This is a genomic window from Pseudomonas sp. Tof1 (assembly GCF_055390395.1).
In genome coordinates this window covers 6,305,001-6,361,668 of the sequence record NZ_AP024344.1, presented here as the reverse complement: position 1 = coordinate 6,361,668, position 56,668 = coordinate 6,305,001, and the positions used below count along the sequence as shown (strand labels likewise).

Below are 56,668 nucleotides of genomic sequence, written 5' to 3'. Positions count from 1 at the left end.
GCCGCCCATCTTCGAGGCTTCGTACACCACCGGCTTGAGGCCGAGCTTCATCAGTTCATAGGCGGCCACCAGGCCGGCGATACCGGCACCGACGATGGCCACTTCGGCGCCATGGTTCTCCACCGGAATCGTGCCCAGCCCGGCCGGATGCTCGATCCAGTCATCGAAGGCGAAAGGAAAGTCCGGGCCGAAAATGGTGACCGGTTTTTTACCGTCGGCTGGGTGGCGATTCTTCTTGTTCATGGCGGACCTTGCTGGCGACTCCTGCCGGAAACGTTACCCGGTAGAAGTGTAGTTAGGAAAAGACTGGCGCCATTGTAGGGAGCGGGGAGTACGTAAATAAGACGCAGAGTGTCGTCGTTTTGTTGATCTGTGATGCTTTATGACGAAGGTAGTGGGCATTTTGCAGCAATGCGTTGATCTTTTCGCGGGCAAGCCCGCTTCTACGGGTTTGGCGGCGTACTCAAGGCTTTGGTCTTTTGTGGGAAGGGGCTTGCCCGCGAAAGCGCTCTTGTGGAAACGCCTGGTCAGACCGGCTGTCCCCGATCCACCTTGCTGCTGAGGATGATCGAAGTCGTGGTTTTCTCCACTCCCTCGACGCTGCCGATCTGGTCGAGCAACTGGTCCAGTTGCTCTGGCGAATCACTGCGCAGCCAGGCCACGTAGTCGAACTCCCCACTCACCGCGCAGAGTTGCTGGATCTGCGCCATGGCACTGAGCCTGCGCACCACATCCTTGCCGGAACGCGGCTGTACCGTGATCCCGACATAGGCCTGCAGCCCGCCATCCACTACCCGCTGACCGAGACGCACACCATAACCGGTGATCACCTTGGCCTTCTCCAGGCGTGCCAGCCTCGAGGTCACGGTTGTGCGGGCGATGCCCAATTGCCGGGCGAGCATGGCCACGCTTTCGCGCGCGTTGATCTGCAAGGCGGCGATCAGTTGGCGATCGATTTCGTCGAGGGGGATGCGGCTGTCAGGCAAGGTGCTACTCCGTCGGAGAGGTGTGCTCACATTATTGATCCACCCAGTGCAGGCCGGGGATCTGATAGCGGGTACTGCGGCCACCGCCCGGAAGGCGGATCAGGCAGCCTTTTTCCAGCAAGTCGGCCAGATGCCGAGTCGCCGTGGCCTTACTGACCTTGGCGACCGCCTGATATTGCGCAGCGCTGATTCCGTGCACGAACCCTTTCTCGCCGCCATCGAGCAAGCTATTCAGCACCTTCAACTGTTCGGTCGAGAGCTGATACTGACGATGCTGTTGCCAATACCTGGCCTTGATCAGTACCCGATCGATCCGCTGCTGGGCATGTTCCAGGCTACGCAGCAAGGTTTGTAGAAACCACTGCAACCAGGCGGTGATATCCAGCAAGCCTTTCTGGCTGCTTTCAAGTATCTGGTAATAACCCTTGCGATCTTCGAGGATGCTGGCGGACATCGCATAAAAACGGATAGCTTGCTGCTCAGCCTGCGCCAGGGCCAGGTCGGTGAGGCTACGGGTCAAGCGACCGTTGCCATCATCGAACGGATGCAGTGTTACAAACCAGAAGTGGGCGATGGCGGCACGCAGGAGTGGATGCAGTGTGTTATCCGTTTGGCTGGTATTGAACCAGTGGATAAAGGTTGCCAACTCCTGATCGAGTCCGCTACGGGGGGGCACCTCGAAGTGCACGACTGGCCGATCAAGGCGTCCGGAGACAACCTGCATGGGCTCGTCACCTCGCAACTTTCCCACACTGATACGTGCTGCCAGAGGGACTTCGTCAACAGGAAAAAGCAAGGTATGCCAATGCAGCAGGCGCTCCAGGCTCAATGGCTGTGTGTGATGCTGGGTCGCATCCAGAAGCAACTCGGCCAGACCTTCGCTGCGCGGGCTGACCTGATGATCAGCAGCCAACCCCAGGCGCCTTGCCAGCGAGGAGCGCACCGAGCCGACATTCAATTGCTCACCTTCGATGGCCGAGGAGGTGATGATGTTTTGCTGCAGGGCATCCAGTTCGTTCTGTGCGTTGCTGTCTGCGTCGATAGCGCGAGCCATGCCGAGCAGGCGTCCTTGAGCCTCACTGCATCTCAGCAGGCAGGGAGCCAGAGTGTCGGCCTGCCAGGTGAAGTTGGGCCAGTCTGGCTGCTGCCAGATCCAGTAGGGAAGGTCGGTCATTGGCGCCTCGGCAAACGCGTGAGCCGAATAAGAGGGCTATTCGGCTCATTTCGTGAGCCGATTGTGCGAGTTATTCGGCTCAGCGTCCAGTTCTGCAAGAGGGCCTGTCTCTACTGAACTACCAGCACAGACGGACTGGTCATGGCCGTTTCGAGATGGGGATATTAGCCGACAACATAAAGGCCAGAAACGCAAAAGCCGCGCAACGCGCGGCTTTGAAGGTGGTGGGCCCACACGGACTCGAACCGTGGACCAAAGGATTATGAGTCCTCTGCTCTAACCGACTGAGCTATAGGCCCTCAGTTGGCCGCGAATTATAACGACGGTTTCTCTCCTGTGCCATCCGAAAACTCCGAAAGCGTCATGTGAAGAAAGGTCGCGGCAAATTCGTCGGCGGACAGCGGCAGGCTGACGATGTAACCCTGGATCTGTTCGCACCCTTCGGCCGCGAGGAATGCCTGCTGCGCCAGGTTTTCCACGCCCTCGGCGATGATCGTGAACTGCATGCTGCGGCCCAGGGCGATGATGGCACGGACGATCGCGGCGTCGTGGGGTCGTCCGGCAGGCCGCGGACGAATGACTGGTCGATCTTGAGGATGTCCAGCGGCAGGCGCTTGAGGTAGCTCAGCGAGGAGTAGCCGGTGCCGAAGTCGTCGATGGCCAGTTGCACGCCCAGGCGCTTGAGCTGGTGCAGGACATCCAGGGCCTCTTCGGTCTGGCTCATGATGAAGTTTTCGGTAATTTCCAGTTGCAGGCAGCCGGGGCGCAGATGGTGGCTCTTGAGCAGTTGTTCGATGCGCGTCAGCAGGTTCGGCTGGCGCAATTGTGCGCCGGCGAGGTTGACCGACAGTGGGCCGAACTCGCCGTAGCGCAAGGTCCAGCGTTGCATCTGGCGGCAGGCGCGCTCCAGGACCCAGTCACCGATCTGCAGAATCATGCCGTTGTCTTCCGCCAGCGGAATGAAGTGCTCGGGTGGGACGTCGCCGTAGGTCGGGTTGTGCCAGCGGATCAGCGCTTCGGCACCGACCAGTGCACCATCGTCGAGGCTGATCTTGGGCTGGTAGTAGAGCACCAGTTCCTGGCGTTCGATGGCGCGGCGCAACTCGTGTTCCAGCGCGACCCGTTCGCTGGCCTGGGCGGTGAGGTCGCGGGTGTAGCTTTCGACCCGGTTGCGGCCCTTGGCCTTGGAGCGGTACATCGCCGCGTCGGCGTTCTTGATCAGGGTGGCGACATCGGTGCCGTCGCCGGGGTAGAGGCTGGTGCCGATACTGGCGCTGATGAAGAACTCGTGTTCGCCGGCCTGGAACGGCGCGCTGAAGCAGCCCAGCAGCTTGTTGGCCAGGTGCTCGGCGTCGCTGGGCTGGTGCAGGCCGGGCAGCAGGATGATGAACTCGTCACCACCCAGGCGGGCCACGGTGTCGATATCCCGCAGTTGCTCCTTCAGGCGCTGGGCGATGCCCTTGAGCAGCAGGTCGCCGACCGGGTGGCCGAGGCTGTCGTTGATATGCTTGAAACGATCCAGGTCGAGGAACAGCACCGCGCCCTGGCCGCCATTTTCCTGCTGGCTGTTCAGCGCCGCCTGCAAGCGGCTTTCGAACAGGGTGCGGTTGGGCAGGCCGGTCAGCGGGTCGTGGTGGGCCTGGTAGTCGAGCCTCGCCTGAGCGTGCTTGAGGCTGGAGATGTCGGCGAACACGGCGACGAAGTGGGTGATGACCTGGTCGCGGTTGCGCACGGCGCTGATGGTCAGCCAGCTGGGATAGAGTTCGCCATTCTTGCGCCGGTTGTAGATCTCGCCCTGCCAGTGGCCGTCGGCGCTCAACTGGTGCCACATGGCGGCGTAGAAGGCGCTGTCGTGCTGGCCCGAGGCGAGCAGGCGCGGGGTGTTGCCCAGGGCCTCGGTTTCGCTGTAGCCGGTGATTTCGCTGAAGGCGCGATTGACCGCGCTGATGTGCTGCCGGGTGTCGGTGATCAGGACGCCTTCGGCGGTGCTTTCGAAGACCGTGGCGGCCTGTTGCAGCTTCTCCTGCATCAGGTGGCGTTCGGTGATGTCCCGGGCGATGGTCAGCATGCAGTCTTCGCCGCCGATCGGCAGGGGGCGGCTGGAGACTTCGCAGAGGCGGATCTGTCCGTCGCTGCGGCGGATATGGCAATTGAAGTCGCGGACGAAGCCATCGCGTTGCAGCAGTTCGAGCATGTGCTTGCGCTCGTTGAGGTTGACCCACAGGCCCAGATCCATGGCCGAGTGGTCCAGCGAGCTGGCGCTGTTGTAGCCGGTGAGGCGGGTGAAGCCTTCGTTGATTTCCAGCAGCATGCCGTCGCGCTGGCGGCTCAGCAGCATGCCGTCCGGAGAGGCGTGGAAGGCCTTGGCGAATTTTTCCTCGGAGGTCTGCAGTTGCTCCCGGGTTTCCTTGAGCTGGCTGATGTCGCGCACCACGACCACCAGCGCGGGGGTGGTGTCGAGTTCGAAAACCTCGGCGGAAATCAGCCCGGTGAACAGCTGGCCGTTGCTGCGGCGAAAGGGCATTTCCAGGTTGCGGAGGCTGCCACCCTGCAGGCGCTGGAGGAGGCCGGGACCGACCCCCTCGATGCCCCAGATGTTGAGTTCGGTGGCGCTCCGCCCCAGGACCTGCGCGGCGCGCAGGCCGATCTGTTCCTCGAAGGCTTCGTTGACCTCCAGCAGGCAGCCGTCCGATAGCCGGGCGATCACCAGAATGTCGGGGCACTGCTGGAATACCGAGGCGAATTTCTGCTCCGACAGGCGCAGCGCCTCCTCGGTGTGCTTGGTTTCGCTGATGTCGATCATCAAGCCACGGATGACCAGATCATCACCCTCTCCGATCAGGCTGACGATGTCGCGCACCCACAGGGTCCGGCCGTCGGCGGTGATCACCCGATAATCGAGGCTGTGGTCGAGGCCGGCCAGGACCTGGTGATCGAAGAAGGCGTGGGCGCGGGTGAGGTCGGCAGGGTGGGTGATGCTGCGCCAGAAGCCCGGTACCAGCCAGTGGGCCAGCGGGTAGCCGAGCAGGGCTTCGGCGTGCGGCGAGACATAGGTATAGGTGTAATCCTCCATCCGTGCTTCCCAGGCAATCGCCGACAGGCTCTCCACCAGGCCGCGGTAGTGGTACTCGCTGCTGCGCAGTTCCTGTTCGAGGGCCACCCGCCGGGAGATCTCCGAGCTCAGGCGCCGGTTGACGCGGATCACCACGGCGAGCACGGTGACCAGCAGTAGGACGCCCGGCAAGCCGTAGCTGAGGATATCGACCCAGTACGAGGGGCCGCTCATGACGTTGCCGACCCAGTGTTTCTGGATGGCGTCGACTTCGGCGGGGCTCATGTCGGCCATGACCTTGTCGAGAATGCCCACCAGGATCTTCTGCTCCTGTGGCACACCCATGGCCAGTTGGTAGCGGTAGGGCGTTTCGCCGCTGACATACAGGCCGTCGAGCTTGAGTTGGCGCAGGCTCCAGACGGTGGAGGCGAGATCGCCGACCACGGCATCGACCTCGTCGGTGGCCAGGGCCTGGAGGGTCGAGCTGACGTTGGGCAGGGCGACCAGGTTCAGGTCCGGATGATGGGTGCGCAACAGCTCGTGGGGGGCGTAGCTTTCGACCACGGCGATCTTCAGGCCATACAGTTCCTGCAGGTTGCGCGGCTTGGCACCGCCCTCATGGGCGAGGATGACGATCGGAAAGTCCAGGTATGGGCGGGTGAAGGCCAGGTAGGCCCGACGTTCCGGCGTGGACATCACGCCGGGCAGCAGGTCGAGCTTGCCATCGCGTGCCTGTTGCAGCACCGCTGCCCAGCTCATTGGCTCGGCGGGTGTGAGCCTGATGCCCAGGCGTTTTTCCACCAGTGCCATGTAGTCGGCGGACAGTCCCTGATGGCGCCCGTCTTCATCGCGAAACTCGAACGGCGGCCAGGCGCTATCGATGCCCAGGCGAAGCTCCGGATGGGCCGCGAGCCAGCTACGTTCCTCATCGGTGAGACTCAACGCGCCAGCCGTTGCGGTCCAGGCGAGCAGCGACAGCAGTAGCAGGGCTGGCAGTCTGGGCATAACGGTCTCGTTATGGCACGGGGATTGTTTCGAGTGTAGACGGGCTGTGGGGGAGGAGAGGCTTTTGTACCCTGCTGAAAAGCAAAACCCCCGGCGGGCCGGGGGTTTTGTCCATCACTCGTCGAGGAAGGAGCGCAGATGCTCGCTTCGCGTCGGGTGACGCAGCTTGCGCAGCGCCTTGGCTTCGATCTGACGAATCCGCTCGCGGGTCACGTCGAACTGCTTACCGACTTCCTCGAGGGTGTGGTCGGTATTCATGTCGATGCCGAAACGCATCCGCAGTACCTTGGCTTCACGGGCGGTGAGGCCGGACAGCACTTCGCGGGTGGCTTCCTTGAGGCTTTCAACGGTGGCGACATCGATTGGCGACTGCATGGTCGAGTCTTCGATGAAGTCACCCAGATGAGAGTCTTCGTCATCACCGATCGGGGTTTCCATGGAGATCGGTTCCTTGGCGATCTTCAATACCTTGCGGATCTTGTCCTCAGGCATTTCCATGCGTTCGCCCAGCTCTTCCGGCGTCGGCTCGCGACCCATTTCCTGCAGCATCTGCCGGGAAATACGGTTGAGCTTGTTGATCGTCTCGATCATGTGCACCGGAATACGGATGGTGCGGGCCTGGTCGGCGATCGAACGAGTGATCGCCTGACGAATCCACCAGGTGGCATAGGTCGAGAACTTGTAGCCACGACGGTATTCGAACTTATCCACCGCCTTCATCAGGCCGATGTTGCCTTCCTGGATCAGGTCGAGGAATTGCAGGCCACGGTTGGTGTACTTCTTGGCGATGGAGATCACCAGACGCAGGTTGGCTTCAACCATCTCTTTCTTCGCGCGGCGGGCCTTGGCCTCACCGATCGACATGCGACGGTTGATTTCCTTGATCTCGGCGATCGTCAGGCCGGTTTCGGCCTCGAGTGCGGTCAGCTTCTGCTGGCAACGGATGATGTCCGGCTGCAGGCGGCCGATGGCTTCGGCGTACTTGGCCTTGCCCTTGGCCAGGGCATCGCTCCAGCTCTCGTCGATTTCGTTGCCAGGGAACTGGCGCAGGAAATCGGCGCGCGGCATGCGGGCATCACGCACGCACAGCTGCATGATGGCGCGTTCCTGCTGACGCAGGCGATCCAGGGCGCTGCGAACGCGCTCGACCAGGATCTCGAACTGCTTGGGCACCAGCTTGATCGGCATGAACAGGTCGGCCAGGATCAACAGTTCGGCGATGGCCGCCTTGTTGTGGCGGCCGTGCTTCTTCAGCGCCTTGCGGGTGATTTCCATCTGCTCGGCGACGGCGCCGAAACGCTGTGCCGCAACGACCGGGTCCGGACCGCTTTCGGCCTCTTCCTCGTCGTCACCGCTTTCGGATTCTTCGTCTTCGTCGTCGTCGCCGTCGTCCTTGCCGGACTTGGCATCGACCGGTGGCGGAACTTCGGCGGCAGGCGGCGCGGTGCCGTCGTCCGGGTCGATGTAGCCGCTGAGAACGTCGGACAGGCGGCCACCTTCGCTGGTGACGCGATTGTACTCGTCGAGGATGTATTCAACCGTGCCAGGGAAGTGCGCGATGGCACTCATGACTTCACGGATGCCCTCTTCGATACGCTTGGCGATTTCGATTTCGCCTTCACGTGTGAGCAGCTCCACCGTGCCCATTTCGCGCATGTACATGCGCACCGGGTCGGTAGTGCGACCGATGTCGGTTTCCACAGCCGCGAGCGCCGCAGCTGCTTCTTCGGCAGCGGCTTCGTCGGTATCGGCTTCGGCCAACAAAAGGGCATCCGCATCCGGAGCACTCTCGAATACGTTGATCCCCATGTCGTTGATCATGCGGATGATGTCTTCCACCTGTTCCGGATCTGAAATATCCTCCGGCAGGTGGTCGTTGACCTCCGCGTAAGTCAGGTAACCCTGCTCACGACCACGGCTGATCAACTCTTTGAGGCGAGACTGCTGTTGCGCTTTTCCGGACATAACACCCTATCCACTGAAGGTCTTGGCGGGCAAAAAACAAGCCGAGGATTATACCTGAGCTATGACCTCACGCGCCAGTTGAGGTCGGGTTTGATGCAGGAACATCGCGTTTGAGCAATTCGAGCAGCAGGGATTTCTCCTCGGCGCTCAACTCGCTCTGTCGCGATTTCCTGAGAAGTTGTTCCAGCTTTCGCTCGCGCTGGCGGGCTGACAAGCTAGTTATGGTGTCGAAAAACTGTTGTTCAAGGTTTTCTCCGTCGATCAGCCACTCCTTTTCCGCCAGACGGGTCAGCAATCGGCCCTGTTCGGTGCCGTACCAGCGCGAAAGCATCTGAATGGAGCTTAGCTGAGGATTCTTCTGCAAGGCCTCGAGCAGGGCCACCAGCAACTGGGTCGTGCTGTTGTCTTCATCGGCGAAGTGACCGGCGGTCTCGACCTTGCCGGCCAGTTGCGGGTAGTGAATGAGCGTGCGCACCGCGGCCTGGATCGGGGGCTCCACCGGTGCCGGGACCCTGGGTGGGTGTGGCTGGTCGCGATCGCCGCCACGCTTGCCGTTCTTGTCCCAGGGTTTCTTTTCCCACTTCTTGCCACCGCCAGCGGATTTCTTCGGCGTCCACTCCTGCTGCTGGGGCACGTAGGCCTCCTGCGGCTGGTGGTAATCCGAATAGTCCGGGTGGTCCGAGTAGTCCGGAGTGAAGCCGTAGTCGATGCCCGGGTCGTAGGCACCCGGCATCGGTGCTGGCGCGCTTTGCGCCAGTTGGCTGACCGTTTCGCTGCTCAGGCCGGTGATTTCCGTCAGCCGCTGGCGCATCAGGATGCGCAGGTTGGCGCCTGGCACCTTGTCGATCAGCGGGGCGGCGAGGGTGGCCATGTGGGCCTTGCCCTCCAGCGAGCGTGGGTCTGCCTCTTCCGTCAATTGCTGGAAGAAGTAGTCGGCCAGGGGCTGCGCATGCTGGTTGATCCGGGCACGGAAGGCGTCGGTGCCTTCGGCGCGGATCAGGGTATCCGGGTCTTCGCCTTCCGGCAGGAACAGAAAGCGCGCGCGCCGGCCGTCCTGCAGGCTGCTCAGGGTGGCCTCGAGCGCGCGCCAGGCGGCATTGCGGCCGGCCTGGTCGCCGTCGAAGCAGAACAGCACGCTGGGCACCACCCGGAACAGGCGTTTCATATGCTCTTCGCTGGTCGCGGTGCCCAGGGTGGCCACGGCGTTGCGCAGGCCCTGCTGGGCCAGGGCGATGACGTCCATGTAGCCCTCGACGACGATGATCTCGTCGAGGTTGCGGTTGTTCTTGCGCGCTTCGTACAGGCCGTAGAGTTCCTGGCCCTTGTGGAACACCGGGGTTTCCGGCGAGTTCAGGTACTTGGGCTTGTCGTCGCCGAGCACCCGGCCGCCGAAGGCGATGATGCGGCCGCGGGTGTCGCGGATAGGGAACATCACGCGGTCGCGGAAGCGGTCGTAGCGCTTGCCGGTTTCGGCGTTCTCGATCAGCAGGCCGGCGTCGATCATGGCCTTCTGCTGCAGCGTGTCGCTGGACAGGTGCTTGAACAGGTTGTCCCAGCCCGGCGGGGCGAAACCCAGGCCGAAGTCGCGGGCAATTTCGCCGGTCAGGCCGCGGCCCTTGAGGTAATCGACGGCAGCCTTGCGCGCCGGATGGCTCTTGAGCGCCTGGCGGTAGAATTCGGCGGCCGCGGTCAGCAGCGGATAGAGCGGCGAGTCGGTCGGCTGGCGTGGCTTGCGCCCGCGGCCGTTGTCCCTTTCCTCGCGGGGGACTTCCATGCCGGCAGCTTTCGCCAGCTCCTCGACAGCCTGGGGGAAGTCCAGGTTGTCGTGGTCCATGATGAAGCCGAGGGCATTGCCCCCGCGCCGCAGCCGAAGCAATAGTAGAACTGCTTGTCCGGGCTGACGCTGAAGGACGGGGTCTTTTCCTTGTGGAAAGGACAGCAGGCGGTGTAGTTCTTGCCGGCCTTTTTCAGTTGCACGCGCGAGCTGACCACATCGACGATGTCGGTACGGTTCAGAAGGTCGTCAATGAAGCTCTGGGGTATCAGCCCGGCCATGGCGTTCTCGTTGTCACTGCGCTGCTGGGAGATCCCGAAAGGGCCTGTCGACGTGAGGCATGCAGGCCTGTTGGCTGCGCGACCGTTCGTCGTCTGCTCAAGCATCGTCGGGAAATGTATCTGTCGAAACCGGCTGACCTTGAATCGGGCGGCCTGTCGAATTTCGATTTGTACAATGTCGCTGTCGGGCCCGCTGGAGGTCAAGGTGACCACGGATTTGCCGCAAGCTGGAAAGGGTGTGCTCGCCGGTAGCCTTGTTAGGCTCGTCAGTAAAGACGTGCACCGCTGGCTATAAGCCAGTTCTGACGTGGTGAAGCGGGTTCGTCTGGGCCGCATCGGCGGCTTTGACGGTGAAGCATCAAGCGATATCCGCAAATGCCATTAGCCCGGCTGAGGGCCGGGCTTGGCAGAAGCTTGCAGCGAACGTCTGTGTATTAGTACAGACGAACGGCGCGGCGCTGTTCGCGCTGAACTTTCTTGGCGTGACGCTTGACAGCAGCAGCTGCCTTGCGCTTACGCTCGGAAGTTGGCTTCTCGTAAAATTCGCGGCTACGAACTTCAGCCAGAACACCGGCTTTTTCGCAGGAGCGCTTGAAACGACGCAGAGCTACGTCGAAGGGTTCGTTCTCTTTAACTTTGACGGCTGGCATCCAGAGCTACCTTCATTCATTACCGGGGTCGACGTCCTCAGGCAAAAGCGCACTGGAGATCATCGGTTTTTAAGGGTTGCGGATGTTAACCCCTCGGGACGCGGAATGCAAAGCCTCTGATCGAAAACCGCTGGTCGGAGCTGGGGGGGACGACTATCATGCGCGCCTTCGAATTCAGCCTCAGGGCGCAAACCCATGCTAGTACTGGGATTAGAAACCTCCTGCGACGAGACCGGCGTCGCGCTGTACGACAGTGAGCGCGGCCTTCTGGCCGACGCGCTGTTCAGCCAGATCGACCTGCACCGGGCCTATGGTGGCGTGGTGCCGGAACTGGCTTCCCGCGATCACGTCAAGCGCATGCTGCCGCTGATCCGCCAGGTGCTGGCCGAGGCCGACTGTGCACCGACCGAGATCGATGCGATCGCCTATACCGCCGGCCCAGGGTTGGTCGGCGCCTTGCTGGTCGGCGCCTCGTGCGCCCAGGCCCTGGCTTTCGCCTGGGATATCCCGGCGTTGGGCGTGCACCATATGGAAGGTCATCTGCTGGCGCCCATGCTCGAGGAGCAGCCACCGGAGTTTCCTTTCGTCGCCCTGCTGGTCTCCGGCGGGCACACGCAGTTGGTGCAGGTCGAGGGTATTGGCCAGTACAGCGTGCTGGGCGAAAGCCTGGACGATGCCGCCGGCGAAGCCTTCGACAAGACCGCCAAGCTGATCGGCCTGAATTATCCGGGCGGCCCGGAAATCGCCCGGTTGGCCGAACAGGGTGTGCCCGGGCGCTTCGTGTTCCCGCGGCCGATGTGCGACCGTCCGGGCCTGGAGTTCAGCTTCAGCGGCCTGAAGACCTTTGCCCTCAATACCTGGCAGCAGTGCGTCAGCGCTGGAGACGACGGTGAGCAAACCCGTTGCGACATCTCGCTGGCCTTCCAGCAGGCAGTGGTGGAGACTCTGACCTTCAAGTGCAAGCGGGCGTTGAAGCAGACCGGCATGAAGCGTCTGGTGATCGCCGGTGGCGTCAGTGCCAACAAGGCCTTGCGCGAGTCCCTGGAAAAAATGCTCGGCGACCTGAAGGGCGAGGTGTTCTATGCACGCCCGAGGTTCTGCACCGATAACGGCGCGATGATTGCCTTTGCCGGCTGCCAGCGCCTGCAGGCCGGGCAGCATGAAAGCCTGGCGATCAGCGTACAGGCGCGTTGGCCGATGGAGCAGTTGCCGCCACTTTGAGGCGCTGTGGCTCGGCTTTCACGGGCAATATCTAGAAATGCCGTTCGCGGCCGGCGAAAAGGTCGCGTAGATTGCCACGGTGGCGCCATACGATCAGCCCGGTCAGTACGCTCATCGGCAACAGCGCCGCCGGCTCCTGCCAGGCCAGCAGCGGCAGGGTCAGCGGTGTGGCGATCAAGGCGGCCAGCGAGCTGGTGCGGGTGAGGTAGAAGGTCAGGATCCAGGTGGCGATGGCCAGCAGGGCCGCTGGAGGGTAGAGCCCCAGCAGCATGCCGGCCGCCGTCGCCACCCCCTTGCCGCCGCGAAAGCGGAAATAGAGGGGAAACAGGTGGCCGAGAACGGCGCAGACGCCGATCCAGGCCTGTTGTTGCAGCGTCATGCCGGCTAGCCCGGCGATCAGTACCGGCAGCAGGCCTTTGAGCAGGTCGCCGAGTAGCGTCAGGATCGCCAGTTTCTTGCCGGCCAGGCGCAGCATGTTGGTGGCGCCGGCATTGCCCGAACCACTCATTCGCGGATCGGGCGTACCGGTCAGGCGGCTGAGCAAAATGGCGAAGGACAGAGAGCCGAGCAGGTAGGCGAGGATCGCCAGTAACCAAAACATGCTAACTATTCCGGGCGAGGACGCCCTGATTCTAACGGCGCATTGCGCCCTTGTCGTGCTGCGGAGAAGAGTGCTTGGACAGAGTGTTTATCGAGGGCCTGGAAGTCGACACGGTGATCGGGGCCTACGACTGGGAGCGCGGCATCAGGCAATGCCTGCGTCTTGACCTCAGTTTCGCCTGGGACAACCGCCCGGCCGCGGCAGGGGATGACCTGACCCTGGCGCTCGACTACGCCAGCGTGTCGACGCGGATCCAGGCTTTTGCCGAGCAGTCGCAGTTCCAGTTGGTGGAAACCTTTGCCGAGCGCCTGGCCGAAGTGCTCATGAGCGAGTTCCAGATTCCCTGGCTGCACCTCAAGTTGACCAAGCCGGGGGCGGTTGCGGCCGCCAGGGGCGTGGGCGTGGAGATCGAGCGCGGATGTCGCTAACTCAGGTTTATCTCGGGCTCGGCAGCAACATCGAGCGCGAAACCCATTTGTGCGCCGGTCTGGATGCCCTTGCCGGGTTTCTGCAGGATATCCGCTGCTCGGCGGTGTTCGAGAGCCAGCCGGTGGGGATCAGGAGCGGGCCGTTCTTCAACCTGGTGGTGTCGGCCCTGACCGATCTGCCGTTGATGGAGCTGGATCGTCGACTGAAGTTCATCGAGGCCGACAACGGCCGTTATGCGCCGGATCGCAAAGGCTTGCCGCTGGATATCGATGTCCTGCTGTATGGTGAGCAGGTAGGGAATTTCGACGGGCTGATCCTGCCGCGTGCCGAAATCCTGAAAAATGCATTCGTATTGTGGCCATTATCGCTGATTGCGCCGCAAAAGCTGCATCCCGAAGCCGGGAAGAGTTTTGCGACGTTGTGGCGCGAGGCGCGGATCGATCAGGTGCTGGCTCCCGTTGCGTTCGAATGGCGCGGCGAGCAACTGACACCCGCCGCGTTGCTGGCGGCATCGGCCTGAGCCGAAGCCTCGTCAGCCTGTGGGAGCTGGCTTGCCGGTGCGGCGTCCTTGATATAGCGCAGAGCTTCGCGGGCAAGCCCGCTCCCACATCGGACCATGTTCCTCAACGGGCGGTCGTGTTTTTCTCCTTGTAGACCTTTAGGGCGGTCAGGCGCTCGCGGCGCAGCGCCTCGCCCAGCGCCGGTCCCTTGTAGCCCTTTTCGATCAGCGGCTGAACCGCGACGGCCTTGGCCGCCTGCGCCGCGCCGCGCAGGTAGGCGGCCTGCGGATAATCCCGCTGTTCCAGCCCCTGGCGCCCGCGGGCATCCATTTCACAGGCGGCGATGAATTCCTCGAAGCGTTGCGGCCGACGATAGACATCGAAACTCTGCAGTAGCTCCAGCAGGGTCGAGGCTTTCAGTTCGAGAGCGCGATGGCTGTGGGTGTGATACTCACCCACCAGCAAGGCCAGCTCCTGGCAATCGCGGGGCACCTTGTAGCGCTCGTTGATGGCCTTGATCAGAGCAAGCCCCCTGGCTTCGTGGGCAATGTGCCTCGGCCATTCCTCCTCGGGGGTGAGACCCTTGCCCAGGTCATGCAGCAGGCAGGCCCAGCGTACGGTCAGGGGTTGCTGGTGGCGGGCGGCCTGTTCCAGCACGCTCAGGGTGTGCCGACCCGTATCGATCTCCGGATGGTGGGCGGCTGGCTGCGGGACACCAAAGAGGGCCTCTATCTCGGGAAACAGCACTGCCAGGGCGCCACATTCGCGCAGTACCTGGATGAATACCTGAGGCTGTTCCTCCATCAGGGCCCGGGAGATTTCCTTCCAGCTGCGCTCCGGTGTCAGCGCCTCCAGTTCGCCCGACTCCGCCAACTGACGCATCAGTGCGAGCGTCTGTGGCGCCACCGTGAACCCGAGGCCGGCATAACGGGCGGCAAAGCGGGCAACGCGCAATACGCGCAGGGGGTCTTCGGCGAATGCCGGGGAAACGTGCCGCAATACGCGATTTTCGAGATCCTGCTGGCCGTGGTAGGGGTCGGTCAGGTTGCCGTGGTCGTCTTCGGCCATGGCGTTGATCGTCAGGTCGCGACGGATCAGGTCCTCTTCGAGGGTGACCTCGGGACTGGCATGGAAGGTGAAACCGCCGTAGCCGCGCCCGCTCTTGCGTTCGGTGCGGGCCAGGGCGTATTCCTCGCCGCTTTTGGGGTGGAGAAACACCGGGAAGTCCGCTCCGACCGGGCGAAAGCCCCTGGCGAGCATCTCTTCACTGGTGGCACCGACCACGACCCAGTCGATATCGGTGACCGCGCGGCCCAGCAGGCGATCACGTACCGCACCGCCGACTTTATAGATCTGCATGAAAAACCTCCGTTAGCCGGACAGGATAACCTGTGTTGTCCGCCAACGGAGGTGTCTGCAACTCAGAGGTGAATCACGGCCAGGTCGAGTCGACCGTACTCGCTTTCGCCGTGTTCGCCTTTGGGGGGGACGTGATGGGTCTTCATGATCTGGTCGCCCTGCAGGGTTTCCAGGTGGATGTCGAAGCCCCACAGGCGATGCAGATGCTTGAGTACCTCCTCGGTCGAGTCGCCCAGGGGTTTGCGGTTGTGTTGCTGGTGGCGCAGGGTGAGCGAACGGTCGCCGCGGCGGTCGATGCTCCAGATCTGCACGTTGGGCTCGCGGTTGCCCAGGTTGTACTGGGCGGCCAGGGTTTCGCGGATGGTCCGGTAGCCGCTTTCGTCGTGGATGGCCGGTACCAGCAGGTCGTCGCGTTGATCGTCGTCGAGAATGCTGAACAGCTTCAGGTCGCGGATCACCTTGGGCGACAGGTACTGCAGGATGAAACTCTCGTCCTTGAAGCTGCTCATGGCGAACTTGATGCTCGACAACCAGTCGCTGCCCGCCAGCTCGGGGAACCAGCGGCGGTCTTCTTCGGTGGGTTCCTCGCACATCCGGCGGATGTCGCGGTACATCGCGAAGCCCAGGGCATAAGGGTTGATCCCGCTGTAGTAGGGGCTGTCGAAGCCGGGCTGGAACACCACGCTGGTATGGGAGGCGAGGAATTCCATCATGAAGCCGTCGGTGACCAGGCCTTCGTCGTAGAGATCGTTCATCAGGGTGTAGTGCCAGAACGTCGCCCAGCCTTCGTTCATCACCTGGGTCTGGCGCTGCGGATAGAAGTACTGGGCGATCTTGCGCACGATCCGCACGATTTCCCGCTGCCAGGGTTCCAGCAGCGGCGCGTGTTTCTCGATGAAATAGAGAATGTTCTCCTGGGGTTCGGAGGGGAAGCGGGCGTTGTCCTTCTCGCTGAGCTTGTCCGCGCCCTTGGGAATGGTTCGCCACAGGTCGTTGATCTGTTTCTGCAGGTGTTCTTCACGCTCCTTCTGCCGACGCCGTTCCTCCTCCGCGGAGATCGGGTAGGGGCGCTTGTAGCGGTCGACGCCGTAGTTCATCAGGGCGTGGCAGGAGTCGAGCAGGTCCTCGACGGCGTCGATACCGTGGCGTTCCTCGCACTGGGTGATGTACTGCTTGGCGAAAACCAGATAGTCGATGATCGAGCTGGCATCGGTCCAGGTACGGAACAGGTAGTTGCCCTTGAAGAAGCTGTTGTGGCCGTAGCAGGCGTGCGCGACCACCAGCGCCTGCATGCAGATGGTGTTTTCCTCCATCAGGTAGGCGATGCAGGGGTCGGAATTGATCACGATCTCGTAGGCCAGGCCCATCTGGCCGCGGCTGTAGGACTTCTCGGTGCTGAGGAAGTGCTTGCCGTAGGACCAGTGGTGATAGCCCAGGGGCATCCCCACCGAGGCATAGGCATCCATCATCTGCTCGGCGGTGATCACCTCGATCTGGTTGGGGTAGGTGTCCAGGGCGTAGCGCTCGGCGATACGGCTGATTTCGCGGTCGTAGGCCTGGATCAGTTCGAAGGTCCATTCCGAGCCGGTGGAAATGGGTTGGCGCTTGGGCTGTTTCTGCTCTCTGGAGGTCATGTCACTAACCTGCGCTGGAAGAGTTCACGGAAGACCGGATAGATATCGGCGGCCGATACCAGCTGCTGCTGGGCAAACGTATCGCTGAACGCTTCGCTGATGCGTTCGTACTCGTACCACAGGGCCTGGTGTTCGCGCGGGGTGATCTCTACATAAGTGTAGTACTGCACGAACGGCATGATCTGGTTGATCAGGATGTCGCGGCAGATCGGCGAATCATCGTTCCAGTTGTCGCCGTCGGAGGCCTGGGCGGCATAGATGTTCCATTCGTTGGTTGGATAGCGTTCGGCCATGATCTCCTGCATCAGCTTCAGGGCGCTGGAGACGATGGTGCCGCCGGTTTCCCGCGAGTAGAAGAACTCCTCCTCGTCGACCTCCCGGGCGCTGGTGTGATGGCGGATGAACACCACTTCGATCTTGTCGTAGTTACGCTTGAGGAACAGGTACAGCAGGATGAAGAAGCGCTTGGCGATGTCCTTGGTCGCCTGGGTCATCGAGCCGGACACGTCCATCAGGCAGAACATCACGGCCTTGGAGCTGGGGTTGGGTTGCTTGACCAGCAGGTTGTACTTGAGGTCGAACGTATCGAGGAACGGCACGCGGTGAATGCGCGCGCTGAGTCGTTCGATTTCCGCCTCGATTTCCTGGATATCGCCGAAGTTGTCCGGTTCTTCGCGTTTCAGTCGCTCCAGTTCGGCCTTGGCCTCCTTGAGTTTCGCCCGGCTGCTGCCGGACAGGGCGATGCGTCGGGCATGGGCCGAGCGCAGGGTGCGGATGATGTTGATGCGCGAGGGGTTGCCCTCGTTGCTGATCCCGGCGCGGACGGTCTTGTAGGTGTCGGTGCCGGTGAGGTTGCGCTTGACCAGGTTCGGCAGTTCCAGGTCCTCGAACATGAATTCGAGGAATTCCTCCTGGGTGATCTGGAAGACGAACTCATCCATCCCTTCGCCGGAGTTGCCGGCCTTACCGGGACCGCGTCCGCCGCCTCCGCCCTGTGGCCTGGGAATGTGTTCGCCGGTGGTGAATTCCTTGTTGCCGGGATGGACCACGGTCTGCTTGCCGCCGCGTCCATGGTGGAGCACCGGCTCGTCGATGTCGCGACCGGGAATGCTGATCTGTTCGCCGTGTTCCATGTCGGTGATGGAACGGCGGCTCACGGCCTCCTCGACCGCTTTCTTGATGTGGTCACGGTAACGCCGCAGGAAGCGCTGGCGGTTCACCGTGCTCTTGTTCTTGCCATTGAGGCGTCGGTCGATCACATAGCTCATGGTGGAGCCCTCCGGGCAGCTTCAAGTTACAGGCTTCCAGCACCGGGCTGGAAACTCGGGGACAAGCGGTTGGCTGCGCGGACCGCGGACACGCCGGTGGACGTGTCGACGACCTGCAGCCTGGCGCTTGCAGCTGCCGTTACTGCGACTTGCGAACCCGCAGGTACCACTCGGAGAGCAGGCGTACCTGTTTGTCGGTGTAGCCGCGTTCGACCATGCGTGTGACGAAGTCGTTGTGTTTCTGTTGATCCTCCTTGCTGGCCTTGGCGTTGAAGCTGATGACCGGCAGCAGATCCTCGGTGTTGGAGAACATTTTCTTCTCGATCACCACCCGCAGCTTCTCGTAGCTGAGCCAGGTCGGATTCTTGCCGTTGTTGTTGGCCCGGGCGCGCAGTACGAAGTTGACGATTTCGTTGCGGAAATCCTTCGGATTGCTGATGCCGGCCGGTTTCTCGATCTTTTCCAGTTCCTCGTTGAGCGCGACGCGATTGAGGATCTCGCCGGTTTCCGGATCGCGGTATTCCTGGTCCTGGATCCAGAAGTCGGCGTACAGCACGTAGCGATCGAAAATGTTCTGGCCGTACTCGCTGTAGGATTCCAGGTAGGCAGTCTGGATTTCCTTGCCGATGAACTCGATGTAGCGCGGTGCCAGGTATTCCTTGAGGTAGCGCAGGTAGCGTTCGCGGGTTTCGGCCTGGAACTGTTCCTGTTCGATCTGCTGTTCGAGCACATACAGCAGGTGTACCGGGTTGGCGGCGATCTCATGGGGGTCGAAGTTGAAGACCTTGGACAGGATCTTGAACGCGAAGCGGGTCGACAGGCCGTTCATGCCTTCATCGACGCCAGCCGCGTCGCGGTATTCCTGGATCGACTTGGCCTTGGGATCGGTGTCCTTGAGGTTTTCCCCGTCGTAGACGCGCATTTTCGAGTAGATGTTCGAGTTTTCCGGCTCCTTGAGGCGCGAGAGCACGGTGAACTGGGCGAGCATCCGCAGGGTGTCGGGCGCGCAGTGCGCCTTGGACAGCGAACTGTTGTGCAGCAGCTTGTCGTAGATCTTCACCTCGTCGCTGACCCGCAGGCAGTACGGGACCTTGACGATGTAGATCCGGTCGATGAACGCCTCGTTGTTCTTGTTGTTGCGGAAGGTGTGCCATTCCGATTCGTTGGAGTGCGCCAGCAGTACGCCGGTGAAGGGAATCGCCCCCAGGCCTTCGGTGCTGTTGTAGTTGCCTTCCTGGGTGGCGGTCAGCAATGGGTGCAGCACCTTGATCGGTGCCTTGAACATCTCGACGAACTCCATCAGGCCCTGGTTGGCCCGGCACAGGGCGCCTGAGTAGCTGTAGGCGTCGGCGTCGTTCTGCGGGAATTCCTCCAGCTTGCGGATATCGACCTTGCCCACCAGCGCGGAAATGTCCTGGTTGTTCTCGTCACCGGGCTCGGTCTTGGCCACGGCGATCTGGTTGAGGATCGAAGGGTAGAGCTTGACCACGCGGAACTGGCTGATGTCGCCGCCGAACTCGGCCAGGCGCTTGGTCGCCCAGGGCGACATGATGGTGTTCAGGTAGCGCCGCGGAATGCCGAAGTCTTCCTCGAGGATCGCGCCGTCCTCCGTGGCGTTGAACAGGCCCAGTGGCGACTCGAACACCGGCGAGCCCTTGATGGCGTAGAAGGGCACCTTCTCGATCAGTTGTTTCAGCTTTTCCGCCAGGGAGGATTTACCACCCCCACCGGACCGAGCAGATAGAGGATCTGTTTCTTCTCTTCCAGGCCCTGGGCGGCGTGGCGGAAATACGAAACGATCTGGTCGATGCATTCCTCCATCCCATGGAAGTCTTCAAAGGCCGGATAGCGACGGATCACCTTGTTGGAGAAGATGCGCGACAACCGTGAGTTGGTGGACGTATCCAGCAGTTCGGGTTCGCCGATTGCCAGTAGCATCCTCTCGGCTGCCGAGGCGTAGGCGCTGCGATCCTTTTTGCACAGCTCAAGATACTCCTGCAGCGTGAGTTCTTCCTGCCGTGTGGATTCGAAGCGTTGTTGGAAATGGCTGAATATGCTCATGACGTCACCTCGCTCGATACTTGGAGCCGGTGCCGGATCAGTCAGTCAAGTGCTGGCATGCAACGGTGAAGCCGTTGCCGTTTACCCCCCAGAACACCTTCAAGGCGGCGGTGGCCTTGAAAATTACTACCGATGACCCGTACGCCGGTGTACCGGCTCTCCCCTGATTTGGATGGCCTCGCGCTTAAGGATAGTTCGGAATCGGGGAGGTCAAGGCGGGATGCGCAATTAGTTGCGCTTTACCGTTCGTCAGGAAATGCTCTAGCCCGCGGTTCGTGCGGGCTTGAGCGGAAGAAAAAAATTATTCGGAAATATCTTGAGCGATTTCCGAAGGATAGGTCGTACGCCACAGTTCGAAGCCGCCATCCAGGCTGTAGACCTCGGAGAAACCCTGGCCCGCCAGGTAGGCTGCCGCACTCTGGCTGGAATTGCCGTGGTAGCAGCACACCACCAGCGGCTTATCCAGATCGGCGTTGGTGATGAAGTCGTGCAGTGAGTGATTGTCCAGGTGTTTCGCGCCCGCGATGTGCTGCAGGGCGAATGCCTGCGGATCGCGGATGTCGACGACCACGGCACCTTGCTCGCGCAGGGCCTGGGCTTGTTCGGGAGGGATGCGTTTGAATTCGCTCATGGTTGGCTCCGGTCGGGGGCTTGTAGGTCGTAGAGTCAGCGATAGAGCCAGGCGCGGAATCGCTCGGCCAGGGTCGGCGGTGGTGCGACGCCGCCCTGGCTGTCGCACTTGCAGCTCAGGCGCTCGCCGGTGTCGACGTTCATCAGGGTCATGGCACTGCCCCAGACACAACCGGTGTCGAGGGCGAAGATGTCCGGCACGTCGCATTGGCCTTCGAGTGCGGCCCAATGACCGAAGATGATCTTCAGCCCCTGGGTCCTGCGCTCCCTGAAGCTGAACCAGGGCGCGTAGCCGGCCGGCGCGGTGTCGGCGCCTTCCTTGCCCTTGAGGTCGAGTTTGCCTTCGGCGGTGCAGAAGCGCATGCGGGTGAAATAGTTGGTGATCACCCGCAGGCGGGTGATGCCTTCCAGGTCGCCGTCCCACTTGTTCGGTTCGTTGCCGTACATGCCAGCCAGGAAGGGCCTGAACTGCTGGTCGTCACGCAGGGCCGCTTCGACTTCCGCGGCGAGTTTGAGCGCCTTTTTCAGCGACCACTGTGGCGGAATACCGGCATGGACCAGTGCCACGTTGCGTTCCGGGTCATGATGCAGCAGCTTCTGCTGGCGCAACCAGCCGAGCAGTTCCGGTGCATCCGGGGCTTCGAGTACTTCGCGCAGGGTGTCGCTTTTCTTCAGGCGTTCAACGTTCTGCGCGGCAGCCAGCAGGTGCAGGTCATGATTACCGAGCACGCAGACCAGCGAGTCGCGCATGCGATAGAGGTAGCGCAGGGTCTCCAGGGACTGCGGGCCGCGGTTGACCAGGTCGCCGACCAGCCACAGGCGATCGCAGGCAGGGTCGAAGCGCACCCGTTCGAGCAGGCACTTGAGCGGTTCCAGGCAGCCTTGCAGGTCGCCGACGGCGTACACCGCCATCAGTGCAGGGCTCCGGGTACGGCAAGACGGAACGGCGCGATGATGGCGTCGAATTGCTGACCATCCTCAGCCAGCATCTGGTAGCTGCCGTGCATGTTGCCGACCTGGGTGGTCATGACCGTGCCACTGCTGTAGGTGTGGCTTTCTCCGACTTCGATCAGCGGTTGCTGGCCGACCACGCCGGCCCCGCGAACCTCCTCCACGTGGCCGTCACCGTCGGTGATCACCCAGTGTCGGGACAGCAGGCGCGCAGGCAACTGCCCGTTGTTCTGCACGGTAATGGTGTAGGCAAAGGCGAAGCGGTTCTGTTCGGGCTGGGATTGTTCAGCGAGGAACCGGGTGACGACGCTGACGTCGACCTGATAGCGAGGATCGGACATGCAAGAGGCCTTGGAAGCAAAAGCGAAAGATGCGACTGATGGCACTCAGTCTAGGCCAAGTGCCGGGTAGTAGGCCAGATATGCTGTCTGGCGCCGTACCCGGTCACGGTGGGGTGTACTGTCAGTCGGTGACAGGCGACTTGTCGGACTGTTCGCTGAGCTTGTCGGCCAGGCGGACGAAGGCGGCCAGGTCCAGTTGCTCCGGGCGCAGGCTGCCATCGACGCCGGCGGCCTCGATGTCGGCGCTGCTGAGCAGGGCCTTGAGCGTGTTGCGCAGGGTCTTGCGGCGCTGGTTGAAGGCTTCGCGAACGATGCGTTCCAGCAGGCGGTGATCCTTGGCCGGGTGCGGTAGCACCTGGTGAGGTACCAGGCGGACGATCGCCGAGTCGACCTTGGGTGGCGGATTGAAAGCGCCAGGGCCGACGTTGAACAGGTGTTCGACGCGGCAGTGATACTGGACCATGATCGACAGGCGACCCCAGTCGCCTCCACCGGGGCCGGCGGCCAGACGCTCGACGACTTCCTTCTGCAGCATGAAGTGCATGTCGCGGATCAGGCTGGCATTGTCCAGCAGGTGGAAAATCAGTGGTGTCGAGATGTTGTAGGGCAGGTTGCCGACTACTCGCAGGCTGTTGGGGGCGGCGTTCAGCGTGGTGAAGTCGAACTTCAGTGCATCGCCCTGATGCAGTTGGAAGTTCGGCTTGCCGGCGAACTGCTGGTTGAGGATCGGGACCAGGTCCTTGTCCAGTTCAACCACGTCCAGTTGTGCGCCGCTGCTCAGCAGGCCTTCGGTCAGGGCGCCCTGGCCCGGGCCGATTTCCAGCATGCGGTCTTCGGCCTTGGCTCGGATGGCCCGCAGGATGCGATCGATCACGCCGGCATCATGCAGGAAGTTCTGGCCGAAGCGCTTGCGCGCCCGGTGTTGGTATTGCTCGCTCATAAACGGGTCTCGGCCATCTGGTAGGCGGTTTCCAGGGCGACTTGCAGGCTGCCGGTGTCGATTTTGCCGCTGCCGGCCAGGTCCAGGGCAGTGCCGTGGTCGACCGAGGTGCGGATGATCGGCAAGCCGAGGGTCACGTTGACTGCCGCGCCGAAGCCTTTGTATTTCAGCACGGGCAGGCCCTGATCATGGTACATCGCCAGCACCGCGTCGCAGTGCTCCAGATATTTGGGGGTAAACAGAGTGTCGGCGGGCAGCGGGCCGCGCAAGTCCATGCCCTCACTGCGCAGACGCTCCAGGGTCGGTTCGATGACGTCGATCTCTTCGTGGCCCAGGTGACCACCTTCACCGGCATGGGGGTTGAGCCCGCATACCAGGATTCGTGGCTGGGCGATGCCGAACTTTTCCTTGAGATCGGTGTGCAGGATGCGCGTGACGCGCTCCAGGCGCTCGTCGGTAATCGCGTCGGCCACCTGGCGCAGCGGCAGGTGCGTGGTGACCAGCGCCACGCGCAGTCCGCGGGTGGCGAGCATCATCACCACCTGGCGGGTATGGGTCAGGTCGGCGAGGAACTCCGTGTGCCCGGAAAAGGCGATCCCGGAGTCGTTGATCACGCCCTTGTGCACCGGAGCGGTGATCATGCCGGCGAAATCGCCGTTGAGGCAGCCTTCGCCGGCGCGAGTCAGGGTTTCCAGGACGAAGGCCGCGTTGGCCTGCTCCAGTTGCCCGGGCACGACCGGGGCGGCCAGTGGCGTATCCCAGACGTAGAGGCTGCCAGCGGGGGCCGGCTGCTCTGGCCAATGGTCCGGCCCTACCGGCAGCAGGTCGACGGCCACGGCCAGTTGCGTGGCCCGCTCGGCGAGCAGGTCACGACTGGTAATGGCAATCAGGGGGTAGGGCTGGGGCTGCGAGGCCAGCAGCAGGCAAAGGTCTGGACCGATGCCTGCCGGCTCGCCGGGGGTCAGCGCAAAACGCCAGGGTTTCACTTGGCTGCCTGGTCTGCGCCAGGGAGCTTGATTTCAACGTAGGCCTCGTCGCGGATCTGACGCAGCCAGGTCTGCAGCTCCTCGTCGTACTTGCGGTTACGCAGTACGGTCATGGCCTGTTGCTCGCGAGCCTGATTGGTGCTGTCGGTGGCGCGACGGCCGAGGACTTCCAGCACGTGCCAGCCGTATTGGGTCTTGAATGGCTTGGACAGCACGCCTTGCGGGGTCTTGGCCATCACTTCCTGGAACTCGGGAACGAGTACCTTCGGGTCGATCCAGTTCAGGTCTCCACCGTTGAGAGCCGAACCCGGGTCTTCCGAAAAGCTCTTGGCCAGGGTGGCGAAGTCTTCACCATTCTGGATGCGCTCGTAGAGTTTCTGGGCCAGTGCCTGGGTCTCGGCTTCGCTGCGGATGGCGTTCGGCTTGATCAGGATGTGACGAACATGCACTTCGTCGCGCATCTGGGTCTCGCCACCACGCTTGTCCAGTACCTTGAGGATGATGAAACCACCGGGTGCACGGGCTGGCTCGGTGATCCCGCCTACCGGCAGGTTGCTCAACATCTGGTCGAACGGTGGTGGCAGTTGTGCCGGCTTGCGCCAGCCCATGTCACCGCCTTCGAGGGCGTTGTCGCTGCCGGACTTGGCAATCGCCAACTGGGCGAAGTCGGCACCCTGCTTCAGCTGCCGGTAGATGTCCTGGGCCTGGGCCGCCGCGGCCTGGATGGCTTGCGAACTGGCGCTGTCCGGGGTGGCGATCAGGATGTTGGCCAGGTGCAGTTCTTCAGAAAGCTGCATCTTGCCCAGGTCCGAGGCGAGGAAGTTCTTCACTTCCTGTTCGGACACCTGCACCCGCTCGGCAACCCGGCGCTGGCGCACGCGGCTGATGATCATTTCACGGCGAACCTGGTCGCGGGCGTCCTCGTAGGAGAGGCCGTCGTGGGCCAGGGCGGCCTTGAACTGGTCGATCGACATGTTGTTGCGCTGGGCGATGCTGCCGATGGCCTGGTTCAGTTCCTCATCGGAAATGCGAATGCCGGAACGTTCGCCGATCTGCAGCTGCAGGTTCTCGACGATCAGGCGGTCGAGGACCTGCTGGTCCAGGACGCTGGTCGGTGGTACGCCGCCGCCGCGCTTGGCAATGCTCTGCTGGACTTCGTGGACGCGCTGGTCCAGTTGGCTCTGCATGATCACGTCGTTGTCGACGATCGCCACGACGTTGTCCAGGGGTTGTACCGCGGCGTGAACCGCGGCACTCAGGGCCAGTGCGCCCAGCATCAGCGGGCGCAGACAATCAGAAAGCTTGATCTTCACGTTCACGATAACCTTGGATGCCTTTGTCGAGGAAGGTTTCTACTTTCTGGCCGAGAACGCCGCCCAGACCCTTCAGGACAATTTGGAGGAAGATGCCGTGGTCGCCTTTCTCGTTCTGTGGGGCTTCCTGACTGAATTCGTCATACTTGACCCAGTAACGGTTGATCAGGCGCAGTTTCCAGCAGCAGTTGTCATACTCGAAACCACCAAAGGCTTCCAGCGTGCGGTTGCGGTTGTAGTCGTACTGCCAGCGGCTGATGACGTTCCACTGCGGCACCACCGGCCAGATGACCGAGAAATCGTGCTGCTGGATCTTGTAGTAGTCCTTCACGTAGCCAGGCGTGCCTGGAGTGCCGTAGTCACCACCGAACTGCCACTGACCGGTGTTCTGGTTGTAGATGACCTGGTCGTTGCGATAGCGATAGCCGGCGTTGAAGACCTTGTTCGGGTTGTCTTCAGGCTGGTAGTGGAACATCGCACTGCCCGAGCGTGGGCTGTGGCTGTCCGGGTCCCAGTTGTAGTCGGCGGTCGCGCGCCAGTCGCGGTTGAAACGGTAGGCGTATTCCAGGGCGTAGGGCGATACGTTGGCCTTGGCGTCGGCGCGGGTATGGTAGTCGACACCTGGCAATTGAACGGCGCGGTCCTTGAAGTACAGGGCCTGGCCGACGCTGATGCGCTGGCGCTCGAAGCCGTTGTCCTCGATCCAGCGGCTGGTCACGCCCAGGGACAGCTTGTTCTCGTCGCCGACACGGTCCGAACCGGAGAAACGGTTCTCGCGGAACAGCGAGGCGTAGTTGAAGCTGTACTCACCCGTATCGAAAACCGGAATGTCCTTCTGGTCCTTCTCTGGAACGTAGAGATAGAACAGGCGTGGTTCCAGGGTCTGGCGATAGTTGGTGCCGAACATGCTGGTGTTGCGGTCGAAGTACAGGCCGCTGTCGATGCTGGCGATAGGCACGCCACGGCTTTGCGAGCTGCTGTAGCTCTCACCCAAGGCAGAAGCGTTGCCACGGTTGGTGAGCAGATCCTCTCTGCCCTGGGCGCCAAGGTCCAGATCGTACTTGGTGTACTGGTACTTGAGCGATGGCTTTACGTAGCCATAGGTCCAGTTAAGTGGCAGGCTGACACCTGGCTTGAGATTCAGGCGGTCACCGTTGGCGCGGGCCAGACCGGTGACGTTGGTGTCCAGGCGTGGTGTGCCCACGGTACCGTCCGCGTTGAACGGCCCGCCATCCTTGTCAAAAAAGTTGCCGGTCTCCAGGCTACGTTCAAAACGCACCGCTTCAGTCTCGTAGGTGAAATCGAGACCTTCGGGATGGTAAGGCAGTTCGCCGTTGAAGGTGATCTGCGGCAGGCGGTTGTAAGGCGTGATATTGGACACGCTGGCCATCTGATACGCCTGCAGGTTCAGCTTGGCGGTATAGCTGTCGCCGCGGTAGCTGACGGCAGCCTGCTGGTTGACGTAGTTGCTGCTGTCCTTGACGCCGATCTGGTCGCTGGTCAGGTCCTGGAAGTAGTAGGGGTCGCTGATCTTGGTGTAGTCGACTTCGGTCAGGATACGCGAGTCCAGGCCGCCCTTGTGCTGCCAGTTGAGCATGTAGCGGGTTTTTTCGGAGTCGGTCTGCTTCGAGCGATCGTTGCTGTCGTCGTTCAGGTACGCGCCGCCGAACTGGCCTTCGCTGGACTTGGTCAGGTAGCGGAATTCCCCTTCCATCAGCAAGCCGCGCTTGGTCATGTAGCGTGGGTACAACGTGGCATCGTAGTTCGGTGCCAGGTTGAAGTAGTACGGTGTGACCAGGGTGAAGCCGTTGTCGCTATCCGAACTGAAGCTCGGCGGCAGGAAGCCGGACTGGCGACGGTTGTCGATCGGGAAGTAGATATACGGCGTGTACAGGACCGGAATGTCCTTGACCCGCAGTGTCACGTTGGTCGCGGTACCGAAGCCGGTCGCCGGGTTCAGGGTGATGTTGTTGCCCTTGAGTTGCCAGGCGTTGCTGCTCGGTTCGCAGGTGGTGTACGTACCGTCCTTGAGACGGATGATCGCGTTCTCGGCCCGCTTGGCGTAGAGCGCGCTGCCCCGCACGCGTGACTTGTGCAGCACGTATTCGGCGTTGTCGACCTTGGCTTCGCCGGTGTCCAGCTGGACGTCCGCGTGATCGCCCACCATCAGGGCGCCGTTGTCGCGAACACGCACGTTGCCGCTCAGCTCGCCACGGTTTTCCGCCTGGTACAGGTTCGCCTCGTCGGCCTCGACCTGCATGCTGCCCTGGCGCATGACCACGTCACCGGCCAGGCTGGCGACCTGTTGCTCCTGCTCGTAACGCGAAGCCTTGGCACCGATGAAGGTCGGCGCATCACTTTTATTCGTCTTGTCATTCATGCCAGGACGAATCGGTTCGATATAGGCACCAGAGCAGTATGGTCCGGTCTCGGCCAACTGGGCCGGCGTCAGCTTCTCGCGGGGAACCCAGTCGAGGTGGCTGTAGTCGGCGCTGCGGGATTTCAGACCACGGCCCTTGGCTTCGGTGACCAGCTTGGTCGCCGGCGCGCTGTCGCTGCCGGAGCTGCTGTCCGCGGTGGCCTGGGAGGTGCCGCCGACCGAGCCGGCGTCGTGCACGGGACGCGGTGGCAACTGGGCGGTGGTCGCTTTCGGCGCACAACTCCAGGCGCCCGAAGCCGAGGCCGAGCAGTCATACTGTTCAGCAGCAACAACGAACGAAGTGGCCAGAGGTTGCAGGGCCAGCAAACCGCCGGTGACCAGCAACGGAAACTTTCTACGAAACGCGGGGGATTTCAATGCCATCTTATTAGTCCGGGCTTCCTGCGTGCCATCTGCCCGCGGTAAGGGCCGCACGCCTATCGATGGTCTGAAAAAGATGCTGGATAATAAAGCATGACCCGCTTGACGGCTAGCGCCGTCGGAGACCCTTAGTAATGCCCGACCAAGATCTACGCTTGCAACACCTGAAAGTTTGGCTGGATGAGCAACTGGCATCCCTGTTCCTGGCCAGGGGCTGGGGTGCCGTACCGGACGCCACCCTGACCGCAGCCAGCAGTGACGCGAGTTTCCGCCGGTATTTCCGCTGGCAGGGCGAGGACCGCAGCTTCATCGTGATGGATGCTCCGCCGCCGCGCGAGAACTGCAAACCCTTCGTGGATATTGCCCATTTGCTGGCGAAATCCGGCATCAACGTGCCGGAAATTTATGCTCAGGATCTGGAAAACGGCTTTCTGCTGCTCAACGACCTGGGCAACCGGACCTATCTGGATGTGATCGATGACGAGAACGCCGATGCCCTGTTCGCCGATGCCATCGATGCCTTGCTGGCTTTCCAGCAACTGCCGCTGGAGGCCGATCTGCCGAGCTATGACGTCGCCCTGCTGCGGCGCGAGCTGGAGCTGTTCCCCGAATGGTATGTGGGGCGCGAGTTGGGTGCCGTCTTCAGCCCACGGCAACTGGAGCTGTGGCAGCGGGTCAGTACGTTGTTGATCGACAGTGCCCTGGCACAGCCGAAGGTGCTGGTGCACCGTGACTACATGCCGCGCAACCTGATGCTGAGCGAGCCCAACCCGGGGGTGCTGGACTTTCAGGATGCAGTCTACGGCCCGGTGACCTACGATATTACCTGCCTGTTCAAGGATGCGTTTCTCAGTTGGCCCGAGGCCCGGGTCGTCGATTGGCTGCATGGCTACTGGGAGCGGGCTCGCCAGCAGGGCATTGCGGTCCAGGCGGATTTCGAGGCGTTCCACCGGGCCAGCGACCTGATGGGGGTGCAGCGCCACCTGAAGGTGATCGGTATCTTTGCCCGTATCTGCCATCGCGATGGCAAGCCGCGCTACCTGGCGGACGTGCCGCGCTTCTTCGCCTATATCGAAGCGGTGCTGGCACGCCGGCCGGAGTTGGCCGAGCTGGGTGAACTGCTTGACAGCCTGCGCCTGCCGTCCGGGGCCACGCTATGAGGGCGATGATCCTGGCGGCGGGGAAGGGCGAGCGCATGCGCCCGCTGACCCTGCACATACCCAAGCCGCTGATCCGGGCCAACGGCGTGCCGCTGATCGACTATCACCTGCGGGCCCTGGCGGCGGCCGGCTTCAGGGAGATCGTCATCAATCATGCCTGGCTCGGCCAGCAGATCGAGGATTACCTCGGCGACGGTTCGCGTCATGGCCTGAGCATCGCCTATTCGCCGGAAGGCGAGCCGCTGGAGACCGGTGGCGGGATCTTCCGGGCGCTGCCGTTGCTGGGCGACGAGCCCTTCCTGGTGGTCAATGGCGATATCTGGACCGATTATGATTTCTCGGCATTGCGCCGTCCGCTGGCTGGCCTGGCTCACCTGGTGATGGTCGACAACCCGCCGCATCATCCGTCCGGAGGCGACTTTGCGCTGCTTGACGGTCGGCTGTTCGACGATCGTCCGGATCTGCCCAGGCTGACCTTCAGCGGCATCTCGGTGCTGCATCCGCGACTGTTTGCCGGTTGCCATGCCGGGGCGTTCAAGCTGGCCCCACTGTTGCGCGAGGCCATGGCCCGAGGGCAGGTGAGCGGCGAGCACCTTCAGGGACAGTGGGTGGATGTCGGCACCGTGGAGCGCCTGGCCCAAGTCGAGCAACTGCTGCAAGAGAGGCACTGATATGTTGTGGCCAGGGACTCTGATTGGAGCCGGGGCGGGCTTTGCCATCGCCAGCATTCCGGGGGCCATGTTGGGCGGGTTGTTGGGGCAGGCGCTGGATCGGCGCCTGCAGTTGCACAGTTGGGCACACTTGCGCGAACGCCTGGGCGGCAAACCGGCACTGCGCAACGACGAACTGCTGTTCGTCCTGCTCGGGCGCCTGGCCAAGAGTGATGGACGGGTGGTCGACGGGCACATCCAGCAGGCGCGTCAGGAAATGCGCCAACTGGACATGGGCGAACCGGCGCAGCGGCGGGCGATTGCCGCGTTCAACCGGGGCAAGTCGGGAGAGGATCGCCTGCGTGGCTACCTGCGTCACCTCAAGGCCCAGCCCCACGCCGCCGAGGGTGTGCTGCGGGCCTGCTGGCGAATGGTCTGGGCCGACGGTCGGGCCGGGCGGGAGGAGCGCGAGCTGATTCTGCTCTGGGGCAAGTGGCTGGGCTGGACGACGCAGCAGGTCCAGGCCCTGGCCAGTGACTACGAGCCCAGCCGCAAGCCGCTGATGAGCAGCGCCGGCAGCTATCAGGATGCCTTGCGGGTACTCGGGTGACCGCGACCAGCGAGCCGGCACAGATCAAGCGGGCTTATCGGCGCCTGCTCAGTCGTCACCATCCGGACAAGGTGGCCGGGATGGGCGCGACCCCGGCCCAGGTGCAGGAAGCCACCGAGAAAACCCGGGAGTTGCATCAGGCCTATGCGCTGATCCGCGAGCGCCGGGACTTCCGCTGAGGTGCAGGCGGGTTACTGGCTGTCCTGATCCTGCGGGTTCAGGTAGCCACGAACCCGCCGGACCAACTGTTGCTGGCCCGGGTTGCCCGGTATCGCCTTCAGTCCCACCTGGGTGTAGCTGGAAGTCTTCTGGCGTTTGCTGGCTTGCAGGCGCAGCAGGGCGGCTTTGCGATCCAGCGCCTTGTCCTGATAGAAGAAGTCGGCGGTCGCCACTTTCAGGCCGGGCGTCAGTTGCGCCAGGTCTGCCTTGGCGCTGGCCGGCGTCTGCGCAGCCACCAGCACCAGCTTCTGCACTTGTGGCGAGGCTTTCTCGATCAGATAGCGGGTTGCCCAGTAGGCGCCGGTGCCATGCCCCAGCAACACGATGCTGCGGGCATTCTGCTGTTGAGCGTAGGCAATGGCGGCATCGAAACGGGCAAAGATCCGCTCGGCATCGCCCTTGAGCGGGTCCTCGGCGGTGGCGGCGGGGGCCTGGTCGGGAATGTCGGCTTCGGCGCTGGCCGCCTGTTCGATCGGCTTGCTGGTGGTACTGGCGTCCTTGCTGTTGCTCGCTGCCGGCTCCGCCGGTTTTGGCGCTTCGACCACCCGTGGCAGGGAGGCGTCGCTTTGCAGGTCCGGGAGTGTCAGACTCAGGCTGCTCCACTGGGCGTCCGGCAATTGGTTGCGCAAGGGCGCGACGGCTTGGGGCCAGTCAGCGGTTTCACCGGCCCCGGGGATTATGATCACCGCACCGCTGGGCGTCGGGGTGTTGGCCGGTTTCCACAGGGCCAGGAAGGTGTCACCGGCCGCCTGCAGCTGTTGTTGCTCCTGTAGCGGCAGTTGCCGCTCCAGGGCGGTGGCGTCTTCCTGGCTGCGTTCGGGCAAGGACTGGCGTTCAACCGGTTTCTCGGCGGGCGTGTCTTTCGCCGGTGCGGGTGCCGGATCTGCCGCCAGGACCGGCGCGGCAAGCGGTAGGATCATCGACAGGCACAGCGCAGGCAGTGCCGAGCGGTAGACAGGGGGCATCGGATTTTCCAGGCCAGAGGTAATCCTGGCAGCCTAATGGGTTGGTCAGTATTTGTCAGTGTGGATGAGTCGAATCATGCGTTTTTGCTGTCTTTGGGTTATCGGCTGGCTGTGTCTTCCCTTGATCGCCTGGGCTGCGCCGGCCCCTGCGGGCAATGGCCTGCCCTTGTCCGCCGAGCAGCGCCGCTGGCTCGACGAGCATCGGGAACTGCGGGTCGGGCTGGTACTGCAGGCGCCTTACGCGCAGTACGACCGACGCCTGCAGCGCCTGTCGGGGGCCAATGTCGAGTTGATGCAGTGGCTGGCCAAGGCGATGAATGTCGAGCTGACCTGGCGTAACTTTCCCGACCAGGTCCAGTTGGAAAAGGCTCTGGAGGAGGACGAGGTCGATCTCGCCCCGGGCCTGACCCAGACGCCGGCCGGCCTGCGCCTCTGGCTGTTCTCCGATCCGTACATGCGGGTGCCGCAGTTGGTCGTTGGCGAGCGCAACGGCGCCGGGGCCGTGGAGCTGGAAAAGCTCGACAGCCAGACCCGGGTCGCCGTGCGCATGCCCAGTGCGATTGCCGATTACCTGCGCGGTACCTACAGCAATCTCAACCTGCAGGGCGTTCCGGCGGAGCGCCAGGCCCTGCAACTGCTGTTGAGCCAGCAGGCCCGTTATGCCGTGGTCGATGAGGCGCAACTCAGTCGCCTGTCCGGCGAGGAAGAGTTCGCCGGGCTGGCGGTGGTCGGCGATATCGGCCTGCCGCAACTGTTACGGGTGGCCAGCCGGCGTGACTGGCCGGAACTGGCGGGCATCGTCGAGAAGGCGTTGCATGCGATACCGGCTCGGGACCTCGATCAACTCCACCTGCGCTGGTTGCAACCCAAGTACCCGCGCCTGTCGGCATCGCCGGGCTTCTGGCAGAACCTTTGCCTGCTGCTGGCGGTGATGTTCATGGCGGGCCTGGCGATCGTGTTCTGGTTGCGCCGCCAGCAACGCAGCCTCGAGCAGGCCCTGCTCGCCGCCCGCGAGGACCTGGCCCGACGCGAGGCCAGCGAGGAGGCCTTGCGCCTGACCCAGTTTTCCATCGACCAGAGCACCGTGGGCATTCTCTGGGTCAACTGGGACAGCCACGTGCGTTATGCCAACCGGGCGGCCGAGGAGATGCTCGGCTACCCCCGGGCGCGTTGTTCGATCGGCCGCTGATCGACTTTGAGCCGAACCTGCACATGGACCGCTGGCTGAACCTGTGGAAGCGCGCCCGGGCCAGCGACGAGGCGCCACAAAGCTTCGAGACCCAATGCCTGCGGGCCGACGGCAGCATCCTGCCGGCCGACGTGTCCCTCAGCTTCCTGCGCTTTCGTGATGGCGAATACCTGGTGGTCTATCTCAACGATGTCACCGAGCGCCGCCGTGCCCTGGCCGCGCTGCAGGAGAGCGAGGCCCGGCTCAAGGGGATCGCGGCCAACGTTCCGGGGCTGGTATTTCGCCTGGAGCGGGTGCCGCAGACCGGCGAGCTGTACTTCCCGTATATCAGCGAGGGCAGCGAGAGCCTGGTGGGCCATGCGCCCGCCACCCTGCGTCGGCAGGAGGTCGGCCTGCGCAGCGTGGTCCATCCGGACGACCGCGCCGACTATCATCGTGTCCAGGACCTGGCGATCGATTCCGGCAGCGACTGGTCCTGGCAGGGCCGGATCATGACCCGCGAAGGCCGGCAGCGCTGGGCCGAGATCAAGGCCATCACCCGCCGTCTGGCGGATGGCACGATGGTCTGGGACGGTATCGTCTGGGACATCAGTGAAAGCAAGCGGATCGAGTTGGAACTGGCCAGTTCGCGCGAGCAACTGCGCGAGCTGTCGGCGCACCTGGAGAGTGTCCGGGAGGAGGAGAAGGCCCGTATCGCCCGGGAGGTTCACGATGAGCTGGGGCAGATGCTGACGGTGCTCAAGCTGGAAACCTCCATGTGCGAGCTGGCCTATGCCGAGCTGGACCCCGGGTTGAACGAGCGCCTGAACAGCATGAAGAAGCTGATCGCGCAATTGTTCCAACTGGTGCGCGATGTCGCGACCGCCTTGCGCCCGCCGATTCTCGATGCCGGTATCGCCTCGGCGATCGAATGGCAGGCGCGGCGTTTCGAGGCGCGGACGCAGATCCCGTGCCTGGTGCAGGTTCCGGAAAACCTGCCGGCGCTCAGCGATGCCAAGGCCACCGGGCTGTTCCGGATTCTCCAGGAGGCGCTGACCAATGTCATGCGCCATGCCCAGGCGCATACTGTGGAACTGACGCTGGCGATCGACGGGCAGGACCTGTGCCTGAGCATCAGCGATGACGGGGTCGGGTTTGTCGCCCCGAGTGGCCGGCCGACTTCGTTCGGCGTGGTCGGCATGCGCGAGCGCGTACTGATGCTGGGCGGCAGCCTGTCGCTGGAAAGCGCTGTCGGCGAAGGCACGATGCTGAGCGTTCGTGTACCGTTGGACCCGCCGCAGGCCATGCAAGCCCTTTGACCGAGCAGGAGTAAGACGTGATCCGCGTACTGGTAGCCGAAGACCACACCATCGTCCGCGAGGGCATCAAGCAGTTGATCGGCCTGGCCAAGGACCTGCAGGTGGCGGGGGAGGCGAGCAATGGCGAGCAACTGATGGAAGCCTTGCGGCATACGCCCTGCGAGGTGGTGCTGCTGGATATCTCGATGCCCGGGGTCAACGGCCTGGAGGCCATTCCGCGGATTCGCGCGCTGAGCGATCCGCCGGCGATCCTGGTGCTGTCGATGCATGACGAGGCGCAGATGGCCGCCCGGGCGCTGAAGATCGGCGCCGCCGGCTATGCCACCAAGGACAGTGATCCGTCGCTGTTGCTGACCGCCATTCGCAAGGTGGCGGCGGGCGGGCGCTACATCGACCCCGAACTGGCCGACCGGATGGTCTTCGAGGTCGGCCTGACCGATTCCCGGCCACTGCACGCTTTGCTGTCGGAGCGGGAATTCTCGGTATTCGAGCGCCTGGCCCAGGGCGCCAACGTGAACGACATCGCCCAGCAACTGGCGTTGAGCAGCAAGACCATCAGTACCCACAAGGCCAGGCTGATGCAGAAACTCAACGTCACCTCCCTGGCTGAACTGGTGAAATACGCCATGGAGCACAAGTTGCTCTGACGCTTGCGCCGATGGAAAAAAGAGTGGGCGTATCCATTTGCGACAACTGTCGGTCGGGGCTGGATGATGTCATAAGGCCTGCCGTGGCGATCCGTTTGTCGGCTTATCCAATAGCGCCATCCCTGTAGGGCAATCCCTACAACAACTCTTCCAGACTGCTGAGGACAATCTCTCCCGGCCCCCGATTTGCGCTGTGTGCAGCCTTCACTAGGCTTAGACCACGGCAGTCAAAACAAAAAGGTGTGGGTATGAGCGAGGTTGATTCAAGCGCTGGGGCCAAGGACATCCTGGTCAGCTTTCGTGGCGTGCAGAAGAGCTACGATGGGGAAAACCTGATCGTCAAGGACCTCAACCTGGACATTCGCAAGGGCGAATTCCTTACCTTGCTCGGGCCCTCCGGTTCCGGCAAGACCACCAGCCTGATGATGCTGGCCGGGTTCGAAACACCGACCGCCGGCGAGATCCAACTGGCCGGGCGCTCCATCAACAACGTGCCGCCGCACAAGCGCGATATCGGCATGGTGTTCCAGAACTATGCGCTGTTCCCGCACATGACCGTGGCCGAGAACCTGGCGTTCCCGCTGACCGTGCGCGGCCTGAGCAAGACCGACATCAGCGAGCGGGTCAAGCGTGTGCTGGGCATGGTCCAGCTCGACAAGTTCGCCCAGCGTTACCCGGCGCAGTTGTCCGGCGGCCAGCAGCAGCGGGTGGCGTTGGCCCGGGCACTGGTGTTCGAGCCGCAACTGGTGCTGATGGACGAGCCGCTGGGCGCGCTGGACAAGCAACTGCGCGAACACATGCAGATGGAAATCAAGCACCTGCACCAGCGTCTCGGCGTGACCGTGGTCTACGTGACCCATGACCAGGGCGAAGCCCTGACCATGTCCGATCGGGTGGCGGTGTTCCATCAGGGCGAGATCCAGCAGATCGCGCCACCGCGCACGCTTTATGAAGAGCCGCGCAACACTTTCGTCGCCAACTTCATCGGCGAGAACAACCGCCTCAGCGGGCGCTTGCACAGCCACAACGGCGATCGCTGCGTGGTCGAGCTGGGGCGCGGCGAGAAGGTCGAGGCCCTGGCGGTGAATGTCGGCAAGGCCGGCGAGCCGGTGACCCTGTCGATCCGCCCCGAGCGCATCAGCCTCAACGGTTCCAGCGAATCCTGCGTCAACCGCTTCTCCGGGCGCGTGGCCGAATTCATCTATCTGGGCGACCACGTTCGCGTGCGTCTGGAAGTCTGCGGCAAAACCGACTTCTTCGTGAAACAGCCCATCGCCGAGCTCGACCCGGCGCTGGCGGTCGGTGATGTCGTACCCCTTGGCTGGCAGGTCGAGCACGTTCGCGCGCTGGACCCGGTGCTCGACGCCAGCTGAAGCGCTGTACCCCAAGAGGCGAATCCATCGCCCCGTGCTTCACCAACCTGCACTCGTGGAGAGAAGAATAAATGCTCAAATCCCTGAAATTCAGTGCCCTCGCAGTAGGGCTGATGTGCGCGGCAAATGCCATGGCGGCGACCGACCTGACCGTGGTGTCCTTTGGTGGCGCGAACAAGGCGGCCCAGGTCAAGGCGTTCTATGCCCCTTGGGAGGCTCAGGCGGGCAACGGCAAGATCGTCGCCGGCGAGTACAACGGCGAGATGGCCAAGGTCAAGGCCATGGTCGACACCAAGAGCGTGTCCTGGGACCTGGTCGAAGTCGAGTCGCCGGAACTGTCCCGCGGCTGTGACGAAGACATGTTCGAGCAACTGGACCCGGCGCTGTTCGGCAAGACCGAAGACTACGTCAAGGGTGCCATCCAGCCATGCGGCGTAGGCTTCTTCGTCTGGTCGACCGTACTGGCCTACAACGCCGACAAGCTCGCTTCCGCGCCAACCAGCTGGGCCGATTTCTGGGACACCAAGAAATTCCCGGGCAAGCGCGGCCTGCGCAAGGGTGCCAAGTACACCCTGGAATTCGCCCTGATGGCTGACGGCGTTGCACCGAAAGACGTCTACAAGGTGCTGGCTGGCAAGGATGGCCAGGATCGCGCCTTCAAGAAGCTCGATGAACTCAAGCCCTACATCCAGTGGTGGGAAGCCGGTGCCCAGCCACCGCAGTACCTCGCTTCGGGCGACGTGGTGATGAGCTCGGCCTACAACGGCCGGATCGCCGCGGTGCAGAAGGAAAGCAACCTGAAGGTGGTGTGGAACGGCGGTATCTACGACTTCGATGCCTGGGCCATTCCGAAGGGCCTGGACAAGGCACGTGCCGACGTGGCGAAGAAGTTCATCGCCTTCTCGGTGATGCCGCAGCAGCAGAAGACCTACTCGGAGAACATCGCCTACGGCCCGGCCAACACCCAGGCGGTACCGTTGCTGGCCAAGGACATCCTCAAGGATATGCCGACCACGCCGGAAAACATCGCCAACCAGGTGCAGATCGACGTCAGCTTCTGGGCTGACAACGGCGAGCAACTGGAGCAGCGCTTCAACGCCTGGGCGGCCAAGTAATACACCACAGCCCTTTGTGGGAGCCGGCTTGCTGGCGGCGGCGTCCGTTCAAGCGCCGCCAATGCTGCTGGCCTTGACCTGTAGGAGCGTGGCTTGCCCGCGAAGCTTTTAGCGGCCTCAAGGGCCTATTCGCGGGCAAGCCGCGCTCCTACAGGCGCCACATCGGGTGTCGGTATGCGTCAGTAACAATAAAAATTTTCCGGAGTTCGTCATGGCCATCACCGTTCCTCTGAACGAGGGGACCAGTCCCACCCTGAAGCAGCGCCTGGCACGCGCCGAGCGGGTCAACCGCTGGAAGGCCCAGGCCTTGATCGCGCCGCTGGTGCTGTTCCTGCTGCTGGTGTTCCTGGTGCCTATCGTCGCGCTGCTCTACAAGAGCGTCGGCAACCCCGAGGTGATCAGCGCCCTGCCGCGTACCGTGGCAGCCGTGTCGGCCTGGGATGGCAAGGGCCTGCCTGGAGAGGCAGCCTACAAGGCCCTTGGCGAAGAGCTGGGTGAGGCCCGCAAGAATCAGAACCTGGGCGACTTGTCCAAGCGCCTGAACATGGAGCTGGCCGGCTACCGCAGCCTGCTGACCAAGACTGCCCGCTCCCTGCCGTTCAAGACTGAACCGGCCTCCTACAAGGAAGCCCTGGAAGCCCTCGATGAACGTTGGGGCGATCCGGCTTACTGGCAGGCGATCCGGCGCAATACCAGTAGTGTCACCCCCTATTACCTGCTGGCGGCCGTCGATCATCGCATCGACGACCTCGGCGAACTGGCCGCGGCCACCCCTGACCAGGCCATCTATCTCGATATCTTTGCCCGCACGTTCTGGATGGGCCTGGTGATCACCGCGGTCTGTCTGGTCCTGGCCTATCCGCTGGCCTACCTGCTGGCGAACCTGCCGGCACGCAAGAGCAACCTGCTGATGATTCTCGTGCTGCTGCCGTTCTGGACCTCCATCCTGGTGCGGGTGGCGGCGTGGATCGTGCTGCTGCAGTCGGGCGGCCTGATCAACAGCGCGCTGATGGCCATGGGGGTGATCGACAAGCCGCTGGAACTGGTGTTCAACCGTACCGGGGTCTACATCTCCATGGTCCACATCCTGCTGCCGTTCATGATTCTGCCGATCTACAGCGTGATGAAAGGTATCTCGCCGACCTACATGCGGGCGGCGATCTCCCTGGGCTGCCACCCGTTCGCCAGCTTCTGGCGGGTGTACTTCCCGCAGACCTATGCCGGTGTCGGTGCCGGTTGCCTGCTGGTGTTCATTCTGGCGATCGGCTACTACATCACCCCCGCGCTGTTGGGCAGCCCGAACGATCAGATGGTCAGCTATTTCGTCGCCTTCTACACCAACACCAGCATCAACTGGGGCATGGCGACGGCGTTGGGCGGCCTGCTGCTGCTGGCGACCGTGCTGCTGTACCTGATCTACAGCCGGCTGGTGGGCGCCAGCCGCCTGAGCCTGGGTTAAGGAGAGAATCGAAATGCTCAGTCCATACATGTCGCCCGTCGAGCGGGTCTGGTTCTATAGCTTGCGCATCCTGTGCGGGTTGATCCTGTTGTTCCTGGTCCTGCCGGTACTGGTGATCGTTCCGCTGTCGTTCAATGCCGGCAGTTTCCTGGTGTATCCGCTGCAAGGTTTCTCGCTGCACTGGTACCAGGATTTCTTCGCCTCCGCCGAGTGGATGCGCGCCCTGAAGAACAGCATCATCGTCGCTCCGGCGGCGACGGTGCTGGCGATGGTCTTCGGTACCCTGGCGGCCATCGGCCTGACCCGTGGCAACTTCCCCGGCAAGCCGCTGGTGATGGCCCTGGTGATTTCGCCGATGGTGGTGCCGGTGGTGATCATCGGCGTCGCCAGCTACCTGTTCTTTGCGCCACTGGGGCTGGGCAACAGCTTTTCCTCGCTGATCGTGGTGCATGCGGTGCTGGGTGTGCCGTTCGTGATCATCACCGTCTCGGCGACCCTGCAGGGCTTCAACCACAACCTGGTACGGGCTGCGGCCAGCCTGGGGGCATCGCCGCTGACGACGTTCCGCCGGGTGACCCTGCCGCTGATTGCACCGGGGGTGATTTCCGGGGCGCTGTTCGCCTTTGCCACCTCCTTCGACGAGGTGGTGGTGACGCTGTTTCTCGCCGGCCCCGAACAGGCGACGCTGCCACGGCAGATGTTCAGCGGTATTCGCGAAAACCTCAGCCCGACCATCGCCGCAGCCGCGACCTTGCTGATCGCCTTCTCGGTGATCCTGCTGCTGACCCTGGAATGGTTGCGCGGGCGCAGCGAGAAGCTGCGTACGACCCAGGCCTGAAACCGGCTGGCTGGCGATCCGCCGAAGGCGGCCATCCAGTGATATCTCGGGCGATGGCAAGGGCGCTATCGCCAGAGCCGGCTCCTAAGGAGGGTGTCCGTAAATACGGGGGAAACCGCTGCGAGGGCGACTAAAGTCGTAGGAAAAGAGCCTGCTGCATGTGCGGCCAATTATCGCGGTCACGGTGCGTTTGGCGAAACATGAGGTATACAATGCGCGCCACCGTGATTCCGCTCAAAAAGGTGCGTCATGCAGCCCTTCGCAATTGCTCCGTCGATTCTTTCCGCCGACTTCGCCCGTCTGGGTGAGGAAGTGGACAACGTTCTCGCCGCCGGCGCCGACATCGTGCACTTCGATGTCATGGACAACCACTACGTCCCCAACCTGACCATCGGCCCGATGGTCTGCGCGGCGCTGCGCAAGTACGGCATTACCGCGCCGATCGACGCGCACCTGATGGTCAGCCCGGTGGATCGCATCATCGGCGACTTCATCGAGGCCGGTGCGACCTATATCACCTTCCATCCCGAAGCCACCCTGCATGTCGACCGCTCCCTGCAACTGATCCGCGATGGTGGTTGCAAGGCTGGCCTGGTGTTCAACCCGGCCACGCCGCTGGATGTGCTCAAGTACGTGATGGACAAGGTCGACATGGTCCTGCTGATGAGCGTCAACCCGGGCTTCGGTGGGCAGAAGTTCATTCCCGGGACCCTCGACAAGCTGCGCGAGGCACGGGCGCTGATCGATGCCTGCGGCTGTGATATCCGCCTGGAGATCGACGGTGGGGTGAACGTGAACAACATCCGCGAAATCGCCGAGGCCGGAGCTGACACCTTCGTCGCCGGCTCGGCGATCTTCAACGCTCCGGATTACCGCGACGTCATCCAGAAGATGCGCGCCGAGCTGGCGCTGGCCCGATCATGAGTGCCTTCGAGCAGCTCTTTGCGGGTGGGCTGCCCAAGCTGGTGATGTTCGATCTGGATGGTACGCTGATCGATTCGGTACCGGACCTGGCGGCCGCCGTCGACAAGATGCTGCTCGCCCTGGGCCGGCCCGCTGCCGGCCTGGAAGCGGTGCGCGAATGGGTCGGCAACGGCGCCCCGGTGCTGGTGCGTCGGGCCCTGGCCGGTGGCCTTGATCACTCGGCGGTGAGCGAAAGCGACGCCGAGCAGGGCCTGGAGCTGTTCATGGAGGCCTATGATGGCGGCCATGACCGGACCACGGTCTACCCCGGCGTCCGGGAAACCCTGCGCTGGATGCAGAAGCAGGGTGTGGAAATGGCCCTGATCACCAACAAGCCCGAACGTTTCGTCGCGCCCCTGCTCGACGAGATGCAGTTGGGGCGCTTCTTCCGCTGGATCATTGGCGGCGACACCCTGCCACAGCGCAAGCCCGATCCGGCGGCGCTCTTCCATGTCATGAAAATGGCCGGCATCCCGGCATCGCAGAGCCTGTTCGTCGGCGATTCGCGCAGCGATGTGCAGGCCGCCAGGGCCGCCGGAGTCGCCTGCGTGGCCCTCAGCTATGGCTACAACCATGGCCGGCCGATCGCCGAAGAGCAGCCGGCGCTGGTCATCGATGATCTGCGCGCACTGATTCCCGGTTGCCTGGAGGGCGGCGCTGAGCTAATGTCGGCGGACTGTAATCAATCCCCTCCTGGAAACGCCATCGTGGTGGTCACTCGCAAACTCTGGATGAAAGTCATCAAGGCCTTGGCCCGTTGGCGTTGGCGCGCCTGACATTTATCTGGCCGCTCCGTGCGGCGCGTTTGCATACCTGACCGTTTGAACCTCAAGCCACGAGGCACATGATGACCCGCGAAGAATTCCTGCGTTTGGCCGCTGCCGGCTACAACCGCATCCCGCTTGCCTGCGAAACCCTGGCCGACTTCGATACGCCGTTGTCGATCTACCTGAAACTGGCCGACCAGCCCAACTCCTACCTGCTCGAATCGGTGCAGGGCGGCGAGAAGTGGGGCCGCTACTCGATCATCGGCCTGCCATGCCGCACCGTGCTGCGGGTGCATGATCACCAGATCCGCGTGACCCACGACGGCGTCGAGATCGAAGCCTGCGAGGCCGATGATCCGCTGGCCTTCGTCGAGGCGTTCAAGGCGCGCTACAACGTTCCGACCATCCCTGGACTGCCGCGTTTCAACGGCGGCCTGGTGGGCTACTTCGGCTATGACTGCGTACGCTACGTGGAGAAGCGCCTGGGCCAGTGCCCGAACCCCGATCCATTGGGTGTGCCGGACATCCTGCTGATGGTCTCCGATGCGGTGGTGGTGTTCGACAACCTGGCCGGCAAGATGCACGCCATCGTCCTCGCCGACCCGGCGCAGGACAACGCATACGAACAGGGCCAGGCGCGCCTGCAGCAGTTGCTCGAGCAACTGCGCCAGCCGATCACGCCGCGGCGCGGGCTGGCACTCGATCGTCCACCGGCGGCCGATCCGCTGTTCCGCTCCAGTTTTACCCAGGGTGACTACGAGCGTGCGGTCGATACCATCAAGGAATACATCCTGGCCGGCGACTGCATGCAGGTGGTGCCGTCGCAGCGCATGTCGATCGACTTCAAGGCTGCGCCCATCGACCTGTACCGGGCGCTGCGCTGCTTCAACCCGACGCCGTACATGTACTTCTTCAACTTCGGCGATTTCCATGTGGTCGGCAGTTCGCCGGAAGTGCTGGTGCGGGTCGAGGACAACCTGATCACCGTGCGGCCGATCGCCGGCACCCGCCCGCGCGGTGCCACCGAGGACGCCGACCGGGCACTGGAAGACGACCTGCTGTCGGATGAAAAGGAGATCGCCGAGCACCTGATGCTGATCGACCTGGGGCGCAACGATACCGGCCGGGTTTCCGAGATCGGTTCGGTGAAACTCACCGAGAAGATGGTGATCGAGCGTTACTCCAACGTGATGCACATCGTTTCCAACGTCACCGGCCAGCTCAAGAGCGGCCTGACGTCCATGGACGCGCTGCGGGCGATCCTGCCGGCAGGGACCTTGTCCGGCGCACCGAAGATCCGCGCCATGGAAATCATCGACGAACTGGAGCCGGTCAAGCGCGGCGTGTATGGCGGCGCGGTCGGCTACTACGCCTGGAACGGCAACATGGACACCGCGATTGCCATTCGTACCGCGGTGATCAAGGACGGCGAACTGCATGTGCAGGCCGGTGGCGGCATCGTCGCCGACTCGGTGCCGGCGCTGGAATGGGAAGAAACGCTGAACAAGCGTCGCGCGATGTTCCGCGCGGTCGCCCTTGCTGAACAAACCCCCGCGTCCGACGCCTGAGGAACCCTTTGTCATGTTGCTGATGATCGATAACTACGACTCGTTTACCTACAACGTCGTGCAATACCTCGGTGAGCTGGGCGCGGACGTCAAGGTCGTACGTAACGACGAACTGACCGTGGCTGAAATCGAAGCCCTCAAGCCCGAGCGCATCGTGGTCTCGCCTGGCCCTTGCACGCCGACCGAGGCGGGCATTTCCCTGGAGGCCATCCGGCATTTCGCCGGCAAACTGCCGATTCTCGGTGTCTGCCTCGGCCACCAGTCTATCGGCCAGGCCTTTGGTGGCGATGTGGTGCGTGCCCGTCAGGTGATGCACGGCAAGACCAGCCCGCTGTACCACGAAGGCAAGGGGGTATTCGAGGGCCTGAACCTGCCGTTGACCGTTACCCGCTACCACTCGTTGATCGTCAAGCGCGAGACCCTGCCCGAGTGCCTGGAACTGACCGCCTGGACCCGGCTGGAAGACGGCTCGGTCGACGAGATCATGGGCCTGCGTCACAAGACGCTGAACATCGAGGGGGTACAGTTCCACCCCGAGTCGATTCTCTCCGAGCAGGGGCACCAGCTGTTCGCCAACTTCCTCAAACAGACCGGCGGCGTGCGCTAAGGAGTTTTCATGGATATCAAGACAGCCCTGAGCCGTATCGTCGGCCACCTGGACCTGAGCACCGAAGAAATGCGCGATGTCATGCGTGAGATCATGACCGGGCAGTGCACCGAGGCGCAGATTGGCGCCTTCATGATGGCCATGCGCATGAAGAGCGAAAGCATCGACGAGATCGTCGGTGCGGTTTCGGTCATGCGCGAGCTGGCGGACAAGGTCGAACTGCAGAGCCTCGACGGTGTGGTCGACGTGGTCGGTACCGGCGGTGATGGTGCCAACATCTTCAACGTTTCCACCGCGTCGGCCTTCGTCGTCGCAGCGGCTGGCGGTACTGTCGCCAAGCATGGCAACCGGGCGGTGTCGGGCAAGAGCGGCAGTGCCGACCTGCTGGAGTCGGCCGGTGTCTATCTGAACCTGACGCCGGTCCAGGTGGCGCGTTGCATCGATAACGTCGGTATCGGTTTCATGTTCGCCCAGACCCACCACAATGCGATGAAGTACGCCGCAGGCCCGCGTCGCGACCTGGGCCTGCGCACCCTGTTCAACATGCTTGGCCCGCTTACGAATCCGGCTGGCGTGAAGCACCAGGTGGTGGGCGTGTTCACCCAGGCACTCTGCCGGCCACTGGCGGAAGTCCTGCATCGGCTGGGCAGCAAGCACGTGCTGGTGGTGCATTCCCAGGACGGCCTGGATGAATTCAGCCTGGCGGCACCGACCTACGTTGCCGAACTGAAAAATGGTGCAATAACCGAGTATTGGGTTCAGCCCGAAGACTTGGGTATAAAGAGTCAGAGTCTGTTTGGCCTGGTGGTGGACAGCCCGGCGGCGTCGTTGGCGTTGATCCGCGATGCACTGGGGCGCCGCAAGACCGAGAACGGCCAGAAAGCTGCGGAAATGATCGTGCTCAACGCCGGTGCCGCGCTGTATGCCGCCGATCTGGCCAGCAGCCTCAAGGAAGGCGTAGCCCTGGCCCATGATGCGCTGCATACCGGCCTTGCCCGGGAAAAACTCGAGGAGCTGGGCGCGTTCACCGCGGTATTCAAGCAGGAGAATGAAGCATGAGTGTGCCAACCGTTCTGGAGAAGATCCTCGCCCGCAAGGCCGAGGAGGTTGCCGAGCGCAGTGCGCGCCTGAGTCTGGCTGAGCTTGAGAACCTGGCTCGAGCCGCCGATGCTCCTCGCGGTTTTGCCCAGGCGCTGCTTGACCAGGCCAAGCGCAAGCAGCCGGCGGTCATTGCCGAAATCAAGAAGGCTTCGCCGAGCAAGGGAGTGATTCGCGAGCATTTCATCCCGGCGGAAATAGCCAGCAGCTACGAGAAGGGTGGGGCGACCTGCCTGTCGGTGCTGACCGACGTGGATTATTTCCAGGGCTCGGACCTGTACCTGCAACAGGCCCGTGCGGCCTGCAAGCTGCCGGTCATCCGCAAGGACTTCATGGTCGATCCGTACCAGATCGTCGAGGCCCGGGCCATGGGCGCCGATTGCATCCTGCTGATCGTCGCCGCACTGGAAGACGGGCAGATGGCCGAGCTGGCCTCGGTGGCCAAGGCTGTCGGGCTCGACGTGCTGGTGGAGTCCCATGACGCCGCCGAGCTGGAGCGGGCACTGAAGCATCTGGACACACCGCTGATCGGTATCAACAACCGCAACCTGCACACCTTCGACGTCAGCCTGGAAACCACCCTCGACCTGTTGCCGATGGTGCCGCGCGACCGTCTGGTGGTCACCGAGAGTGGAATTCTCAACCGGGCCGATGTCGAGCTGATGGAAATCAGCCAGGTGTACTCGTTCCTGGTCGGCGAAGCGTTCATGCGTGCGCAGAACCCGGGTGATGAACTGCAGCGGCTGTTCTTCCCGGAGCGCGGGACGCCGGTGATCACCGGTTCCACCCTCGATTGAAACCTGTTGTTCGAACAAGCCGGCATTGCCGGCTTTTTCATGGCCTGACTAAACGGATCTTTTTGCCATGACCCTGCCTGTAGCCCTTACCGTCGAAGCCGGCCTGCGTGCCGAACAGGATCTGCTGGCCGAAGTCTGTGCCGGCGAGCGGGACTGGGGGCTGTTGTTGTGGCAGCCCAGTGATCGTGCCCTGGTCATGCCGCGGCGGCTGAATCGGTTGCCGGGTTTTGACGCGGCCTGTGAGGCGCTGGCGGCCAGCGGTTGGCCGGTCCTGTTGCGAGAGACCGGTGGTGAACCGGTGCCGCAGTCCTCGTCGACGGTGAACATTGCCCTGGTCTATGCGCCACCGCGCAGCGAGGGTGACCAGAACCGCATCGAAACCGGTTACCTGCGCCTGTGTCAGCCCATTTGCGAGGCGCTGGACGAACTGGGGGTGTCGCTTCCTTGGGGGAGATCGAGGGAGCGTTCTGCGATGGTCGGTACAACGTCAACCTCAATGGGCGCAAGCTGGTCGGCACTGCTCAGCGTTGGCGGCAGAGCCGGGGCGGAACGCGTCCGGTGGGATTGGTGCATGGTGCGATGCTGATCGACGACGAACGTGAGTCGATGGTGGCGGCGGTCAATCTGTTCTATCAGGCGTGCAGCCTGGAGCAGCGGGTGCGTGCTGCGAGCCATGTCGCCCTGCATGAGGTCTATCCGGCCCCGCTGTTCCTTGAGCGGCTGGCCGGTTCGTACCAGCAACTGCTGGCAGGTCTGCTCGACGCCTAGCGGGTACCGAAGACCACCATGGTCTTGCCCTTGACGTGTACGAGGTTCTGCTCTTCGAGATCCTTGAGCACTCGGCCGACCATTTCCCGCGAGCAGCCGACGATCCGGCCGATTTCCTGGCGGGTGATCTTGATCTGCATGCCGTCCGGGTGGGTCATGGCATCCGGCTGCTTGCACAGGTCCAGCAGGCAGCGGGCGACGCGCCCGGTCACGTCGAAAAAGGCCAGGTCGCCGACCTTGCGGGTGGTGTTGCGCAGGCGCTGTGCCATCTGTCCGCTGAGGGCATAGAGGATGTCCGGGTCCTGCTGGGCCAGTTCGCGGAACTTGGCATAGCTGATTTCCGCCACCTCGCACTCGACCTTGGCGCGTACCCAGGCGCTGCGCTCCTGTTCGACCCCCGCCTGCTCGAACAGCCCCAGCTCACCGAAGAAATCCCCGGCATTGAGATAGGCGATGATCATTTCCCGGCCGTCATCGTCTTCGATGAGGATGGTGACCGAGCCCTTGACGATGAAGAACAGGGTCTGCGAACGATCACCGGCGCAGATGATGTTGCTCTTGGCCTGGTAGCGACGACGCTGGCAGTGCATCAGCAGTTTGTCGAGGTTCTTGATCTTGGAGGGGGAAGCGGAAGCCAGAGCAACCATGTTTGTATCCTGGAAAAGACTGCACGGTTTGGTTTGGTTTTTTTAGGCGTAGCCAAAAAGCTGGCATAACGCCAGCGATTTGGCGTCAGCTTACCAGACACGCGGTGTCGAGATGGTGGAATTTAATGGACCGACCAACCGGTCGTCGCCTGAGTCCACAGGGTGCTGTGCTAAGCTGGCGACCTTTTTAATCAGTGGAGTCTTGGCGATGAAGGCACGCATCCAATGGGCTGGCGAAGCCATGTTCCTCGGAGAGTCGGGTAGCGGACACGTGGTGGTGATGGATGGCCCGCCGGAAAGTGGTGGCCGCAACCTGGGTGTACGTCCCATGGAAATGGTGCTGCTGGGCCTGGGTGGCTGCAGCAACTTCGACGTGGTCAGCATCCTGAAGAAGGCGCGCCAGCCGGTCGAGAGCTGCGAAGCGTTCCTTGAAGCCGAGCGTGCGACCGAAGATCCGAAGGTGTTCACCAGGATCCACCTGCATTTCGTGGTCAAGGGGCGGGGCCTGAAGGAATCGCAGGTCAAGCGGGCGATCGAGCTGTCGGCCGAGAAGTACTGCTCGGCTTCGATCATGCTCGGTGCCGCAGGTGTGGCCATCAGCCATGACTACGAGATCGTCGAGCTCGGCTGATGCCCTGGGCAGGCTTGCGCTGTTTGTAGGAGCGGATCCGTTCTGATAAGCGGTCGCAGCCCCGCCTATGACCCGCCGGTTCAGATGCGGTAGGTGCTCTTGGTCATCACCTTGGCCAGCAGGCTCATGCCGAACTTCACCGGCGCCGGGAAGCGGAAACCGCCGGCATCGAGCGCCGACTCGGCATGGTGTTCCTCGTCGATGCGCATCTGTTCGAGAATCGCCCGGGATTTTTCGTCTTCGGCGGGCAGTTGTTCCAGATGTTCGTTCAGGTGCTTGCAGACCTGGTCTTCGGTCGCCGCGACGAACCCGAGGCTGACCTTGTCGCTGATCAGCCCGGCCACCGCGCCAATTCCGAAGGACAGGCCATAGAACAACGGATTCAGCACGCTCGGGCTGCTGCCCAGCTGGCGGATACGTTGCTCGCACCAGGCCAGGTGGTCGATTTCTTCCTCGGCCGCATGCTCCATGGCTTCGCGTACGTGGGGCAGCTTGGCGGTCAGGGCCTGGCCCTGGTACAGCGCCTGGGCACAGACTTCACCGGTGTGGTTGATCCGCATCAGTCCGGCGACATGGCGGGTATCCTCCTCGCTCATCTGCGCTTCGGGCTGGACGATGGCCGGCGATGGGCGATACGGCTGGCCGCTGAACGGGAGCAGGGTGCGCATGGCGGCGTCGGCCTGCAGCAGCAGGCGGTCAATCGGCGAGTAGTGACGTTGGGTAGTCATGCTGACCTCCGGAGGAATCTCGGTCTGCAGTTTACCGCAATCCGGGGCGGAAGGTTTGAGCTGGGTCATCGGCTGGATGGCCGGGCAGCGGAAGGGTTTGTGTGGACTGGCGATCCCTGTCGCCAGCAAGCCGGCTCCCGCCATGATCGAGCCGCTCACGCATTCCCGGCAGGAGCAGGGCTTGCCCGCGAACAGGCCGGCAAGCCTTGTACCGATCTTGCGATCATCTTTGCCGGCAAACCTGCTCCAACAAGGAGGCGTATCAGCCCGGAGGCCAGTTCATCTGGCGCTGACCCAGCACATGCATGTGGATGTGGTAGACCGTCTGGCCACCTTTCTCGTTGCAGTTCATCACCACGCGGAAGCCTTCCTCGCAGCCCAGCTCCAGCGCCAGACGCTGGGCGGTGAACAGGATATGCCCGGCCAGTGCCTTGTCGTCCTCGGTCAGGTCATTGAGGGTGCGAATCGGCTTCTTCGGGATCACCAGGAAATGCACCGGTGCCTGCGGGGCAATATCGTGGAACGCCAGGACCTGGTCGTCTTCGTAGATGATCTTCGCGGGTATCTCCCGGTTGATGATCTTGGTGAACAGAGTATCCACAACTGTTTCTCCATTTGCGTAGGGATGGGCCGGAGTCTGTCTGCTGCGGCCCGCGAGTTCAAGTGTCAGCGTGGGCAGTATGCCCGGGTAATCAGGCCGGCCAGTTTGCGCACCATCCAGCGGCTGCCCAGGCGCGGCAGGCGGGTGAGCCAGCGATTGCGCCAGCCGGGGATGATGATCGCGCGATTCTTGTCCAGGGCGCGTACCGTGTAGAGCGCGACTTCCTCGGGGCTCATCATCAGCTTGCTCTGCTTGAGCTTGTCGGCTTGCAACTGGGCGGTATCGAAGAAGGCGGTGCGGGTCAGGCCGGGGCAGAGCACCGAGACCTTGATCCCGGTTTTTTTCAACTCTTCGCGCAGGCCTTCGCTGAAGTGCAGGACGTAAGCCTTGCTGGCGTAGTAGCTGCTCATCCATGGCGCCGGGTGGAAGGCGGCGATCGAGGCGACGTTGAGGATCTGCCCGCCGCCCTGGATCGCCATCAGGTTGCCGAGGGAATGGCACAGGCGGGTGAGGGCGAGGATGTTCACTTCGATCAGGTCCTGCTCGGTACCCCAGTCCTGGGCCAGGAACGGGCCGCTGGTGCCGATACCGGCGCAATTGACCAGCAGATCGATCTGGTGCGCGCCTTCCTCCAGCTCCAGCAGGAAGCCGGACAGACGCAGCGGTTCGCCCAGGTCGCAGGCGCGGAACAGCACCTCGACGCCGAAGCGTTGGGTCAGTTCGATGGCAATGCTTTCCAGCCGATCACGTTGACGGGCAACCAGGATCAGGTTGCGACCGCGGCGCGCCAGGGCTTCGGCCAGGGCCAGGCCGATACCGCTGGAAGCGCCGGTGATCAGGGCGTAACGGGTCATGCAATTCTCCATGGCAACGGCGCCGGGCCTCGGGACAGGGAGGTCGCAAGGTCAGCGCTGTTTATTTTGCCGATAGTCTACAGGGGCCACGGTTGCTTGGCGCTGCTCTTGGCCTGGCTGGCCTAGATGTTCCTGATGCTGGCGGCTCCCAGTACGACGGTCAGGCTGATCAGGAAGACGAAGATACTTGCCAGAATCGAGAGCACCTTGACCGATGTGCTGTTGGGCGGCGGCGGAGCGCCGTACCGGTTGGCCGAGGCGTTGCCTGGGCAGAACAGCAGGATGAAGGGAAACACGTAGCCGATGAGGGGCACCAGCATGAGCAGCCAGAGCCAGCCGGACCAGCCGATATCGTGCAGGCGTTGTACGGCGATCTGGATGGTCAGGAGGAGGTAAAAAGCGGCGGCAACCACCACGACCAGGCCGCCAACGATCGCCGAGCCTCTGAGGATGGTGGTCAGCAGCATCAGCAGAACGAAGGTCACGAGTGCTGCCGTCATGCTCCACGCCAGATACCGCAATCGTCCGATCCGGCCATTGAGGCTGAACACCTTCAGCGGCCCGAAGGTGGGCAGCGTATCTCCAACCTGGGCGGCAGGTGGCGCGTAGGGTGAGTGCGACGGGTTGTTCTCTGGAGGTGGAACGTACCGTGACTGCGGTTCGCCGGCTGCGGGAGGCGGCACGCTGGCGGGCAGCTCGTTGACATCCGCCAGGCTCAGTTCGACGCTCGGTGTTTCCTCGACGATCCGTGCGTCGATCCCGGTGTTGCGCAGGGCTTGGAGATAGCTTTGCGCCTCGGTGGCCGAAAGGTCGCGCTTGAGCGCAATGGGGTGACCGTTGAAGAGCTTTTCCACGGAAGTCATGTCGCTCTTGAACAGTTCGGCAAGGTTGAATTGGGCGGTGGTCTGTTCCACGCCGGGCAGCAAGGTGCCATCGAATACGATCTTGAAGCGGGTGTTGCTCATTGGGCGTCCCTGTCTCGATACTGATGGATGGCGCCTAGTGTAGGCCCGCAAGATACTTGCAGGCCACAGCGGGCTCACGGGCGGGGCCAGTGTCCTGACAGTTGCGCCGCCCGGGATTGCGCCTGGCGGTACTCGTCGTCGAGTCGTGCGATCAGTTGGTCGATGCTCGGCAGGTCGTTGATCTCGCCAACGCCCTGACCGGCGGACCAGACGGTTTTCCAGGCCTTGGCTTCGTCATTGAGCGGCTTGAGCTTGCTGCCGAAGTCGACTTCGCCCTTGCCCTGCAGGGCGGCAAGGTCGAAACCGGCGTTTTCCAGGCTCTGGCGCATGAAGCTGGCCGGGACGCCCGAAACGGCGGCGGTGTGCACGATGTCGGCGGCATGCGACTTCAGCAGCATCTGCTTGTAGGCCTCGGGCGCATGGCTTTCCGTGGTGCCGATGAAGCGGGTGCCGAGATAGGCCAGGTCCGCGCCCAGCAACTGCGCGGCGAGAATCTCGTGGCCATGGTTCAGGCAGCCGGACAGCAGCAGTGTCTTGTCGAAGAACTGGCGGATTTCGGCGATCAGCGCGAACGGGCTCCAGGTGCCGGCATGCCCGCCGGCGCCGGCGGCGACCGCAATCAGGCCGTCGACACCGGCCTCGGCGGCCTTCTCGGCGTGACGACGGGTTGTCACGTCATGGAAAACCAGGCCACCGTAGCTGTGCACCGCGTCGACCACTTCCTTGACCGCACCCAGGCTGGTGATGACGATCGGCACCTGGTGTTCGATGCAGATCTGCAGGTCGGCCTGCAGGCGCGGGTTGCTGTGGTGCACGATCAGGTTGACGGCGTAGGGCGCCGGATTGTCCAGTTCCGCCAGGCCGCTTTCGATTTCCTCCAGCCAGGCCTTGAAACCGCTGCTTTCACGCTGGTTGAGGGCCGGGAAGCTGCCGACCACGCCGTTGCGGCAGCAGGCCAGGACCAATTGCGGGTTGGAAATCAGGAACATCGGCGCCGCCACGACGGGCAGGCGCAGGCGTTGTTCGAGCAGGACGGGCAGCGACATGGGCGGTACTCCGGGAGTGACGGCTTATTGGCTTAGAACGGTCTGACCACGACCAGAATTACGATAGCCAGCAATATCACAACCGGTACTTCATTGAACCAGCGATAAAAGACATGACTGCGGGTGTTCTCGCCACGGGCAAAGCGCTTCACCTGGGCGCCGCACATGTGGTGATAACCGATCAGCAGCACCACCAGCGTCAGCTTGGCGTGCATCCAGCCACCCTGGGTGAAGTAGGCAGCGGGGTTGAGGCTGATCAGCGCGCCGCCGAAGATCAGCGTGGCGATCATCGCCGGGCCCATGATGCCGCGGTACAGCTTGCGCTCCATGACGCTGAAGCGTTCCTTGCTGATACTGTCCTCGCTCTGGGCGTGGTAGACGAAGAGGCGCGGGAGGTAGAACAGGCCGGCAAACCAGCAGACGACGCTGACGATGTGCAAGGCTTTGAGCCAGAGATAGAGCATTTTTTTGATTTCCAGGTTCACGGTGGAACAAATAGTAGAGTCTCGAGCCTCCGCACGTCACCTTGACGGTTGTCGCAGGCCTGCGCGGGCCCTATTATCGAGGGCTTTCCAGTGGGTTCGTTGAGGGGCAGGTCATGGTGAAGGTCGGTATCGTCGGCGGCACGGGTTACACCGGTGTCGAATTGCTGCGTCTGTTGGCACAGCATCCGCAGGCAGAGGTGGTGGTCATCACTTCCCGATCCGAGGCCGGAGTGGCCGTGGCCGACATGTATCCGAACCTGCGCGGTCACTACGATGGCCTCAAGTTCAGCGTGCCGGACGTCAAGACACTGGGCGCCTGCGATGTGGTGTTCTTCGCCACGCCTCACGGCGTTGCCCATGCCCTGGCCGGCGAACTGCTGTCCGCCGGGACCAGGGTCATCGACCTGTCCGCCGACTTCCGTCTGCAGGATGCCGATGAATGGGCCAAGTGGTATGGCCAACCGCACGGTGCGCCGGCGCTGCTGGACGAGGCGGTCTATGGCCTGCCGGAAGTGAACCGCGAGAAGATCCGCCAGGCTCGGCTGATCGCTGTACCGGGTTGCTACCCCACCGCCACGCAACTGGGCTTCCTGCCATTGCTGGAAGCCGGCCTGGCCGACGCTTCGCGGCTGATCGCCGACTGCAAGTCCGGTGTCAGCGGTGCCGGTCGTGGTGCCAGCGTCGGTTCGCTGTATTCCGAAACCTCGGAAAGCCTCAAGGCCTACGCGGTCAAGGGGCACCGCCACCTGCCGGAAATCCGTCAGGGCCTGCGTCGTGCCGCCGGCAAGGACGTCGGCCTGACCTTCGTGCCGCACCTGACACCGATGATTCGCGGCATTCACTCCACTCTGTACGCGACTGTGGCGGACCGCTCCGTCGACCTGCAGGCGCTGTTCGAGAAGCGTTATGCCAACGAGCCGTTCGTTGATGTGATGCCGGCTGGCAGCCATCCGGAAACCCGTAGCGTGCGTGGTGCGAACGTGTGCCGGATTGCCGTGCACCGTCCGCAGGACGGCGACCTGGTGGTCGTGCTGTCGGTGATCGACAACCTGGTCAAGGGCGCTTCGGGCCAGGCGGTACAGAACCTGAACATCCTGTTCGGCCTGGATGAGCGCCTGGGCCTGTCCCATGCCGGCATGCTGCCATAACCGCATCTTGCGATTCACCGAAAAGGCCCGCCATGCGGGCCTTTTTGCATGGTGCCTCGTGTAACGGGTTTATTGATATACCATAACAATAGTTGACCGCTTTTCTAGGAGAAGCGGATAATGCACGTCATCACGCATTATGGCGGCGTAACGCCGGGAGATAGTCAACATGAGCGTCGAATCCTTCACCCCCACGGCTTTGCTATTCACCCAGGGTGCCGCGCACAAGGTGAAGAGCCTGGTCGATGAAGAGGGTAATGATCGCTTGAAGCTGCGCGTATTCGTGACGGGCGGCGGTTGTTCAGGGTTTCAGTACGGCTTCACCTTCGACGAGGATGTGGCCGAGGACGACACCATCGTCGAGCGCGAAGGCGTCAGCCTGGTGGTCGATCCAATGAGCTTCCAGTACCTGGCCGGTGCGGAAGTGGATTACCAGGAGGGTCTGGAAGGTTCGCGGTTCGTGATCAAGAACCCGAACGCCACCACCACCTGTGGTTGCGGTTCGTCGTTCTCGATCTGACGGGTCTTCAAGCGCCTGATCTCAACGCCGCGAATCTTCGCGGCGTTTTGCCTTGTGGGGCTCAGGCCGGGTAGATCGCGCCCAGCACCCGCAAGCCGCGCGCGCCGGTCACACTGGGGCGGTTGGTCGGGATGCCCTCCAGGCAGCAGTGGGCGAGCCAGGCGAAGGCCATGGCCTCGACCCAGTCGGGATCTACGCCGTGGGTTGCGGTGCTGGCGACTTTGGCTTCGGGCAGCAGTTGGCCCAGCCGTGCCATCAGTGCCGCGTTATGGGCGCCGCCACCACAGACCAGCAACTGCTCGGTGCCTGTCTGGGCATGGGTCAGCGACTCGATGATGCTCTGTGCGGTGAGTTCGAGCAGTGTGGCTTGCACGTTCTCGGCGTTGTAGGTCGGCAGGCGCCCCAGGTGTTGCTTCAGCCAGTTCAGATTGAAGACTTCCCGTCCGGTGCTCTTGGGGCCGGTGGTCTGGAAGAAGGGGTCGCCCAGCAGCGCCTGCAGCAACTGCGGTTCGACCTGGCCGCTGGCGGCCCACTGGCCGTTGCGATCGTAGGTCTCGCCGCGCTGGTCTTGAATCCAGGCATCCAGCAGCACGTTCCCAGGGCCGCAGTCGAAGCCTGACACCGGCTTGTTCGGCTCGATCAGGCTCAGGTTGCTGAAGCCGCCAATATTCAGTACCGCGCAATTTGCACTGCGCTCCTCGAACAGAGCCTCATGGAAGGCGGGTACCAGCGGTGCGCCCTGGCCGCCGGCTGCCACGTCACGCCGGCGGAAATCACTGACGACGCTGATCCCGGTCAGTTCGGCCAGCAGCGCCGGGTTGCCGATCTGTACCGTGAAGCCGCGGGCCGGTTCATGGCGGATGGTTTGGCCATGGCTGCCGATGGCACGAATCGATTCGGGGGTGAGCGACTGGTGGGCGAGGAGGGCGTTGACGCCACGGGCGGCGAGGGTCGCCCACTCATGTTCGGCTATCGCGGCCCGGGCGATTTCATCCGGGCCGCTGGCGCACAGGCCGAGCAGTTCGGCTCGCAGTGCGTCAGGCATGGGAGTGTAGTGGGTGGCCAGCAATTGGATGCCGCTGCCCAGCTCGATCAGCGCGATATCCAGCCCATCCAGGCTGGTGCCGGACATCACGCCGATATAGAGCGCCATGGTTCAGCGCTTGGCCGAAGCGAGCTTGGTGGCCTTTTCCTGGTCCATGCGCGCCATCAGCGGCTGGCTCTGTTGCAGGAAGCGGGCGCGCTCGGATTTGGCGATCGGGTCGGCCATCGGCAGTTTCTGGCTCAGCGGGTCGACGTGCACACCGTTGACCTGGAACTCGTAGTGCAGATGCGGGCCGGTCGACAGACCGGTGGTGCCGATATAACCGATCACCTGGCCCTGCTTGACGTTGCTGCCGGTCTGGACGCCCTTGGCAAAGCCCTGCATGTGGCCATAGAGGGTACGGTAGCTATTGCCGTGCTGGATGATCACGGTGTTGCCGTAGCCGCCGCGACGCCCCGCCAGGATCACCTTGCCGTCGCCCGCTGCCTTGATTGGCGTACCACGTGGGGCGGCGTAGTCGACGCCCTTGTGGGCGCGGATCTTGTTCAGGATCGGGTGCTTGCGGCCCATGGAGAAGCGCGAGCTGATGCGGGCGAAGTCCACTGGAGTACGGATGAAAGCCTTGCGCATGCTGTTGCCGTCGGCGGTGTAGTAGCTGCTGTTGCCCTGCTTGTTGGTGTAACGCACGGCGGTGTAGGTCTTGCCGCGGTTGGTGAAGCGGGCGGACAGAATGTTGCCGGTGCCGACGGTCTTGCCGTTGACCACTTTCTGTTCGTAGATCACCTCGAACTCGTCGCCTGGGCGAATATCCTGGGCGAAGTCGATGTCGTAGCCGAAGACGCTGGCCATCTCGCGGGTCAGGCTGTGGGGCATGCCGGCGCGTTGGGCCGAGAGGGACAGGGAGCTGTTGATCACGCCATGTACATAGGCCGACTGGACGGTTGGCTTGGTGACCACGCGATTGAAGGTGAAGCCTTTCGGGCCCTTGGTCAGGGTGATGGTTTCCAGGTCGCTGACCTTGCTGTGCAGGTTGTTCAACTGGCCGTCTGGGCTCAGTTCGAACTCCAGTTTCTGGCCGTGCTTGAGCTGGGAAAACTGCTTGGCCTGCTTGTCGCTGGCCAGCACTTCATGCACGGCTGCAGCAGGCAGGCCGACCTTTTCGAACAGGGTGGAGAGCGTGTCGCCACGGGCAACGGTCACTTCGCGGTGACCGGGTGCCTTCTTCTCTTCCACGGCAGGTGCAGGCTCGCTTTTGGCGGTGTTCTTGCTGTCATCGTCGCTGTTTTCGATCTGGGCGAAAGGCGATTCATTGCCTTCATTTGTGGCCTGGTCGAGTTCTACAGCGTCTTTGTCTTGTGTCAGTTGAGCAGCGGGACTTTCCAGTTCAAGGCTCAGGGTCGTTTTCTTGGCTTCGACATCGCTGGATGGAAACACCAGCAGTGCCAGGCTGAGGAGGGCGGCGATACCACTTGCGGCCAGCAGGTGGGTCTTCGGATAAAGCGGCGGCGCTTTAGGCGGTTCTGTGCTCATGAGTGATTTGACTTTGAAAAAGATGAATTGGAAAAGATGAATGACATGATGAAGATGAAATAACTGTATAAAATATAACCAAAACATCTCTGAAGCAAGTCTGTCATGTGCAGGCAGGCCCTGGCTTGGCCGTACGCCGGGCAAAACTTGTAATTGGGCTGCGATCTTGTATGGTTGGTTCCCTTTGAATCTGAGCCTTGCAGGTTGGTTATGAAGTCGGTTGAAGAGCAGCTAGCGCTGATCAAGCGTGGTGCGGAAGAGTTGTTGGTCGAGTCGGAACTGGTCGAGAAGCTCAAGCGCGGCCAGCCGCTGCGTATCAAGGCTGGCTTTGACCCGACGGCGCCGGATCTGCATCTGGGTCATACGGTGCTTATCAACAAGCTGCGCCAGTTCCAGGATCTGGGTCACCAGGTCATTTTCCTGATCGGCGATTTCACCGGCATGATCGGTGACCCG

45 protein-coding genes, 1 tRNA gene and 7 pseudogenes (2 of these 53 only partly in view) are annotated in these 56,668 nt (G+C 62.7%); 23 read left to right on the top strand and 30 right to left on the bottom strand.

The window, feature by feature from the left end:
* The 8 genes and pseudogenes from ACZ5KU_RS28705 to rpsU all read right to left on the bottom strand — a co-directional run.
* Positions 1-243, bottom strand: the beginning of a protein-coding gene (locus tag ACZ5KU_RS28705; protein ID WP_054057035.1) for a flavin monoamine oxidase family protein. It extends 1,440 nt beyond the left edge of the window; the window shows 243 of its 1,683 coding nt (coding positions 1-243); the start codon lies at positions 241-243; its stop codon lies off the left edge, out of view.
* Between the two features lie 284 nt (positions 244-527).
* Positions 528-986, bottom strand: coding sequence for an Lrp/AsnC family transcriptional regulator (locus tag ACZ5KU_RS28700; RefSeq protein ID WP_017906284.1), 459 nt, complete (start codon positions 984-986; stop codon positions 528-530).
* Between the two features lie 31 nt (positions 987-1,017).
* Positions 1,018-2,160 (bottom strand): Fic family protein, encoded by a 1,143-nt coding sequence (locus ACZ5KU_RS28695; protein ID WP_464736581.1) that lies wholly within the window; start codon positions 2,158-2,160, stop codon positions 1,018-1,020.
* 222 nt (positions 2,161-2,382) lie between these two features.
* Positions 2,383-2,459, bottom strand: a tRNA-Ile gene (locus ACZ5KU_RS28690).
* A 15-nt stretch (positions 2,460-2,474) separates the two neighbouring features.
* A pseudogene (locus ACZ5KU_RS28685) lies at positions 2,475-6,217 on the bottom strand (bifunctional diguanylate cyclase/phosphodiesterase).
* 114 nt (positions 6,218-6,331) lie between these two features.
* Complete coding sequence (gene rpoD / locus ACZ5KU_RS28680; protein WP_054057032.1) at positions 6,332-8,182, bottom strand: RNA polymerase sigma factor RpoD; 1,851 nt, start codon at positions 8,180-8,182, stop codon at positions 6,332-6,334.
* A gap of 67 nt (positions 8,183-8,249) precedes the next feature.
* A pseudogene (dnaG, locus tag ACZ5KU_RS28675) lies at positions 8,250-10,237 on the bottom strand (DNA primase).
* A 434-nt stretch (positions 10,238-10,671) separates the two neighbouring features.
* Entirely contained in the window at positions 10,672-10,887 is a 216-nt protein-coding gene (gene rpsU / locus ACZ5KU_RS28670; RefSeq protein ID WP_002551877.1) for a 30S ribosomal protein S21, read from the bottom strand.
* A gap of 195 nt (positions 10,888-11,082) precedes the next feature.
* On the opposite strand from rpsU, the gene tsaD reads away from it, so the two are divergent.
* Positions 11,083-12,108, top strand: coding sequence for a tRNA (adenosine(37)-N6)-threonylcarbamoyltransferase complex transferase subunit TsaD (tsaD, locus tag ACZ5KU_RS28665; RefSeq protein ID WP_054057029.1), 1,026 nt, complete (start codon positions 11,083-11,085; stop codon positions 12,106-12,108).
* Positions 12,109-12,139: 31 nt separating this feature from the next.
* Here tsaD and plsY read toward each other — a convergent pair whose 3' ends face one another.
* Positions 12,140-12,709 (bottom strand): glycerol-3-phosphate 1-O-acyltransferase PlsY, encoded by a 570-nt coding sequence (gene plsY / locus ACZ5KU_RS28660; protein ID WP_054057028.1) that lies wholly within the window; start codon positions 12,707-12,709, stop codon positions 12,140-12,142.
* 74 nt (positions 12,710-12,783) lie between these two features.
* Between plsY and folB the strand changes: the two genes are divergently transcribed.
* Positions 12,784-13,137 (top strand): dihydroneopterin aldolase, encoded by a 354-nt coding sequence (gene folB / locus ACZ5KU_RS28655; protein WP_054057027.1) that lies wholly within the window; start codon positions 12,784-12,786, stop codon positions 13,135-13,137.
* Positions 13,128-13,658: a 2-amino-4-hydroxy-6-hydroxymethyldihydropteridine diphosphokinase gene (folK, locus tag ACZ5KU_RS28650; protein WP_054057026.1), complete on the top strand. Its 531-nt coding sequence runs from the start codon at positions 13,128-13,130 to the stop codon at positions 13,656-13,658. The genes folB and folK overlap by 10 nt, the downstream gene beginning before the upstream one ends.
* Positions 13,659-13,761: 103 nt before the next feature.
* Here folK and ACZ5KU_RS28645 read toward each other — a convergent pair whose 3' ends face one another.
* From ACZ5KU_RS28645 to ACZ5KU_RS28595, 11 genes and pseudogenes are all read right to left on the bottom strand, one after another.
* Positions 13,762-14,997, bottom strand: coding sequence for a multifunctional CCA addition/repair protein (locus ACZ5KU_RS28645; RefSeq protein WP_464736580.1), 1,236 nt, complete (start codon positions 14,995-14,997; stop codon positions 13,762-13,764).
* A 62-nt stretch (positions 14,998-15,059) separates the two neighbouring features.
* The gene (locus tag ACZ5KU_RS28640; protein ID WP_054057024.1) at positions 15,060-16,631 is read right to left on the bottom strand and encodes a SpoVR family protein; all 1,572 of its coding nucleotides are present in this window, start codon (positions 16,629-16,631) and stop codon (positions 15,060-15,062) included.
* Complete coding sequence (locus tag ACZ5KU_RS28635) at positions 16,628-17,899, bottom strand: YeaH/YhbH family protein (RefSeq protein WP_017902887.1); 1,272 nt, start codon at positions 17,897-17,899, stop codon at positions 16,628-16,630. The genes ACZ5KU_RS28640 and ACZ5KU_RS28635 overlap by 4 nt, the downstream gene beginning before the upstream one ends.
* A gap of 139 nt (positions 17,900-18,038) precedes the next feature.
* Positions 18,039-19,960, bottom strand: a pseudogene (locus tag ACZ5KU_RS28630) (PrkA family serine protein kinase).
* A gap of 301 nt (positions 19,961-20,261) precedes the next feature.
* Positions 20,262-20,591: a thiosulfate sulfurtransferase GlpE gene (gene glpE / locus ACZ5KU_RS28625; RefSeq protein ID WP_054057022.1), complete on the bottom strand. Its 330-nt coding sequence runs from the start codon at positions 20,589-20,591 to the stop codon at positions 20,262-20,264.
* A 35-nt stretch (positions 20,592-20,626) separates the two neighbouring features.
* Positions 20,627-21,502 (bottom strand): symmetrical bis(5'-nucleosyl)-tetraphosphatase, encoded by an 876-nt coding sequence (locus ACZ5KU_RS28620; RefSeq protein WP_054057021.1) that lies wholly within the window; start codon positions 21,500-21,502, stop codon positions 20,627-20,629.
* The gene (gene apaG / locus ACZ5KU_RS28615; protein WP_464736579.1) at positions 21,502-21,882 is read right to left on the bottom strand and encodes a Co2+/Mg2+ efflux protein ApaG; all 381 of its coding nucleotides are present in this window, start codon (positions 21,880-21,882) and stop codon (positions 21,502-21,504) included. The genes ACZ5KU_RS28620 and apaG overlap by 1 nt, the downstream gene beginning before the upstream one ends.
* A 121-nt stretch (positions 21,883-22,003) precedes the next feature.
* Positions 22,004-22,822, bottom strand: a complete 819-nt coding sequence (rsmA, locus tag ACZ5KU_RS28610; RefSeq protein WP_054057019.1) for a 16S rRNA (adenine(1518)-N(6)/adenine(1519)-N(6))-dimethyltransferase RsmA — start codon at positions 22,820-22,822, stop codon at positions 22,004-22,006.
* Positions 22,819-23,808, bottom strand: a complete 990-nt coding sequence (gene pdxA, locus ACZ5KU_RS28605) for a 4-hydroxythreonine-4-phosphate dehydrogenase PdxA (RefSeq protein WP_464736578.1) — start codon at positions 23,806-23,808, stop codon at positions 22,819-22,821. The genes rsmA and pdxA overlap by 4 nt, the downstream gene beginning before the upstream one ends.
* On the bottom strand, positions 23,805-25,127 hold the full coding sequence (locus tag ACZ5KU_RS28600; RefSeq protein WP_081009941.1) for a peptidylprolyl isomerase: 1,323 nt from the start codon (positions 25,125-25,127) through the stop codon (positions 23,805-23,807). Before ACZ5KU_RS28600 ends, pdxA begins: the two co-directional genes overlap by 4 nt.
* Positions 25,102-27,657 (bottom strand): annotated as a pseudogene (locus ACZ5KU_RS28595) (LPS-assembly protein LptD); the annotation flags it as partial. The gene ACZ5KU_RS28600 and the pseudogene ACZ5KU_RS28595, both read right to left, overlap by 26 nt.
* 398 nt (positions 27,658-28,055) lie before the next feature.
* Here ACZ5KU_RS28595 and ACZ5KU_RS28590 point away from each other — a divergent pair.
* The 3 genes and pseudogenes from ACZ5KU_RS28590 to ACZ5KU_RS28580 all read left to right on the top strand — a co-directional run bounded on the left by ACZ5KU_RS28590 (position 28,056) and on the right by ACZ5KU_RS28580 (position 30,520).
* The gene (locus tag ACZ5KU_RS28590) at positions 28,056-29,081 is read left to right on the top strand and encodes an aminoglycoside phosphotransferase family protein (RefSeq protein WP_416770724.1); all 1,026 of its coding nucleotides are present in this window, start codon (positions 28,056-28,058) and stop codon (positions 29,079-29,081) included.
* Positions 29,078-29,752: an N-acetylmuramate alpha-1-phosphate uridylyltransferase MurU gene (gene murU / locus ACZ5KU_RS28585; protein WP_464736577.1), complete on the top strand. Its 675-nt coding sequence runs from the start codon at positions 29,078-29,080 to the stop codon at positions 29,750-29,752. The genes ACZ5KU_RS28590 and murU overlap by 4 nt, the downstream gene beginning before the upstream one ends.
* 1 nt (position 29,753) lies before the next feature.
* Positions 29,754-30,520, top strand: a pseudogene (locus ACZ5KU_RS28580) (TerB family tellurite resistance protein).
* Positions 30,521-30,532: 12 nt separating this feature from the next.
* On the opposite strand, the gene ACZ5KU_RS28575 reads toward ACZ5KU_RS28580, so the two are convergent.
* Entirely contained in the window at positions 30,533-31,525 is a 993-nt protein-coding gene (locus ACZ5KU_RS28575; RefSeq protein WP_054057012.1) for an alpha/beta hydrolase family protein, read from the bottom strand.
* Between the two features lie 64 nt (positions 31,526-31,589).
* Between ACZ5KU_RS28575 and ACZ5KU_RS28570 the strand changes: the two are divergent.
* The 13 genes and pseudogenes from ACZ5KU_RS28570 to ACZ5KU_RS28510 all read left to right on the top strand — a co-directional run bounded on the left by ACZ5KU_RS28570 (position 31,590) and on the right by ACZ5KU_RS28510 (position 46,012).
* A pseudogene (locus ACZ5KU_RS28570) lies at positions 31,590-34,012 on the top strand (PAS domain-containing sensor histidine kinase).
* A 17-nt stretch (positions 34,013-34,029) separates the two neighbouring features.
* On the top strand, positions 34,030-34,659 hold the full coding sequence (locus ACZ5KU_RS28565; RefSeq protein ID WP_054057011.1) for a response regulator: 630 nt from the start codon (positions 34,030-34,032) through the stop codon (positions 34,657-34,659).
* 248 nt (positions 34,660-34,907) lie between these two features.
* Complete coding sequence (locus ACZ5KU_RS28560; protein WP_054057010.1) at positions 34,908-36,032, top strand: ABC transporter ATP-binding protein; 1,125 nt, start codon at positions 34,908-34,910, stop codon at positions 36,030-36,032.
* 71 nt (positions 36,033-36,103) lie between these two features.
* Positions 36,104-37,147 (top strand): ABC transporter substrate-binding protein, encoded by a 1,044-nt coding sequence (locus ACZ5KU_RS28555; protein ID WP_017902871.1) that lies wholly within the window; start codon positions 36,104-36,106, stop codon positions 37,145-37,147.
* Between the two features lie 211 nt (positions 37,148-37,358).
* On the top strand, positions 37,359-38,606 hold the full coding sequence (locus ACZ5KU_RS28550) for an ABC transporter permease (protein ID WP_054064665.1): 1,248 nt from the start codon (positions 37,359-37,361) through the stop codon (positions 38,604-38,606).
* Between the two features lie 13 nt (positions 38,607-38,619).
* Entirely contained in the window at positions 38,620-39,444 is an 825-nt protein-coding gene (locus tag ACZ5KU_RS28545; protein WP_054057007.1) for an ABC transporter permease, read from the top strand.
* Positions 39,445-39,693: 249 nt separating this feature from the next.
* Positions 39,694-40,368, top strand: a complete 675-nt coding sequence (gene rpe, locus ACZ5KU_RS28540; RefSeq protein ID WP_464736576.1) for a ribulose-phosphate 3-epimerase — start codon at positions 39,694-39,696, stop codon at positions 40,366-40,368.
* Complete coding sequence (locus ACZ5KU_RS28535) at positions 40,365-41,183, top strand: phosphoglycolate phosphatase (RefSeq protein WP_464736575.1); 819 nt, start codon at positions 40,365-40,367, stop codon at positions 41,181-41,183. Before rpe ends, ACZ5KU_RS28535 begins: the two co-directional genes overlap by 4 nt.
* A 71-nt stretch (positions 41,184-41,254) precedes the next feature.
* Complete coding sequence (gene trpE / locus ACZ5KU_RS28530) at positions 41,255-42,742, top strand: anthranilate synthase component I (protein ID WP_054057004.1); 1,488 nt, start codon at positions 41,255-41,257, stop codon at positions 42,740-42,742.
* Positions 42,743-42,755: 13 nt separating this feature from the next.
* A complete protein-coding gene (locus tag ACZ5KU_RS28525; protein ID WP_054057003.1) occupies positions 42,756-43,349 on the top strand; it encodes an aminodeoxychorismate/anthranilate synthase component II in 594 nt (197 codons plus the stop codon).
* 9 nt (positions 43,350-43,358) lie between these two features.
* A complete protein-coding gene (gene trpD / locus ACZ5KU_RS28520; RefSeq protein WP_464736574.1) occupies positions 43,359-44,408 on the top strand; it encodes an anthranilate phosphoribosyltransferase in 1,050 nt (349 codons plus the stop codon).
* Positions 44,405-45,244: an indole-3-glycerol phosphate synthase TrpC gene (trpC, locus tag ACZ5KU_RS28515; protein ID WP_054064668.1), complete on the top strand. Its 840-nt coding sequence runs from the start codon at positions 44,405-44,407 to the stop codon at positions 45,242-45,244. The genes trpD and trpC overlap by 4 nt, the downstream gene beginning before the upstream one ends.
* 67 nt (positions 45,245-45,311) lie before the next feature.
* Positions 45,312-46,012: pseudogene (locus ACZ5KU_RS28510) on the top strand (lipoate--protein ligase family protein).
* Here the strand turns inward: ACZ5KU_RS28510 and crp are convergent.
* Positions 46,009-46,659: a cAMP-activated global transcriptional regulator CRP gene (gene crp / locus ACZ5KU_RS28505; RefSeq protein ID WP_054056999.1), complete on the bottom strand. Its 651-nt coding sequence runs from the start codon at positions 46,657-46,659 to the stop codon at positions 46,009-46,011. The pseudogene ACZ5KU_RS28510 and the gene crp sit on opposite strands and share 4 nt — an antisense overlap.
* Positions 46,660-46,867: 208 nt before the next feature.
* On the opposite strand from crp, the gene ACZ5KU_RS28500 reads away from it, so the two are divergent.
* Positions 46,868-47,290 carry an OsmC family protein gene (locus tag ACZ5KU_RS28500; protein ID WP_054056998.1) on the top strand — a complete coding sequence of 141 codons (423 nt, stop codon included), beginning with the start codon at positions 46,868-46,870 and terminating at the stop codon, positions 47,288-47,290.
* Between the two features lie 80 nt (positions 47,291-47,370).
* Here ACZ5KU_RS28500 and coq7 read toward each other — a convergent pair whose 3' ends face one another.
* The 6 genes from coq7 to hemJ all read right to left on the bottom strand — a co-directional run bounded on the left by coq7 (position 47,371) and on the right by hemJ (position 51,948).
* Positions 47,371-48,018, bottom strand: coding sequence for a 2-polyprenyl-3-methyl-6-methoxy-1,4-benzoquinone monooxygenase (coq7, locus tag ACZ5KU_RS28495; protein WP_054057052.1), 648 nt, complete (start codon positions 48,016-48,018; stop codon positions 47,371-47,373).
* A gap of 262 nt (positions 48,019-48,280) precedes the next feature.
* Positions 48,281-48,619 (bottom strand): histidine triad nucleotide-binding protein, encoded by a 339-nt coding sequence (locus ACZ5KU_RS28490; protein ID WP_054056997.1) that lies wholly within the window; start codon positions 48,617-48,619, stop codon positions 48,281-48,283.
* 65 nt (positions 48,620-48,684) lie between these two features.
* The gene (locus tag ACZ5KU_RS28485; RefSeq protein ID WP_054056996.1) at positions 48,685-49,473 is read right to left on the bottom strand and encodes an SDR family NAD(P)-dependent oxidoreductase; all 789 of its coding nucleotides are present in this window, start codon (positions 49,471-49,473) and stop codon (positions 48,685-48,687) included.
* 122 nt (positions 49,474-49,595) lie between these two features.
* Complete coding sequence (locus tag ACZ5KU_RS28480; RefSeq protein WP_054056995.1) at positions 49,596-50,438, bottom strand: DUF805 domain-containing protein; 843 nt, start codon at positions 50,436-50,438, stop codon at positions 49,596-49,598.
* A gap of 74 nt (positions 50,439-50,512) precedes the next feature.
* On the bottom strand, positions 50,513-51,484 hold the full coding sequence (locus tag ACZ5KU_RS28475; protein WP_054056994.1) for an NAD(P)H-dependent flavin oxidoreductase: 972 nt from the start codon (positions 51,482-51,484) through the stop codon (positions 50,513-50,515).
* A gap of 32 nt (positions 51,485-51,516) precedes the next feature.
* A complete protein-coding gene (gene hemJ, locus ACZ5KU_RS28470; RefSeq protein WP_054056993.1) occupies positions 51,517-51,948 on the bottom strand; it encodes a protoporphyrinogen oxidase HemJ in 432 nt (143 codons plus the stop codon).
* Between the two features lie 134 nt (positions 51,949-52,082).
* Between hemJ and argC the strand changes: the two genes are divergently transcribed.
* Both argC and erpA read left to right on the top strand, forming a co-directional pair.
* Positions 52,083-53,117 (top strand): N-acetyl-gamma-glutamyl-phosphate reductase, encoded by a 1,035-nt coding sequence (gene argC / locus ACZ5KU_RS28465; RefSeq protein ID WP_054056992.1) that lies wholly within the window; start codon positions 52,083-52,085, stop codon positions 53,115-53,117.
* 169 nt (positions 53,118-53,286) lie between these two features.
* A complete protein-coding gene (gene erpA / locus ACZ5KU_RS28460) occupies positions 53,287-53,637 on the top strand; it encodes an iron-sulfur cluster insertion protein ErpA (protein WP_017902852.1) in 351 nt (116 codons plus the stop codon).
* 61 nt (positions 53,638-53,698) lie between these two features.
* Here the strand turns inward: erpA and ACZ5KU_RS28455 are convergent, their stop codons facing one another.
* Together ACZ5KU_RS28455 and ACZ5KU_RS28450 are read right to left on the bottom strand one after the other, a co-directional pair.
* Positions 53,699-54,790 carry an anhydro-N-acetylmuramic acid kinase gene (locus tag ACZ5KU_RS28455; RefSeq protein ID WP_054056991.1) on the bottom strand — a complete coding sequence of 364 codons (1,092 nt, stop codon included), beginning with the start codon at positions 54,788-54,790 and terminating at the stop codon, positions 53,699-53,701.
* Positions 54,791-54,793: 3 nt separating this feature from the next.
* Positions 54,794-56,212, bottom strand: a complete 1,419-nt coding sequence (locus tag ACZ5KU_RS28450) for a peptidoglycan DD-metalloendopeptidase family protein (RefSeq protein WP_054056990.1) — start codon at positions 56,210-56,212, stop codon at positions 54,794-54,796.
* A gap of 210 nt (positions 56,213-56,422) precedes the next feature.
* Between ACZ5KU_RS28450 and tyrS the strand changes: the two genes are divergently transcribed.
* A protein-coding gene (gene tyrS / locus ACZ5KU_RS28445) for a tyrosine--tRNA ligase (protein ID WP_054056989.1) crosses the window boundary here: on the top strand, positions 56,423-56,668 show its start. The gene runs 954 nt beyond the window's last position; the window shows 246 of its 1,200 coding nt (coding positions 1-246); the start codon lies at positions 56,423-56,425; the stop codon falls past the right edge of the window.

What these genes read in the sequence shown, in the direction of transcription:
- ACZ5KU_RS28695 (WP_464736581.1), bottom strand. Translation starts at nt 2,160, where the DNA reads ATGACCGACCTTCCCTACTGGATCTGGCAGCAGCCAGACTGGCCCAAC.
- rpoD (WP_054057032.1), bottom strand. Translation starts at nt 8,182, where the DNA reads ATGTCCGGAAAAGCGCAACAGCAGTCTCGCCTCAAAGAGTTGATCAGC.
- rpsU (WP_002551877.1), bottom strand. Translation starts at nt 10,887, where the DNA reads ATGCCAGCCGTCAAAGTTAAAGAGAACGAACCCTTCGACGTAGCTCTG.
- tsaD (WP_054057029.1), top strand. Translation starts at nt 11,083, where the DNA reads ATGCTAGTACTGGGATTAGAAACCTCCTGCGACGAGACCGGCGTCGCG.
- plsY (WP_054057028.1), bottom strand. Translation starts at nt 12,709, where the DNA reads ATGTTTTGGTTACTGGCGATCCTCGCCTACCTGCTCGGCTCTCTGTCC.
- folK (WP_054057026.1), top strand. Translation starts at nt 13,128, where the DNA reads ATGTCGCTAACTCAGGTTTATCTCGGGCTCGGCAGCAACATCGAGCGC.
- ACZ5KU_RS28645 (WP_464736580.1), bottom strand. Translation starts at nt 14,997, where the DNA reads ATGCAGATCTATAAAGTCGGCGGTGCGGTACGTGATCGCCTGCTGGGC.
- ACZ5KU_RS28640 (WP_054057024.1), bottom strand. Translation starts at nt 16,631, where the DNA reads ATGACCTCCAGAGAGCAGAAACAGCCCAAGCGCCAACCCATTTCCACC.
- ACZ5KU_RS28635 (WP_017902887.1), bottom strand. Translation starts at nt 17,899, where the DNA reads ATGAGCTATGTGATCGACCGACGCCTCAATGGCAAGAACAAGAGCACG.
- glpE (WP_054057022.1), bottom strand. Translation starts at nt 20,591, where the DNA reads ATGAGCGAATTCAAACGCATCCCTCCCGAACAAGCCCAGGCCCTGCGC.
- ACZ5KU_RS28620 (WP_054057021.1), bottom strand. Translation starts at nt 21,502, where the DNA reads ATGGCGGTGTACGCCGTCGGCGACCTGCAAGGCTGCCTGGAACCGCTC.
- apaG (WP_464736579.1), bottom strand. Translation starts at nt 21,882, where the DNA reads ATGTCCGATCCTCGCTATCAGGTCGACGTCAGCGTCGTCACCCGGTTC.
- rsmA (WP_054057019.1), bottom strand. Translation starts at nt 22,822, where the DNA reads ATGAGCGAGCAATACCAACACCGGGCGCGCAAGCGCTTCGGCCAGAAC.
- ACZ5KU_RS28590 (WP_416770724.1), top strand. Translation starts at nt 28,056, where the DNA reads ATGCCCGACCAAGATCTACGCTTGCAACACCTGAAAGTTTGGCTGGAT.
- murU (WP_464736577.1), top strand. Translation starts at nt 29,078, where the DNA reads ATGAGGGCGATGATCCTGGCGGCGGGGAAGGGCGAGCGCATGCGCCCG.
- ACZ5KU_RS28575 (WP_054057012.1), bottom strand. Translation starts at nt 31,525, where the DNA reads ATGCCCCCTGTCTACCGCTCGGCACTGCCTGCGCTGTGCCTGTCGATG.
- ACZ5KU_RS28560 (WP_054057010.1), top strand. Translation starts at nt 34,908, where the DNA reads ATGAGCGAGGTTGATTCAAGCGCTGGGGCCAAGGACATCCTGGTCAGC.
- ACZ5KU_RS28555 (WP_017902871.1), top strand. Translation starts at nt 36,104, where the DNA reads ATGCTCAAATCCCTGAAATTCAGTGCCCTCGCAGTAGGGCTGATGTGC.
- ACZ5KU_RS28550 (WP_054064665.1), top strand. Translation starts at nt 37,359, where the DNA reads ATGGCCATCACCGTTCCTCTGAACGAGGGGACCAGTCCCACCCTGAAG.
- ACZ5KU_RS28545 (WP_054057007.1), top strand. Translation starts at nt 38,620, where the DNA reads ATGCTCAGTCCATACATGTCGCCCGTCGAGCGGGTCTGGTTCTATAGC.
- rpe (WP_464736576.1), top strand. Translation starts at nt 39,694, where the DNA reads ATGCAGCCCTTCGCAATTGCTCCGTCGATTCTTTCCGCCGACTTCGCC.
- ACZ5KU_RS28535 (WP_464736575.1), top strand. Translation starts at nt 40,365, where the DNA reads ATGAGTGCCTTCGAGCAGCTCTTTGCGGGTGGGCTGCCCAAGCTGGTG.
- trpE (WP_054057004.1), top strand. Translation starts at nt 41,255, where the DNA reads ATGACCCGCGAAGAATTCCTGCGTTTGGCCGCTGCCGGCTACAACCGC.
- ACZ5KU_RS28525 (WP_054057003.1), top strand. Translation starts at nt 42,756, where the DNA reads ATGTTGCTGATGATCGATAACTACGACTCGTTTACCTACAACGTCGTG.
- trpD (WP_464736574.1), top strand. Translation starts at nt 43,359, where the DNA reads ATGGATATCAAGACAGCCCTGAGCCGTATCGTCGGCCACCTGGACCTG.
- trpC (WP_054064668.1), top strand. Translation starts at nt 44,405, where the DNA reads ATGAGTGTGCCAACCGTTCTGGAGAAGATCCTCGCCCGCAAGGCCGAG.
- crp (WP_054056999.1), bottom strand. Translation starts at nt 46,659, where the DNA reads ATGGTTGCTCTGGCTTCCGCTTCCCCCTCCAAGATCAAGAACCTCGAC.
- ACZ5KU_RS28500 (WP_054056998.1), top strand. Translation starts at nt 46,868, where the DNA reads ATGAAGGCACGCATCCAATGGGCTGGCGAAGCCATGTTCCTCGGAGAG.
- coq7 (WP_054057052.1), bottom strand. Translation starts at nt 48,018, where the DNA reads ATGACTACCCAACGTCACTACTCGCCGATTGACCGCCTGCTGCTGCAG.
- ACZ5KU_RS28485 (WP_054056996.1), bottom strand. Translation starts at nt 49,473, where the DNA reads ATGACCCGTTACGCCCTGATCACCGGCGCTTCCAGCGGTATCGGCCTG.
- ACZ5KU_RS28480 (WP_054056995.1), bottom strand. Translation starts at nt 50,438, where the DNA reads ATGAGCAACACCCGCTTCAAGATCGTATTCGATGGCACCTTGCTGCCC.
- ACZ5KU_RS28475 (WP_054056994.1), bottom strand. Translation starts at nt 51,484, where the DNA reads ATGTCGCTGCCCGTCCTGCTCGAACAACGCCTGCGCCTGCCCGTCGTG.
- hemJ (WP_054056993.1), bottom strand. Translation starts at nt 51,948, where the DNA reads ATGCTCTATCTCTGGCTCAAAGCCTTGCACATCGTCAGCGTCGTCTGC.
- argC (WP_054056992.1), top strand. Translation starts at nt 52,083, where the DNA reads ATGGTGAAGGTCGGTATCGTCGGCGGCACGGGTTACACCGGTGTCGAA.
- erpA (WP_017902852.1), top strand. Translation starts at nt 53,287, where the DNA reads ATGAGCGTCGAATCCTTCACCCCCACGGCTTTGCTATTCACCCAGGGT.
- ACZ5KU_RS28455 (WP_054056991.1), bottom strand. Translation starts at nt 54,790, where the DNA reads ATGGCGCTCTATATCGGCGTGATGTCCGGCACCAGCCTGGATGGGCTG.
- ACZ5KU_RS28450 (WP_054056990.1), bottom strand. Translation starts at nt 56,212, where the DNA reads ATGAGCACAGAACCGCCTAAAGCGCCGCCGCTTTATCCGAAGACCCAC.